39 protein-coding genes are annotated in these 47,200 nt (G+C 40.2%); 21 read left to right on the forward strand and 18 right to left on the reverse strand.

The annotated features are described in order from the left end of the window. Positions 1–319 precede the first annotated feature (319 nt). Both KV40_RS15235 and KV40_RS15240 read right to left on the reverse strand, forming a co-directional pair. A complete protein-coding gene (locus KV40_RS15235; RefSeq protein ID WP_036483181.1) occupies positions 320–727 on the reverse strand; it encodes a hypothetical protein in 408 nt (135 codons plus the stop codon). Positions 728–1,204: 477 nt separating this feature from the next. After that, positions 1,205–1,504, reverse strand: coding sequence for a hypothetical protein (locus KV40_RS15240; protein WP_052055664.1), 300 nt, complete (start codon positions 1,502–1,504; stop codon positions 1,205–1,207). Between the two features lie 237 nt (positions 1,505–1,741). Between KV40_RS15240 and KV40_RS15245 the strand changes: the two genes are divergently transcribed. Together KV40_RS15245 and KV40_RS15250 are read left to right on the forward strand one after the other, a co-directional pair. Next, positions 1,742–3,478 carry a cation:proton antiporter gene (locus tag KV40_RS15245; RefSeq protein WP_036483239.1) on the forward strand — a complete coding sequence of 579 codons (1,737 nt, stop codon included), beginning with the start codon at positions 1,742–1,744 and terminating at the stop codon, positions 3,476–3,478. A 39-nt stretch (positions 3,479–3,517) separates the two neighbouring features. Then, a complete protein-coding gene (locus tag KV40_RS15250) occupies positions 3,518–4,438 on the forward strand; it encodes a nucleoside hydrolase (protein ID WP_036483184.1) in 921 nt (306 codons plus the stop codon). Positions 4,439–4,491: 53 nt separating this feature from the next. Here the strand turns inward: KV40_RS15250 and KV40_RS15255 are convergent, their stop codons facing one another. From KV40_RS15255 to KV40_RS15270, 4 genes are all read right to left on the reverse strand, one after another. Next, positions 4,492–4,839 (reverse strand): DUF86 domain-containing protein, encoded by a 348-nt coding sequence (locus KV40_RS15255; protein WP_036483187.1) that lies wholly within the window; start codon positions 4,837–4,839, stop codon positions 4,492–4,494. Continuing rightward, a complete protein-coding gene (locus tag KV40_RS15260) occupies positions 4,775–5,140 on the reverse strand; it encodes a nucleotidyltransferase family protein (RefSeq protein ID WP_052055665.1) in 366 nt (121 codons plus the stop codon). The genes KV40_RS15255 and KV40_RS15260 overlap by 65 nt, the downstream gene beginning before the upstream one ends. 120 nt (positions 5,141–5,260) lie before the next feature. Then, complete coding sequence (locus tag KV40_RS15265; RefSeq protein ID WP_036483188.1) at positions 5,261–5,710, reverse strand: cupin domain-containing protein; 450 nt, start codon at positions 5,708–5,710, stop codon at positions 5,261–5,263. A 31-nt stretch (positions 5,711–5,741) separates the two neighbouring features. Continuing rightward, entirely contained in the window at positions 5,742–6,485 is a 744-nt protein-coding gene (locus tag KV40_RS15270) for an HAD family hydrolase (protein ID WP_036483243.1), read from the reverse strand. A 334-nt stretch (positions 6,486–6,819) separates the two neighbouring features. Here KV40_RS15270 and speD point away from each other — a divergent pair, with 334 nt between their 5' ends. From speD to KV40_RS15285, 3 genes are all read left to right on the forward strand, one after another. Then, positions 6,820–7,188: an adenosylmethionine decarboxylase gene (gene speD, locus KV40_RS15275; RefSeq protein ID WP_036483190.1), complete on the forward strand. Its 369-nt coding sequence runs from the start codon at positions 6,820–6,822 to the stop codon at positions 7,186–7,188. A 64-nt stretch (positions 7,189–7,252) separates the two neighbouring features. Then, positions 7,253–7,582, forward strand: a complete 330-nt coding sequence (locus KV40_RS15280; protein ID WP_052055666.1) for a DUF6464 family protein — start codon at positions 7,253–7,255, stop codon at positions 7,580–7,582. Between the two features lie 160 nt (positions 7,583–7,742). Beyond that, on the forward strand, positions 7,743–8,804 hold the full coding sequence (locus tag KV40_RS15285; RefSeq protein ID WP_256381135.1) for a tRNA (guanine-N1)-methyltransferase: 1,062 nt from the start codon (positions 7,743–7,745) through the stop codon (positions 8,802–8,804). Positions 8,805–8,910: 106 nt separating this feature from the next. On the opposite strand, the gene KV40_RS15290 is transcribed toward KV40_RS15285, so the two are convergent. The 6 genes from KV40_RS15290 to uvrB all read right to left on the reverse strand — a co-directional run bounded on the left by KV40_RS15290 (position 8,911) and on the right by uvrB (position 14,508). Further along, positions 8,911–9,192 (reverse strand): RNA-binding protein, encoded by a 282-nt coding sequence (locus KV40_RS15290; RefSeq protein WP_036483194.1) that lies wholly within the window; start codon positions 9,190–9,192, stop codon positions 8,911–8,913. A gap of 331 nt (positions 9,193–9,523) precedes the next feature. Further along, entirely contained in the window at positions 9,524–10,168 is a 645-nt protein-coding gene (locus KV40_RS15295; RefSeq protein WP_036483195.1) for a GIY-YIG nuclease family protein, read from the reverse strand. Positions 10,169–10,325: 157 nt separating this feature from the next. Continuing rightward, positions 10,326–10,496 (reverse strand): hypothetical protein, encoded by a 171-nt coding sequence (locus tag KV40_RS34960; protein ID WP_156114048.1) that lies wholly within the window; start codon positions 10,494–10,496, stop codon positions 10,326–10,328. Between the two features lie 169 nt (positions 10,497–10,665). Then, a complete protein-coding gene (locus KV40_RS15300; protein WP_172657293.1) occupies positions 10,666–11,070 on the reverse strand; it encodes a TerB family tellurite resistance protein in 405 nt (134 codons plus the stop codon). Between the two features lie 25 nt (positions 11,071–11,095). Then, positions 11,096–12,451 carry a 16S rRNA (cytosine(967)-C(5))-methyltransferase gene (locus tag KV40_RS15305; protein ID WP_036483200.1) on the reverse strand — a complete coding sequence of 452 codons (1,356 nt, stop codon included), beginning with the start codon at positions 12,449–12,451 and terminating at the stop codon, positions 11,096–11,098. Between the two features lie 50 nt (positions 12,452–12,501). Then, positions 12,502–14,508: an excinuclease ABC subunit UvrB gene (gene uvrB / locus KV40_RS15310; protein WP_036483204.1), complete on the reverse strand. Its 2,007-nt coding sequence runs from the start codon at positions 14,506–14,508 to the stop codon at positions 12,502–12,504. Between the two features lie 322 nt (positions 14,509–14,830). Here uvrB and KV40_RS15315 point away from each other — a divergent pair, with 322 nt between their 5' ends. From KV40_RS15315 to KV40_RS15355, 9 genes are all read left to right on the forward strand, one after another. Continuing rightward, positions 14,831–15,112 (forward strand): DUF4278 domain-containing protein, encoded by a 282-nt coding sequence (locus KV40_RS15315; RefSeq protein WP_036483207.1) that lies wholly within the window; start codon positions 14,831–14,833, stop codon positions 15,110–15,112. Between the two features lie 592 nt (positions 15,113–15,704). Further along, positions 15,705–17,504 (forward strand): 4Fe-4S binding protein, encoded by a 1,800-nt coding sequence (locus KV40_RS15320; RefSeq protein ID WP_081942868.1) that lies wholly within the window; start codon positions 15,705–15,707, stop codon positions 17,502–17,504. Positions 17,505–17,578: 74 nt separating this feature from the next. Next, positions 17,579–19,165: an FHA domain-containing protein gene (locus KV40_RS15325; protein WP_081942864.1), complete on the forward strand. Its 1,587-nt coding sequence runs from the start codon at positions 17,579–17,581 to the stop codon at positions 19,163–19,165. 39 nt (positions 19,166–19,204) lie between these two features. Further along, the gene (locus tag KV40_RS15330) at positions 19,205–19,825 is read left to right on the forward strand and encodes a CHAT domain-containing protein (protein WP_052055668.1); all 621 of its coding nucleotides are present in this window, start codon (positions 19,205–19,207) and stop codon (positions 19,823–19,825) included. A gap of 427 nt (positions 19,826–20,252) precedes the next feature. Then, positions 20,253–22,625, forward strand: a complete 2,373-nt coding sequence (locus KV40_RS35750) for a bifunctional serine/threonine-protein kinase/ABC transporter substrate-binding protein (RefSeq protein WP_216595621.1) — start codon at positions 20,253–20,255, stop codon at positions 22,623–22,625. A 175-nt stretch (positions 22,626–22,800) separates the two neighbouring features. Then, positions 22,801–24,150: an AAA-like domain-containing protein gene (locus tag KV40_RS15340; protein WP_036483209.1), complete on the forward strand. Its 1,350-nt coding sequence runs from the start codon at positions 22,801–22,803 to the stop codon at positions 24,148–24,150. Positions 24,151–24,391: 241 nt separating this feature from the next. After that, positions 24,392–24,694, forward strand: a complete 303-nt coding sequence (locus KV40_RS15345; protein WP_052055669.1) for a hypothetical protein — start codon at positions 24,392–24,394, stop codon at positions 24,692–24,694. A gap of 150 nt (positions 24,695–24,844) precedes the next feature. Continuing rightward, positions 24,845–25,993, forward strand: a complete 1,149-nt coding sequence (locus KV40_RS15350) for an alanine--glyoxylate aminotransferase family protein (protein ID WP_036483211.1) — start codon at positions 24,845–24,847, stop codon at positions 25,991–25,993. A gap of 195 nt (positions 25,994–26,188) precedes the next feature. Continuing rightward, on the forward strand, positions 26,189–26,602 hold the full coding sequence (locus KV40_RS15355; protein ID WP_036483261.1) for a DUF4112 domain-containing protein: 414 nt from the start codon (positions 26,189–26,191) through the stop codon (positions 26,600–26,602). A gap of 134 nt (positions 26,603–26,736) precedes the next feature. On the opposite strand, the gene KV40_RS15360 is transcribed toward KV40_RS15355, so the two are convergent. The 3 genes from KV40_RS15360 to KV40_RS15375 all read right to left on the reverse strand — a co-directional run bounded on the left by KV40_RS15360 (position 26,737) and on the right by KV40_RS15375 (position 30,838). Continuing rightward, positions 26,737–27,531, reverse strand: coding sequence for an N-formylglutamate amidohydrolase (locus tag KV40_RS15360; protein WP_036483214.1), 795 nt, complete (start codon positions 27,529–27,531; stop codon positions 26,737–26,739). A gap of 146 nt (positions 27,532–27,677) precedes the next feature. Further along, positions 27,678–30,203 (reverse strand): ATP-binding protein, encoded by a 2,526-nt coding sequence (locus tag KV40_RS15365; RefSeq protein WP_036483217.1) that lies wholly within the window; start codon positions 30,201–30,203, stop codon positions 27,678–27,680. Between the two features lie 320 nt (positions 30,204–30,523). Further along, positions 30,524–30,838: a DUF4278 domain-containing protein gene (locus KV40_RS15375; RefSeq protein WP_036483220.1), complete on the reverse strand. Its 315-nt coding sequence runs from the start codon at positions 30,836–30,838 to the stop codon at positions 30,524–30,526. 299 nt (positions 30,839–31,137) lie between these two features. Between KV40_RS15375 and KV40_RS15380 the strand changes: the two genes are divergently transcribed. Next, positions 31,138–32,787, forward strand: a complete 1,650-nt coding sequence (locus tag KV40_RS15380) for a hypothetical protein (protein ID WP_036483222.1) — start codon at positions 31,138–31,140, stop codon at positions 32,785–32,787. An 11-nt stretch (positions 32,788–32,798) separates the two neighbouring features. On the opposite strand, the gene KV40_RS15385 is transcribed toward KV40_RS15380, so the two are convergent. Then, a complete protein-coding gene (locus KV40_RS15385) occupies positions 32,799–33,068 on the reverse strand; it encodes a YciI family protein (protein ID WP_036483224.1) in 270 nt (89 codons plus the stop codon). 407 nt (positions 33,069–33,475) lie between these two features. Between KV40_RS15385 and KV40_RS15390 the strand changes: the two genes are divergently transcribed. Beyond that, positions 33,476–34,810: a DUF3500 domain-containing protein gene (locus tag KV40_RS15390; protein WP_036483225.1), complete on the forward strand. Its 1,335-nt coding sequence runs from the start codon at positions 33,476–33,478 to the stop codon at positions 34,808–34,810. Between the two features lie 31 nt (positions 34,811–34,841). Here the strand turns inward: KV40_RS15390 and KV40_RS15395 are convergent, their stop codons facing one another. Together KV40_RS15395 and KV40_RS15400 are read right to left on the reverse strand one after the other, a co-directional pair. Further along, complete coding sequence (locus KV40_RS15395; RefSeq protein ID WP_036483227.1) at positions 34,842–35,783, reverse strand: glycosyltransferase family 2 protein; 942 nt, start codon at positions 35,781–35,783, stop codon at positions 34,842–34,844. A 202-nt stretch (positions 35,784–35,985) separates the two neighbouring features. Beyond that, positions 35,986–37,761: a hypothetical protein gene (locus KV40_RS15400; protein ID WP_036483228.1), complete on the reverse strand. Its 1,776-nt coding sequence runs from the start codon at positions 37,759–37,761 to the stop codon at positions 35,986–35,988. A gap of 351 nt (positions 37,762–38,112) precedes the next feature. Between KV40_RS15400 and galE the strand changes: the two genes are divergently transcribed. From galE to KV40_RS15430, 5 genes are all read left to right on the forward strand, one after another. After that, positions 38,113–39,165 (forward strand): UDP-glucose 4-epimerase GalE, encoded by a 1,053-nt coding sequence (gene galE, locus KV40_RS15405; protein ID WP_081942867.1) that lies wholly within the window; start codon positions 38,113–38,115, stop codon positions 39,163–39,165. Positions 39,166–39,208: 43 nt separating this feature from the next. Next, positions 39,209–42,856: a polysaccharide deacetylase family protein gene (locus KV40_RS15410; RefSeq protein WP_052055671.1), complete on the forward strand. Its 3,648-nt coding sequence runs from the start codon at positions 39,209–39,211 to the stop codon at positions 42,854–42,856. 89 nt (positions 42,857–42,945) lie between these two features. Beyond that, positions 42,946–44,361: a phosphoglucosamine mutase gene (glmM, locus tag KV40_RS15420; protein WP_052055672.1), complete on the forward strand. Its 1,416-nt coding sequence runs from the start codon at positions 42,946–42,948 to the stop codon at positions 44,359–44,361. 33 nt (positions 44,362–44,394) lie between these two features. Further along, complete coding sequence (gene yvcK / locus KV40_RS15425) at positions 44,395–45,774, forward strand: gluconeogenesis factor YvcK family protein (RefSeq protein ID WP_036483233.1); 1,380 nt, start codon at positions 44,395–44,397, stop codon at positions 45,772–45,774. A gap of 262 nt (positions 45,775–46,036) precedes the next feature. Further along, complete coding sequence (locus KV40_RS15430; RefSeq protein WP_036483276.1) at positions 46,037–46,885, forward strand: DNA-formamidopyrimidine glycosylase; 849 nt, start codon at positions 46,037–46,039, stop codon at positions 46,883–46,885. Positions 46,886–47,200: the final 315 nt, after the last annotated feature.

The raw sequence follows: 47,200 nt of genomic DNA on the forward strand, positions 1-47,200 counted from the left end.
GTCCGGCGAATCGCGAAGCGCGATTGTCTGATGGAGTATTACGATACAAAATCTCTGATAGTTCTTGAACGCACTCTTGAACACGAGCTTTTTCTGATGGAGTCATTAATCTTTTTATCTACTCAAGTCTTCTTATAGTTTGACCGCCATTGCTTCTATTTCTCTACTTCTTCTGTTTTTCTTCCAAAATGGGATGCTCCCCTTGTCAGATAGAATTTAACTACTCAGATTTTTGCCAAATTTCTTTAACTGCGGATTGGGACAAATCGTATACTTGCCATTCTCTAATTTTGTAATTAGTCAGCAACGAATAAGCTCGCTATAGCTCTGTTTGGCTGCCTCGAACGATAATTATATAATTACCCTTTAAAACTTTTTCTCGATAGATGCGAGCAACTTCTTCGGGCAAGAACCAACCCCGTATTCCTCCGATGAAACCACCCACTGCAGAACTGAAACCCGTTCCTGCCGCAACTGTTAACAAAGATTCGGCAGCCAGAGGTAAACCAACTCCAGGAATTAACATCGCGCTCAAGCCTCCTATAAGTGCGAGTAATCCACCTGTAGAGCCTCCCGCGATCGCACCCTTCATTGCACCTTCAGTTGCAGGTAGGGCAGCAACATTTTTGGGTAAAAATTCATGCTGGCGTAATTCTTGACAGGCTTTGATTAGCTGCTGGCGATCGGAAAAAATGCCAACACCTTGTTTTAATTGAGAGTTAGTCATCTTCATTGTCTTCTACAACTTTTACACTATTAGTGTTGAGGCTAAAGATGACCAAAAAATGACGTTGTATATTTTGTTGAGTTGAGTTGCAGCACTCACATGAGAGTAGATGGCGCGATCGCGTTTTTTTTAATAGCAAGCTATTAACAAAGGCTTAAATGTTTTGAGTTGCGTTTGCCAACAAGATGCGTCACTTTCTCGTCACATTAAATATTAGTTTGCTGCGATCGCTTTTCTGAGCCTGCCAAATTTGTCTTGCAAGTATACTTCGTGTGGCTGAACCAAACCGAGAGACTGGAGATCGAACACTACGCGATGTAAGTGCCGAGAACCGAGAATAATACTTTTTTAGCATCAAAGAAAAAATTCGATCTACCGCTTCCCCTGTCAAATTTGGAAAGGCAAGAAGATTGAATAATTTTCATTGCCTTATTAAAACTCATCGAACAATGAATATTGCTAAATGCTAAATGTCTTTCAATTAGTTTGTCCTTCCCAGTCAGGACAGTATGGCGATCGCAGCCAGCCATAAGGATGAATGGCACATATTAATTTGGTGCGAGTAGCTAAGGTTTGACCGTAAGCTTGCCCGTGATAGTTGACACAGCCAATGCAAGCTTGGGGACGAGAACTTTTTAAACCTGCAAAACCCAATTGAGTACGTAAAATGTAGCGTTGTGATTTGTGGCGATGCCAGTTACGATAGGCTGCCTGTCTTCTAATCAAGTTCGCTTTCTGAAAAATTGTAGCGTTTGGATAATCGGTATTGTCGGGCATAATTTATCCCTGGATATTATATATTTTTTTTATTTATCTAATAAATAACCCTTATTAAGTGCTTTGGCAATCGTTCTTTAGTTGTTTGTTGTAACGATCGGTTAAACAAAAATACTTAATTTTTATGTACTGCAAACTGAACTATTGAAAATTGCGATCGAATTGGTAAAAACCCAAGTACATGTAACCAGGTTGATTAAAATCGAAGGGAAAACAGACGTTAACTCTCTAAACTTAATGGCAGGCGTAGATATTTTGGTTCGAGATCTTACAGTTGTCTTAGCTGCTTCGGCACTAGGTGGCTTTATCGTCAATCGTCTGAGACAACCAGTTCTTTTAGGCTATCTCGCTTGTGGTCTGGCAATCGGTCCTTTTGGTTTGGGACTGATCGGGCAAACAGAACAAATCGAATCTTTGGCAGAAATTGGCGTAGCTTTTTTACTGTTTGCTTTGGGAGTGGAATTTTCTCTTGCAGAACTAAGACGGGTTAAAGACATTGCTATTAAAGGTAGTTTACTGCAAATTGGCTCTACCATTCTTCTAGTAGCTATTTTGGCTCTACTAGGCGGTTGGGTATCGTCACCAATAAGAGGAATTTTTCTGGGAGCAATTCTGTCTCTCTCTTCTACGGCAGTGGTGCTGAAAACTCTAACAGAAAGGGGCGAAGTCGATACGATTCATGGGCAAATCATGCTAGCCATTCTAATTGCCCAAGATCTGGCTTTAGGTTTAATGCTGGCTATACTACCCGCTCTCGACGAACCAAATAATCTTGTTCCCGCTTTGGCTATAGCCGTTTTAAAAGCGGTGTTGTTTTTTGCCAGTGCTATAGCATTTGGCTATTGGGTAGTTCCCTCGTTGATGAAAACTGTAGCGCAAACTGAAAATAGCGAATTGTTTTTATTAACTACAATTGCTTTGTGTTTGGGTGTTGCCTTAGTGACCGCCAGCCTCGGTCTGTCAATTGAAATGGGGGCTTTTGTGGCGGGGTTGACTATTTCCGAAATCGATTATTCAGACCGCGCTTTGGCTAAAGTGATACCGTTACGGGATACCTTTGCCAGCCTGTTTTTTGCTTCCATTGGTATGTTAATCGATCCCGATATTTTGTGGCAGAACTTTGGGATTATTGTTGGCTTAGTTGCTTTGGTGCAAATTGCTAAAGCAATAATTGTTTTTCCCATTGTCTGGCAATTTGGCTATTCGTTTAAAACCGCAGTAATCTCGGCTTTGGGACTAAATCAAATTGGAGAATTTTCTTTCGTACTTGCTTTGGTAGGATTTGAATCGGAATTAATTACTCAGGAACAGTATTTATTGCTAATTGGTACTACGGCAATAACTTTAATCCTGACTCCCATTGAAATGAAGTTTTCACCGCAAATTGCTCGTAGGCTGGCAAGCGTACCAGCGATCGCCAGTTATTTAAAACGCAGACAACAAAATCGAGGCATAGCAGTTCCCGAAACTATCTGCGACCATGTAGTAGTGGCAGGKTATGGGAGAGTCGGACAGGTAATCGTTAAAATTTTGCGCGATCGTGGTTTTAACGTTTTGGCAATTGAAAATAGCGAAGCCGCGGTCAGACGTTTGCGACAGGAAAAAATTCCCTATGTGTTTGGCGATGCTGATTCGGAACTAGTTTTAGAAAAAGCACATCTACCCAAAGCTAAGGCTTTAGCGATCGCCCTTCCCGATCCTTCCAGCACCCGTATCTTACTCGAACACGCTCTTAAGCTAGCTCCCAAACTAGACATAGTAGTTCGTACCCACAACAACAGCGAAATCGATGTTTTAACTCAAATGGGTGCGAAAGAAGTGGTACAGCCAGAATTTGAAGCAGCTTTAGAAATGGGAGGACAAATTTTAACTACTCTTGGTGAATTAGAAACCACTATAAGTTCGGTACTGCAAACGATTCGTCGCGATCGCTATTTAAGCGTTCGTTCGGAAAGAGATGCTGATGCAAAATAGATCTTTGCTATCTTAAAGCTTGGGCTTTGGTAAAGCAAGATGACGAAAAAACTAGTATTGATGGATCACGATGGCGCGATCGATGATTTCCTCTCGATGATGCTGTTGTTGACTATGGCAGATGTCAAACCTTTAGGAATTGTAGTTACCCCTGCTGACTGCTATGGTAAAGCCGCAGTGAGCGTTAGCCGTAAAATTATTCAGCTAATGGAACGAACTGAAGTTCCTGTAGTTGAAAGTACCGTTCGTGGTTTAAACCCCTTCCCTCCCGAATTTCGTCGCGACTGTCTGATTATCGATAATTTTCCCTTACTTAACGAACGAGAACTAGTTACAGCACCAGTTTCGATAACGGGACAAGAATTTATTATTACTCAATTACAAAACGCACCAGAACCAGTGATTCTAATGGTAACTGGTCCTTTAACTACCATAGCCGAAGCGATCGCTACAGAACCGCAGATAACTAACAAAATTGCCGAACTTGTCTGGATGGGAGGCGCGTTAAGTGTTAGTGGTAACGTCGAAAAAGTCTTTGCTATGGAACACGACGGTTCGGCAGAATGGAATGTTTATTGGGATCCTATTGCCGCCAAACAAATTTGGGATACAGAAATTCCTGTTACTCTTTGTCCTTTAGATTTAACTAATACCGTTCCCGTTACTCCCGCTCTAATTCGTCAGCTATCCAAACAAAGAAAATATCCACTCTCAGATTTAGCGGGTATGTGTTACGCGCTGGCAATTCCGCAAAACTATTACTGTTGGGATATTTTAGCTACAACTTATTTAGCTCACCCTGAGTTTTATAATCTTGAGGAAAAAGAAACCGACATTATTACTCAGGGTGCGAGTCAAGGCAGAACCATTATTAAATCTGGCGGTAGAAAAATTAAAGTGATGACAGAAGTAGATCGCGAAAAGTTTTATCTTTATTTACTTCAGCAATTTGCTAGATGAGATGATTTGTATAATTCGCAGGCGAAAGCTTAATATTTAGCAAAAAATCTATTTCAATCTTTTAATTTCGATATAGCAGCTTCTATCTGTGGCAATATAGTTGGCAAATCTTTAGTTACTACTTGCCAAACTATTTCTAAATCCACTTCAAAATACGCGTAAATTAAGCGATTTCTCATTCCTATTATTCGCCTCCAAGGAATTTCGGAGTATTGTTCTTGCTTCTGAGAAGAAATATTATTTGCGGCTTCTCCAATAATTTCAATTAATCTTACCAAGGCTAAAGACAACATTCGCTCTTTATCTAGATCTTTTCGACTCCGACCTTCAACAAAACTAATTGCTTCTTTTGCTGCTTGTTGTATGTGTTTGAATCTGGTTAAATCGTCTGACTTGGTCATATATTGGTACAGCTTCGCTTAACACTCTATCTCTAAAAAAATGACTCAATTCGTGTGGAGTTCTCAAATCTACTTCACGCCCTATTATTTCTGATAACTCGTCTTGTAGATCGATAATAGCCAAGCCTGGAGTTTTTCCCTCTTGAAACTCAACCAAAAGATCGACATCGCTGTTCGCTGTAAAATCATCTCTCAATACAGAACCAAACAGAGATAGTTTATTAATATGGTTGCGTCTGCAAAAGTTTTCTATCTTAAAAATGGGTATTTTAATAGGCAGAGAAAATAAATTCGTAGTCATATAAAGTAGCAAGATACTAAAAACTTTAATTTAGCCAAACTTTTGCATTTTTGTTATTTTCGCGATCGCTATTAGGAAAAGCGATCGCCTTAAAAGTTGGAAATAACTCTAACTCTAACTTTAGGCGGGATACTGGTCGAATTTTTGCGTTAATTCTAATAGTTCTTTCTGGGTTGGTTTTCGTCCGTCTTTAGTTAATTCGGCTAATCCTTCAAAGTATTGCTCTCGCGAGTCGGCAGGACAAAACATAATCAACATTTTAGCTGGCATCGAGCTAGGATTGGAAAAACCGTGACGGGTATTTTCGGGAACATTCATTAAAGTTCCTGACACAGCAGTTATTTTTTCCTGTCCCAATACCAACTCTACTTCACCTTCTAAAACATAAAATGTCTCGGTCATTTCTTTGTGGATATGAGGACTGGCACCGTCGGTTTCTGGTTCTAAGGTAAACTCAAACAGACCAAAATGACCGTGAGTGTCTTTTCCCGTTAGTTTAAAGGTACAGGTACTGGTACCAATTGTTACTGACTTGCCTTCACTAGGCTGAAGAATAATAGGTAATGACATTTTAAATATTTGTTTCTTACTTACGGCAAAATCATAGTAATTTCTTCAAACTGTCGATATCCAAATAGCTATGATTTTGGCAATCTCCCTGTAAAATCTCAAAAGGTTGTTCTGGTTCTCCCAAATGATTTAAAATTAATGCCGCTTCGCTAAAATCTTGCTCTTTGGTATAGTCATTAACGGTAACGATGGTTTTTATTCCAGCAGCGATCGCAGCTTGCAAACCGTGTTGAGAATCTTCAAACACCAAACAGTTTTTTGGCGATAAGTTCATCTGTTCTAAAACGTAATTGTAGATATCTGGTGCAGGTTTTTTGTGGGGAACGATATCGCCTGCAGCAATAACTTCAAACCAGTCGGGATGAAAATGCCGAATTAAAGCCTCCGTACTTTCTAAACTGCTAGTTGTAGCTATAGCCAATCTTATCGACTCTGCTTTGGCTGCGCTAATTAATCTTTTAACTCCCGTACGAAAGGAAATTTTTCCCGATGCAAGTAGTTGTTGATAATATTGACTTTTAATTTGGTGAAGGTCGGCAATAAAATCTTTAATATCTTTATCGAATTTAATAGCGGGATGCTGTTGCTGGAGATAAAATTTAATTCTTTCTTTTCCTCCCGAAATAGCCAAAAGTTCTCTATACAAATCTCTCTTCCAGTGCCAATCTAGCTCGGCTTTTTCAAAAGCATGATTGAATGCCACCCGATGCCCATCTTCTTCGGTATTGGCTAAAGTTCCATCAACATCAAAAATCAAAGCTTGTAATTTAGACATATTATCTTTTAAAGATAAAGTCTGGTAAAAAAAAACTTGTCTCCGATCTGACTGTATCAATAATCAAAGCGTTTAACAAGCAGTGTAATTTAGCCAGATTTTTAATCTAGTTTACGTCGAGCGAGATCGCAATGAAAGAACGGCGAGATTTGCTAGCGATCGCCAGTAGCTAAATTAAAGAATAAAAAGTACACGGCTACAATAGTAGTATTCTCACGATAATAGCGTGTCTTTGCCGAATAAAATTAAGCTTTAATCTTAAAAGGCGTTTATTTATGCTACGTCTAATACTTACCATAGCTCGCTCGAAGATAGTTGGAGGGTATGCCAGCCTGTGAACAAAATAGGAACTCATTTGGTGTTAGATGCTTGGCAGGCACCAGCAGCACTATTAAACGATCCCCAACAAATACGTCGGGCTTTGCTTGCAGCAGTTGCGGCAGGAGAAGGTACAATTATCGATCTCTGCGTACATCAATTTAGTCCGCAAGGCATAACAGCTACAGCTACTTTAGCCGAATCTCATATAGCTATCCATACCTGGCCCGAACACGGTTATTTTGCTGCCGATTTATTTTTTTGCGGCAAAGGAAAGCCAGAAAGAGCCATGAAAGTTTTACAAACAGCACTGCAAGCTAAAAACATTAAATTACAGCAGGTCGAACGAGGCTTTCTTTTGCCAGATTTATTGAGTCAACCTTAGAAACTTCTCTCTACCTATAAGAAAATAAACATATTCCGCCGTGCCATATTTTTCGTACATAATAATGACTAATGGTTTATCTCATCTGGTTGCTCTGAAGCTAGGTATCCTCTTAGTTCTTGGCATTTTACCCGCTTTGACTTATTTATTTATCTTGCAGAAACTCAATCGTAGGTGGCAAGAGCGACTCAGACAGTTTCGGACACTCAATTCATATCGCGATCGCGATTTGTTTGCTGTTTATTATCGCGATCGCCGTCGAACACTAAGCAAACGCTATATTGGCGATCTCAGTTGTCTGTATAATGCTCGTTCTCCTTATATTCGCTGTGCAGTTAATCCTCAAGGACCGTGCAAGGAATGTTTTTACTATCAAAAAAAAGACGCTTGCTAGCCGCAAACGCCTTGATGCCACTCTAAGTCTAAGTCAAAGCTACTCTGCTAATATTGACTCGTCAACTCACTTGAAAACGGTATCATCAATTAAATGACCATAAAATCGGATAAAACAGATTCTTTTTCTTTGGCAGACAGAAGGTAAAGCAAAATTTCAGATAGGCAACGCCTTTTATAACCCTCAAACCAAAATAGTGAGGGATTTGGGTATTTTAGCTGCTGCTGCCTATCGTCAGGATAATGGCAGCCTGAGAATATTGGATACTTTGGCAGGTTGTGGAGTTCGCAGTTTGCGCTATTGCCTGGAAAGCCATGCCGATTACTTATGGATAAATGAAGGTAATCCCGAATTACATTCTCTGCTGCAACAAAATTTAGCTCCTGCGATCGCATCTTTTCGACTAACTAACTTCGACGCGCATCGAGTTTTTTTTGAGTGTTACTCTCACCGAGACTATTACGATTTGGTTGATGTAGACTGTTTTGGTACTGCCGCTCCCTATCTAAGTACGATGCTGTGGGCGACAAAAATTGGCGGTCTGATGTACCTTACCAGCACTGACGGACGTACTCTAACGGGTCATCTACCAGAAAATAGTTTAGCAGCTTATGGGGCGATCGCTCGTTCCCATCCTGCCGCTCACGAACAGGCTTTAAGATTGTTAATTGGTAGCGTACAGCAGCAGGCGGCTACCAAAGGTTTGGGGATCGAACCTTTATTTTCGCTGTTTACGGGCAAAACCTATCGTTTGATGCTGCGATTAATTCATAAACCCAAGCTAACTACTAAAAATTATGGTTTTATCGCCTACTGTCATAGTTGTGGCAATTACCAAACAGTTACCTGGCGTAAATTGGGTAAAGTTAGCTGTAGCTGTCCCAATCCTTCAGTAATTTTAAGTGGCGCGATGTGGCAGGGAGAACTGCATCAAAAACCATATATCGAGCGTTTGCTGAGTATGGCGCAACAGTGGCAGTGGCAAGAAGCAGAAAAATTACTGTCCAAGCTGGCAGCAGAAATAGATACTCCGCCTTACTTTTATACTTTAGGTGAAATTGGTAAACGAGGTAAGCTAGATCTTCCCAGGCGATCGCAGTTAATCAAAGCCTTACAAGATGCTGGTTATCGAGCCAGTAAGACTCATATCAATAATTTGGCAATAAAAACTACTGCCGATATTTATACCTGTATCGATATCGCCAAACAAATTTCTCGATAACATTGCTAATTCTTTTATATTCAAACAACAAAGCGCCCCTAAAAAAGTGACGTAGACTAATCTACTCGTTTTTAGAAGCGTCGATTTTTTAGTTTAATTGCAAAGCTTAGAAACGGTTGTTTCGTCCACCACGATTTCTATTATCTTCGCGAGGTCTAGCTTTATTAACTTTTAGCTGACGATCCATCCATTCTGCTCCATCTAGAGCTTTGATAGCTTCGTCTTCATTAGCTTCCGATTCCATCTCGACAAATGCAAATCCTCTTGGACGACCTGTTTCGCGATCGCTAGGAATATGAACCCGTTTAACAGTTCCATATTCAGCGAAGACTTCGTTTAAGTCTTCTGAATTAACTTCGTAAGATAGATTGCCTACGTAAATTGACATATTTTAATTGTCTTCTCAATGAGTCTTGGGTTTAGAGAGACAGGATTATTGGAAAAGAAATAGCTCAATACTGTACGGAAAAAACCTGTAGATACTGAATACAAACCTAATCGTTAATCTGTTGATTCTCAGCCTTAATACTAACACTTTTGACAAAATAAAAACAAAATTGTCCTATTTTTTATCCCATGGCTTACCAATAACTTCTAAAACTCTCTTCTCAAGTGGCTTACAGTTTTTTAAATCTGGTTAATCTTTTGCCGTTCATTTCTTGATAGAGAACGCATAGAGTTAGTTCTTCTGATTCTCTATCTTCGGGTAAGAGAACAAATTAAGACTCAATTACCGAACTCCAATCGTCGTTTTTAATTGCTGCTTCTAATTTATGACGACGCTTGAGTTCGGCTTCGCTTTGTGTGTCTTGCGCTGCTAGTTCATCAGTAAGAGTCGCATCTGCCATTGCTTTTCTTAGTTTCAATTTCTTTTCTTCGTAAGTATTTTTTTCCGCTTCTGTCATGGTAGCTTTAGCTGCTTCGCCAATTGTACTCGCCCATGTACCTAACTTAGTTGTATTGCCGATTGGAGTATAATTTAACTCAGCCAACCATTCATCTTTTACTGTTTCCATCGCTTGACGCTTGGGAAACTTAATAGTTTTGACTCGAATAAAAGCGCAAACTTCTGCGCCGTTTTGGATAATGTGTCCTTTTAGAGAACGTAGGACATCCCTGGAATAACCAATATACTGATAAATGCGTTCTCTGTCTAAAACTGCATAAACCCCTGCAACTTTAGTATTTTCCGTCTGGTTTTGCCACTCTGACACCGTTACTATGGCTGTTCCATCAGAATCTAAGACAATGGAATTGCGATCGACATTATGTTCATCATCAGAACTATACAAAAAACTGTGTAATCCTTGATGAGCTTGAGGAACATTTTGATGTTCGATGGGAGTATTATGTTCGGGTTCCACAAAATTAGCCTATGTTAAGAGTCATCAATTATCCTAGCTAGAGCTTACTGGATAAAACGAATATAGATAAGAATCGTAATTTAGTTGGTAGGGTAAAATATAGGGAAAAGCAGAATAAACTTAATTTGACTTAGAGTATCTTTTTGTTTCACATTCTCTATCTTAGTTGGCAAGGATTAATATTAAGCTCGGATATTTTAGCGATGCGGATATCTGATGCTTTTACATTTTCTGCATCAAGATTGCTATTACCTAAAGCACTTTCTTTAAATACTTTACTTTGTGGTATGTAGTAATAGTAGTGATAACTATACTGTATATCGTCCACGTCATCTTTTCTTATCTTTATCTAGCGCAATCTGAAGAGATTCTACTAGTTTTCTTTTATGTGTCCCAAAATTCATGGTTAACTTTTAGAAATTGAGATCGCCACACAAAATCTTTTCATTAATCATTACTCGCTACTCGCTACTCGCTACTCGCTACTCGCTACCCAATCATACATGCTGTTCCATTGCCGACCGATATAGCTTTTGAATTTTTCTCAATAGTTTATTAAATATCTTTTTGTTAGATTCGTTGGCAGAATCTAAATGCTCGATCTTTTCAATTAGTTTGGCTTCGCGAATATCAACATAGCCGTCGCTGTAGATCAAGCCACTAATTTTTTCTAGCAACTCCAAATAGTCTTCGTGAGAATGATCTTCTCCTAAATAATCTTCTAACCACTGATAGCATTCTATAGGCTGTACGGGACGCAGTTCTGACAATAAAGGTCTAATTTCGGGATCGTTTGCCAGTTGAAATTCTTGCGCCACGCGACGTAAATATCTTCTTTCTTCTGGTTGAATAATGCCGTCTATCCAAGCAGCACCAATTAAAATTTTAAGTAATGTTTTCATTTTTTCTACTGTGTCTATTGGCAGACTACAAAATTTTTTGTAACTTCACCATGAAAAATCCGTCCATATTGTTATGGTGAGGATAAATTTCGATCCAGCCTTCTGGATCGACAAAATGACTGGCGGGAGATGAAGCCATAGGTAATTGTACTCTCCAATTAGGATTGTGTTTTAAAAAAGTTTGTATTACTTTTTTATTTTCTACATAGTTGAGAGTACAAGTGGCATATACCAAAACACCGTTTGGTTTTACCCAGGTTGCTACTTCTGCTAACAGTTCCTTTTGTAACTCAACAAGTTTATCAATTGCCTCTGGATGTCGCCAACGAATGTCGGGACGTTTGCCTAAAGTCCCCAAACCAGAACAGGGTGCGTCTAATAAGACTCGATCGCCTGTTTCTTTAAATTGTGTTAAGTTACGACTGTCACCCGTTTGTATTGTAATAGATTTTAACTGTAAGCGTGCGGCGTTAGCTCTAACTTTTTCCAGGCGTTTGGTAGCGCGATCGCAAGCAATAACGAACCCGCGATCGCTCATTAATTCGGCAATATGAGTGGTTTTTCCTCCTGGTGCGGCACAGGCATCGATAATCGTTTCTCCAGGCTGGGGATCGAGAAAATGGCTTACTAGTTGTGCGCTGCTGTCTTGCACTACCCACCAGCCTTCTTTATATCCTGGTAAAGAAGTAATTTCTCCCGTACTATTATTAATCCGCAAAGCTTGAGGTAAATGCGGCATGGGGGACACGGATACACCCTTAGCTTTTAAAGCAGCCGTTACTTCTGCTACTGTAGTTTTGAGAATATTAACTCGCAGATCGATATGCGGCGACTGGTTGAACCACATCGCTAGTTTCTCAGCTTCAGTAAATGACAGTTGTTCTAACCAAGTTTTAACGATCCAGTCGGGAAAGCTGTGTAAAATACCCAACCTTTGTACGGTATCTTCTGGAAGCCGCAAGGGATCGCCATGTTCTGCCTGTCGGAGATATTCACGCAATATACCGTTTACTACCCCCGCTAGCTTGTTTAAACCGTTGGCTTTGGCAAGTTCGACGCTGGTGTTTACCGCCGCCGAGGGGGGAATGCGATCGCTATAGCGTAATTGATACAAACCTAAGTGTAAGATAATTCGCAAATCTAAAGGTTGCTGTCGGGCATTTTTTTTGCCCAGGCGATCGATTAAAGCATCCAGGGTTCGCTGGCGGCGTACTACTCCATACACCAGTTCGCAAACCAAACCGCGATCTTGTCTTTCAATAGACTGGTTTCGCAAAACGCGATCTAAGGCAATGTCGGTATATGCCTGCTGTTGGTAAACATTTTTTAAGGCGAGAAAAGCTAATTGGCGAGAGTTGGTAGCTGGTAGGCGGTCGATCATTTACAAAAAGTAGTAGAGGACGTTCCATGAAACGTCCGTACGAGATGAATTTAGATACGTTTTTTGCCTAATAATTTATCGCGTAGATTTTGAATGCGATCGCGATATTTTGCTGCTTCTTCAAATTCTAAATTTTTGGCAGCTTCTTTCATTTTGGCTTCTAGCTGCTCTATCAAATCGGGAATTTGTTCTAAAGAGAGTTCGTTGGAATTTTCGTAAATTTCTTCTAACTGCTCTTTATTTAAGCGACGAGAAATATCTAAGAAAGCCAGAATCGCATTGTCACCTTTTTTGATAATTGGTTTGGGGGTAATATTGTGCCTTTTGTTGTAGGCAACCTGAATATTACGTCTTCTTTCCGTTTCTTCAATCGCCCTTGCCATGCTATTGGTTAAATTGTCGGCGTATAAAATTGCCTCTCCGCGAACATGACGTGCGGCTCTACCTATAGTCTGAATAATCGAACTTTCCGATCGCAAAAAGCCTTCTTTATCGGCATCTAAAATTGCTACTAAAGATACTTCAGGTAGATCCAATCCCTCTCTTAGAAGGTTAACGCCAATTAAAACATCAAACTCACCATTTCTCAAAGCCTGTAAAATTTCAATCCGCTCGATCGATTTAATTTCCGAGTGAAGATACTGTACTTTAATATCTCGTTCGTTAAAATATTCGCTCAGATCTTCTGCCATTCTTTTAGTTAGAGTAGTAATCAAAACTCGTTCTTGCTTGGTAACACGCTCTTTAATTTCTCCTAAAAGATCGTCTACTTGTCCATCGGTAGGGCGCACCATAATTTCGGGATCGATTACTCCTGTAGGACGAATAATCTGCTCGATTACCCGATCTTCTGACTGCTCGAATTCCCATTTACCAGGGGTAGCAGAAACCAAAACGCATTGATTGACTTTCTGCCAAAATTCATCGGATTTTAAAGGACGATTATCAGCTGCCGAAGGCAGACGAAAGCCGTGTTCGATTAACACCATTTTTCGCGAGCGATCGCCGTTATACATACCCCGAATTTGCGGTACGGTAACGTGCGACTCATCGACAACTAATAGCCAATCATCGGGAAAATAGTCGATCAGACATTCTGGAGGTTCACCTGGCTTTCTACCTGCTAGATGTCGCGAATAGTTTTCTACGCCGTTGCAGTATCCTACTTCTCGTAATAGTTCTAAATCGTAACGGGCGCGTTGTGACAGTCTTTGAGCTTCTAAAAGTTTGTTTTGGTTTTCTAACTCGATTAAACGAGCGTCTAGTTCGGCTTGAATATCCAGACAGGCTTGCTCTAATCTTTCTTCTGGCGTAACAAAGTGACGGGCGGGATATATATTGATGCCATTCAAACTTTGTAAAATCTCTCCTGTAACTGGATCGACATAGCGCAGTGCCTCAATCTCATCGCCAAAAAACTCAATTCTGATAATGCGATCTTCATAAGCAGGAACGATTTCTAATACATCTCCCTTAACCCGAAATCTGCCCCGTTCGAGTTCGATATCGTTACGAGAATACTGTACCGACACTAAATCTCTAAGCAATTCACGCTGATTTACTTCCATGCCCATACGTAACGGAACTGCCGCTTTAAGATACTCTGAAGGTATACCCAAACCATAGATACAACTAATGGAAGCCACCACAATTACATCTCGGCGTTCAAAAAGCGATCGCGTTGCCGAGTGACGCAACATATCGATTTCGTCGTTAATCGAAGCGGTCTTTTCAATATAGGTATCGCTGACGGGAATATATGCTTCTGGCTGATAGTAGTCGTAATAACTAATAAAATACTCTACGGCATTGTTTGGAAAAAACTGCCGCAACTCGTTACATAGCTGCGCCGCCAGGGTTTTGTTATGAGCCAGTACCAATGTGGGTTTTTCGACGTTAGCAATGGTATGAGCGATGGAAAAGGTTTTACCCGTCCCCGTAGCACCCAAAAGAGTTTGAAAACGATTGCCTGCCTGAAGGGATTTAGTCAACTCGGCGATCGCCTGGGGCTGATCGCCCATTGGTTGAAATGGTGCTTGCAAATTGAATAAGCTCATGAACCAGAAAGCTAAAAAATCTCATTTTTAATGTAGCGCAGATAGAGATATTAGTACATTTGTAGGAATAAATAGGTAAAACCTTTAATAAACTTGTTGCGAACGGCTTCACCCTTCCTCACTTTTAAATCTCAAAAAACTTCCATTGCCTGTTGCCTGTTGCCTTTTAAGAACCCAAAGTATTTCAATAAACCGAGAATTGTTATGTATGAGCTTTTTTATGAGTTCTCGAATGAGTTTTATGAGCATTACTGTCCCTCTCGCCAATTAATATTAAATGCGAAAGACGAGCAAACAAACTTTAGGAGGGAGAACATCCAATATGAAATTAACTTTTTTAGGTAATAGTTATGAAGTAAATTTATCTCCTATTCGCATAACTGTAAGTAACATAGGGGGTAAATACAGAAGCCGTTTTTGGCTGAGAAAATCTCATGAAGAACAGCTTTTGCCCCAAGCTTATCATCACTTAAAATATCGTGGCGTTAGGTATGTAAGTACTGTTTACGCTAGAAATAGCAAAACTTCTGTAAGTGTTGCTATGGAGACAAATACCTCTAGCAAATACAATAATTTACCTCATTTATTTTTAAAAAAGGTATAGCAATCAAAAACCTTATTTATTTGCAAAAATTAAATTGCCAATAAATTTTAGAGAAAAGCGATAATTACAGCAATTTTCATATTAATTAAGTACAAAAGTAGACCAAACGAGAATCGCTGACCCCCTGGTGCCTAGTGCCTAGTGCCTAGTGCTTGACTAATCCAAAGTGTACCTCATCCAACTAAAAATTGCTGTAAGTTTAAATTCCATAAATAGAGGAAAATTATAGCGATTTGCATAGATCGAGAAGCATTCGTTTCATGTGAGCAATAGAAAAAATAATGTAATAACCAAAAGTTTTCGATAACTATGGCTAAATTTATATGAAAAAATCAGCGATCTTGATGTAACCTGAATTTAAAATTAATAGCTCTAAAGCCGTTTTATTAAATATAAAAAACTTTACTGTTTTGCGACCGATAAGTATGTTTATTCTGTGTGGCAGTAAAATTCTTACTTGGTTGAGTTAAACAAAAAATGCTCGATAAATTTGTTTGCTGCTAAAAAAACCAAAAATAATCGTAACAATTATATACCTAATTATACTTTTGATTTAATTATTTACTCATCAAGCTCAGTAGGTGCGACTCCAATGTTAAATCGAGTTTCCGAATCAAAAATGCACATTATTAGATGGGTGCTGGTAATTGGTTGGCTACTTCTCATTTTTTCCTTATTTTACGATCCGATTTCACACCATCTCAGCGATCCCAACAACTCGCTCAGTCCTTTTCGCGATCGCATTATTAGTCTTGCCAAGCTGCCCGATAGTTGCGTTAGAGTACAAGGTGAGTGTCTCTCTGAAACGCCTTATCCGATGGGAACCAGGTTTTTTTGGGGTATGATAGTTCCCTGTGCGATCGCGATCGTCTTTGTATTCGGTCACGAAACTTGGCGGCGTATTTGTCCGCTTTATTTTCTTTCTCAAATTCCCCGCACTTTGGGACTAGAGCCTAGATTAAATATTTCTAAAAATAGTTGGCTGGTTCGCAATCATATATACGTACAGTTTGCCCTACTGTTTATTGGTTTGAATTGTCGGATTCTGTTTATTAATTCAGCCTGTCTGGTTTTTGGTTTTTTTCTAGTCTTTACTATTCTTGCCGCTATAACCATAGTTTGGCTTTACGGGGGGCGAAGTTGGTGTCATTATGTTTGTCCTTTTGGCATGGTGCAAATGGTGTTTACAGGACCTAGAGGACTGTTAGGGAGTCAGGCTCATCAAGCTCCCCCTAGAAGCATAACTCAGTCTATGTGTCGCACTATAGATAGCAATACCAGCAAGGAAACTAGTGCCTGTATCAGTTGTAAATCACCTTGTTTGGATATTGATGCCGAGAGAACTTATTGGGAGTATCTAGCCAAGCCTGGGCGTAAATTGTTGCAATACGGTTATTTAGGGCTTGTAAGCGGTTATTTCTTTTACTATTACTTATATGCGGGTAATTTTAATTATTATTTTTCTGGTGTTTGGACTCATGAAGAGAATCAGCTAGCAACGCTTTTTAAGCCTGGTTTTTATCTTTTCGAGCGAGCGATCGCCATTCCCAAACTAGTTGCAGTTCCTCTAACTCTAGCTTTTTCTGTAGGAATATGTTGCCTAATTGGTAGCAAGTTTGAAAAAATACTGTTTTCTTACTTTAGAAAGCGCGATCCCCATATAAATCGTCAACAGGTTTTACATCGAGTTTTTACTCTTTGCACTTTTATTGCTTTCAACGCTTTTTTTGTCTATGGCGGGCGACCAGAAATTTTGCGCCTACCTTTGTTGGTTCAACTAACATTTAATGCCGCGATCGTCTTAGTCAGCACTATTTGGCTATATCGAACCTGGGGGCGTAGTTACGAACAATACAGTAAAGAAAGCCTGGCTAATAAATTACGCCGTCAACTAAAAAAACTATCTTTTGACTTCTCACAGTTTTTAGAAAGACGTTCCCTAGACGAATTAAATTCAGATGAGCTATACGTTTTAGCAACTGTATTGCCTAAAGCTACACGACAAGACCGCGATCGGGTTTACAAGGGAATATTAACAGAAGCATTATCAGAAAAGCGTTTCGAGCCTGATGTGAGTAAAGAAGCGCTCCAGCAACTCCGCGACAAGCTACAGCTTCGGGATGAAGAACACGATCGCCTGTTGACAGAAATCATTCAGGAAAACCCAAAACTTATAAATCCAGTTTCCTCTAAAAACTCCGAGCTTAGTTTGGCTAAAACAAAGTTTAAGGCTCTCAGAAACAAACAAAGTGGGAATCTAGCCAAACCAATTCAGACAAGCTATTTGTATCGTGCATTAACTCAAGTAAAAGGCGATCGCCATAAAAGACCAAAGGGTTACTCCCAGGACGTACCTACAAAAATTAGAAAAGTTGAAGACAAAATCGACTAAAAACGGCAACAGATCGACCGAACAAAAAGTATCGCTTAAAAACTTATATTTTAGTTCAAATTAAGGAGATGTTTATGTCAACAACTAATAGCATAAGCACGGCATTATTAGTAGAGCGGGCAGTTATAGCTACAAAAATTTTGCCGCCACCCACGTTCAAAATTAAAGCACTAAATGCCGAAACTGGTGAATACAAAGAGCAACTATTAACAACAGCAACTGGAAACCAAAATTGCCTACTTGGCAGACATCCCAGTTGCGATTTAGTTCTCGATAGTGCGGAAGTGAGTCGTATTCACGGTCGCATCTGGTATCAAGATGGACAGTGTTTCTTTACCGACTTTGGTAGTACCGATGGATCTCAAATTGACGGTCGGGAAGTCGAACACAAACAGGTGTATCCTTTGAAGCCAAATAATTTGCTTCGCATCGGTGGGTTTGTGCTGACCATCGCTCGGATGGATGAAGAAAACAGCTTGCAACATCAGCCAGCAGCAGCAGACAAAGAGCTTTCTAAACCACCTCATCAGTGGAATTCGGGAGAGCTTACCGTTCGCTGTATTCAAGCGATCGCCGAAACTCACGATGTCAAAACTTTTCGTTTTGTTGCCGAACCGTCAATATTGTTTGCTTATAAACCAGGACAGTTTGTCACCCTGGTTTTAGAAATTGCAGGTAAAAAAGTGTTGCGTTCTTATTCCATTTCTTCAACTCCTTCGCGTCCCCATATTTTGGAAATTACCGTCAAGCGAGTTCCACCACCAACTGATGCAGTTGATGCTCCACCAGGACTAGTTTCTAACTGGCTGCACGATAACATTTCCGTTGGCTCTCAGGTTAAATTAAAAGCACCGATGGGAAATTTTACCTGTGTAGATAAGGAAGCTCAAAAACTGCTATTTATTTCGGCTGGTAGCGGTATTACCCCGATGATGTCGATGTTGCGCTGGCTTTGCGATACCAAACCCGATGTTGATCTTGGCTTTATTCACAGCGCCCGCAGTCCTCGCAATGTTATCTTTCAGTACGAACTGGAATCGATGGCGGCGCGGTATCCCAATTTTAAGTTAGCAGTGACTACAACTCGCTCCGAACCAGGTCGAGCTTGGCAGGGATACAAAGGCAGACTCACTGAATTGATGCTGCAAGCGATCGCTCCCGACTATCAAGAGCGGTTAGTTTATGTCTGCGGTTCCAATCCTTTTATGGAGAGAGTTAAAACCATATTCAAAACCTTTGGTTTCCCGATGGAAAATTACTATGAAGAGAGCTTTAGCAGTCCGAAAAAGTCTTTTGCCACTAAAAACGAGTCTGAGCTAGTAGGTAGTCAAAAATTTTCTGACAGAGAGAGTTCTTTCAAGTCTGCTATTAAGAAGCAAGAAAATATTGTCTCTGTAAATACAGCTAAAACCGAATCTACTGTTGTAGTCTTTAGCAAATTAGGTAAAGAAATTTCCTGCGATTCTGAAGACACCGTTCTCGAAACCGCTGAAAGAGAAGGAATTGAGCTTCCCTTTGGCTGTCGCATGGGGGCTTGTGGAGCCTGCAAACTGCCCCTGTTAGAAGGAGAGGTTAGTTATGATGACGACCCTGGTTGTGAAGCGGGACAACTTTTTACCTGTATCGCCAAACCAGTAGGAAGGGTTGTAGTTGAAGCTTAATGAGATTGTTTAATCTCATTCGACCGATAAATACTGTATATGAAAACCAAAGTTTTGATTTTAGCTTCCAATTTACAGAGAACAACATCTTTAGGATTAAACCAGGAGATTCGTAACTTAAGCGAAATAATTAAAAGCTCGTCCGTTTGCTTTGAGATCGAAACTAGATTAGCCGTTCGCCCGCAAGATTTACAAACGGCACTACTAGAAGTAAAACCGAGAATCGTTCATTTTTGCGGACATGGAGAAGGAGAGCTAGGTTTAGTCTTAGAAAATAACTGGGGACAACTTTATTTAGCGAGTACAAATACTTTGGCAGATCTGTTTCGTCATTTTAGTCAGCAAATAGAGTGCGTCTTGCTTAATGCTTGTTACACTCAGGTGCAAGCCGAAGCAATTGCCAAACACATTAACTTTGTCGTAGGGATGCCACAGCCAATTTTAGACCGTAGCGCGATCGCTTTTAGTGCTGGGTTTTATAGTGCTTTGGGAGCAGGGAATCCTATTGGTAAAGCCTATGATTTTGGTCGCAACTGCATTCATTCAGAGTTTGGCGATTTATCTTCTTCACGTAAGTTAATAGCAGTCAAAGACAAGAAAGATATTATAGTTCCCCACCATTTAATCCCCAAACTTTTTACAAATCAGTCTAATATTTAGAGTTTGCGATCGCTTTTTTAATCGATCGCGATAATTATGAGTTTTTCTATGAGTCTGACTACAAATTGTATGAGCTTGAGATACCAAGAGTAAAACTAATATTGAATCTAAGTAGCAGACAAAAGTGAAGATTGAGATAAGAGTAAAATTGTAAGCTGTTATCGCCCTTTTATATCTTGTCAGCTACTGATTCTGTACTCGTTTGCCTGGTGCGATTGCTTTTAAAACTGAGCGTTGCATGGTTGCTGGATAACTGGGAAACGGGTAGCAGGGAAGACGAAGAAATTTCACGTCTTGTATAGCTATCCCTCAGACCTCCCATCCCCAAGTCAATCTAAACCATCTGATGATGATGCAACGTTCAAAATTGAAGGCTCTTACTACTTACAGATAATAAAACATGGGACTCATAGGACAAATAACAGATATGGATACTCTATTTCGTTCGGGTGATATTTTAAACTCTCGCTATCGAGTTTTGCGTCAGTTGGGACACGGGGGATTTGGTCGTACGTATTTGGCAGAAGATATCAATCGCTTTGACGAACCCTGCGTTCTCAAACAGTTTGCACCTCAACTACAAGGTTCTTTTGCACTTTCTAAAGCACAAGAACTATTCGAGCGCGAAGCAGGAGTTCTCTATCGTTTACAGCATCGGCAAATTCCTAGATTTCGTGAATTATTTCGCTACAAACACGAACATAAAGATTACTTGTTGTTGGTGCAAGACTATGTCGAAGGTCAAACCTATCACGAGCTTTTCAATCAATACGCCAGAGAAAGAAGAAAGTTGAGTGAAGCCGAAATAACCTGGTTACTCAGTCAAACTCTGCCTATTTTAGAATATATACATGCAATGGGAATGATTCATCGCGATATTTCCCCTGACAACATAATTTTACGTAGCGTAGATAAACTGCCGATGCTAATTGATTTTGGCAGTATTAAAGAGGTAGAAAACAAAGCACAATTTCAATTGATTAAGGCAATTAACTCTAATGATTCTCTATCTTTGATGGGAACGGTAATCGGCAAAAATGGATATGCTCCACCAGAACAGATAGAACGTGGCATTGTCTTCGCTCACAGCGATTTGTATGCTTTGGCTGCTACAGTAGTAGTGCTATTGACGGGTAAAGAACCACAACAGTTAATCGAACCCAATAGTTATCTCTGGTATTGGCAAGAGGAAGTTAATGTAAGTCCCAAACTTGAATCGATACTGACTACTATGCTGGCTCCCCAGCCTCGCGATCGCTTCGATAATGCTACTGAAGTTATCAAACGTCTTCAAAAAGCGTCAATCGTGCATTCTACGCCGCAAAGAACTCAAACGGTAGTGCCACAGCTTTCAAAAAATAAAACTAACAAAACTCGCTCTTTTAACTTTAAACTTTGGATGTTTGTTCCTTTAATAGCAGCTATTTTGTTGGGCAGCTTTTGGGGATTAAAAAACCGCGATTTAACTATTGCCTCTTCCGTTACCAATTCGCAAAGTTTTGTGCGGCAAAATTCCCAATTATCCAATCGTTTTAGTCAGGGAGAAAAGGTTTTAATTACTCAGGCAATAACACTCGAAAAAGAGTTAGCTGTCACTGCCTTCGAGCGAGGTAACTTCAAAAAAGCCACAGCTTTGTTTTCGGCATCTCTCGACACCTTACCTAACGATCCAGAAACCCTCATTTATTTAAATAACGCTCGAATCGGCAATCAAAAAGCTTACAGTATTGCTGTTTCTGTACCTATTAGTAGCGATGTCAACGCCGCACAAGAAATTCTTCGAGGTGTCGCTCAAGCGCAAAATTCAGTCAATCAAACGGGTGGAATTGCCAATATTCCTCTTGAAATTCAAATTATCGATGATGGTAACGACCCAGAGATAGCTCGACAGTTAGCCAAAATCCTAAGCCAAGATCTAAATATTTTAGGCGTAATCGGTCACTATGCCAGCGACGTAACTCTAGCCACTACCAAAATTTATCAATCGGCTCGACTAGTAGCTATTTCACCTGTTAGCACTTCAGTCAAACTGTCCGAGCTCAGTCCCTATTTCTTTCGGACTGTACCTAGCGACTACCTTGCTGCTAGATCTCTAGCAGAATATATGCTCGAAAAACTAAATCGAAAACAGGTAGCAGTATACTATACTTCTCAAAGTAACTATAGTGAATCTCTTAAATCGGAATTTATAACCGCCGTTGCTCTCAATGGCGGACGAGTAACACACACTTTTGACTTATCCGAAGCCAACTTTAGTGCGGCAAATAGCTTTAAACAAGCTATGAACGGCGGAGCAGAAGTAATTATGTTAGCTGCCGACTCTGGTACTTTAGATAAAGCTCTACAGGTAGTTCAGGTTAATCGCAATCGGCTCGATATGCTTGGTGGCGATGATATTTATACTCCTAAAACTTTGCAGGTTGCAGGAGCGAGGGGTGAAAACATGGTGCTGGCAATTCCCTGGCATATAAAAGCCGAACCAAATGCCAAGTTTGCTGTGGTTTCTAAAAAACTTTGGGGAGGAGAAGTCAACTGGCGCACCGCTATGGCTTATGATGCCACTCAGGCATTTATAACTGCGATTGGCGATAGCATAGCCGAAGGCATCGCTCGCAGTCCCACACGTATTGGTATCCAAAAAGTACTTGCAAATCCTGATTTTTCTGCTTTGGGTGCCTGCGATCGAGTTCGCTTTTTACCTTCGGGCGATCGCCTTAAAGCAATTGAGTTGGTAAAAATTCAACCACAAGACAATAGTATTTTTAAATATGAATTTTTACCCATCGCTGCCAAACGTTAAACAATAAAGTGCTCAAACAGTATTTTTTCAACTCGAATATTAGTTTGATTAAATACCCAAAAATTTTTAAAATTTAGCTCATAACTCATATTAAAACTTATAAACAGGCGATCGTAACTCGGACGTATTGTCAAGCTTTATTGGTATAAAACAACAGAATAAGCCTTTAATCTCTATGAATCTTAATTGTCTTTTCGAGGTGGTAGACCGCCAGTTAATCGAGACTCAAAATCGCCCTCTTAGTTCTACAGAAATTTTGATTTTGCAGGGAATTTGGAAATATCAAACCTACAATCAAATTGCTATGGAGGCAGGCTATAGTCCTGGTTATTTTACTACAGTTGTCGCTCCTGAATTGTATCAAAAGCTTTCCGAACTTATCGGTCAACGAATAACCAAAAAAAACTGTCGGGCAATACTGGAGTCTTACGTTACTACCGAAGTAGCTTCAGAAACAAGTTCTATAAACAAAGACACAGTAGAAGACTTACCAAATATCGATCGCGATAGTCCTGGCTATCCTAGTGGCTCAGTTCCCCTTGACTCTCCTTTTTACCTGGAACGCTTTCCACTTGAGGAACAGGTTTATCAAGAGATAAAAAAACCAGGAGCTTTGATTAGGATTAAAGCTCCTAAAGAAATGGGCAAAACCTCACTACTGTTAAGAACGCTTGACTATGCCAGCCGTTTGGGATACCGTACCGTCAGCTTGAATTTAGAGCAAGTCGATCGAGCAATTTTAAGCGATTTAAATCAATTTTTGCGCTGGTTATGTGCTAATACTGCTCGCCTGCTTCAGTTTAAACCAAAACTAAATGATTATTGGGATGAGGATCTAGGCAGTAAAATCAGCTCTACTCTTTACTTTCAAGACTATATATTAGAGTCAATAGACGCTCCTCTGGTTTTGGCATTAGATGAGGTTCATCAAATTTTCGAGTATCCTCAAGTAGCAAGAGATTTTCTGCCTTTGTTGCGTTCCTGGTACGAAGAAGCCAAAAGACTGCCTGTCTGGCAAAAGCTGCGTCTGATAGTGGTTCACTCGACTGAAATTTACGTTCCCCTGCAACTCAACCAGTCACCTTTTAATGTAGGATTACCAGTTCAGTTAGAGGACTTTAAGTTAGATGAAGTACGGCAGTTAGCCCGACGCTACGGACTTGACTGGACTGATGGGAAAAAAGCCAGACAATTAATGTCTATCATTGAGGGACATCCAGCCTTAGTAAACCTGGCTCTCTATCATTTGAGTCGCAATGAGATAACTCTGTCGCAAATATTAGCAACCGACCCTGCTGCAATCGAAATTTATATTCATCACTTGCAACGCCACTGGGTGACTTTAGAACAACAGCCTACATTAGCACAGGCTCTCGATTTGGTATTGAATGCCAACCAACCCGTTTCCTTAGCTCCAAGTCTGATTCACAAATTAAGCAGCATGGGTGTAATTAAGCAGTTGGGCAACCAGGCGATCGCAGGTTGTGAATTGTATCGACGGTATTTTGTAGAAAAAAAACAGTAATTTTTATTTACTTGTTAACTTATCAATGAACAACGACCGCACTTTGAATAAAAAATTGTCCATTGGTGAAGAAAAATCAGAGAGGTTTACTTTTATAAATTTCAATTTAATGTTTAATAAATAGAAACATTTAGTTAAAAATATGATTAATTTTAAAAGATCTGATTTATTTTTATTAATGTTTAATGGTATTTTTAAACAACAATAAAATAATTAAGTTCTAATATAAATCAATAATACTATGTCAAAATTTAGTTTGCCAGCGATCGCATTTTTAGTTTTATCTAACGCTGCTATGCCTGTTATGGCTAATGAAATTGCTCCTATCGATCTGACTTTTAAAGCTTATCAAGGTTACTTTATTGAAAATGGAATTCCCAGTGGTGGTAGTTTTGTTCAAAAAGCTCGCTTAGGGCAAATCGATGCCGAAACTTTAGTAAGAAGTGCGATCGAAAAACAAAGACTATCTCCAGAAACTATTAACGATAAAGTTTATCTTCAGAAAATTGATGCTGCCTTATTCAAACTCGAACGCCGAAGATAAATAATAGAATAATGTTACTTTTTTTTGTTTATAAAAGAAGTTTTTTTATTTAATTGCGAGTCGGCGCGAATCTAATGCGCAATGGAATGAGTAGTTCATATAAGATAAGATAACTACCTGCCAATCGGAAATTTAGATTATTTACGACTCATGGAAGACAAACACATGCTGATGATTCCTGGTCCTACTCCAGTACCAGAGAAAGTCTTACTCTCTTTAGCCAAACATCCTATCGGACACCGTAGCGGTGATTTTAGCAAAGTTATTGCCGAAATCAACCAGGGTTTAAAATGGCTGCATCAAACTAAAAATGAAGTTTTATCCCTTACCGTATCGGGTACGGGCGCGATGGAAGCAGGAATGATTAATTTCTTGTCTCCTGGCGATCGCGTTTTAGTAGGGGTTAATGGTAAATTTGGCGATCGCTGGGCGCAAATCGCCGAAGCTTTTGGCATGAAAACCGAACGCATTAGCGCAGAATGGGGACAGCCTTTAGATACCGAAGAATTTCGTACTAAATTAGAAGCCGATACTAATAAAGAAATTAAAGCGGTTATTATCACTCACTCTGAAACCTCTACAGGAGTTTTAAACGACCTCGAAACTATCAACAAGCACGTTAAGGCACACGGCGAAGCGTTAATTATTGTCGATGCCGTTACTAGTTTGGGTGCATACAACATTCCCATCGATGATTGGGGTTTAGATGTCGTGGCTTCTGGTTCGCAAAAAGGCTATATGATTCCTCCTGGATTGGGTTTCGTCTGCGTGAGCGATAAAGCCTGGGCGGCTTATGAAAATAGTAAATACCCGCGTTTCTATATGGACTTGGGTAAATATAAAAAAGCCAATGCTAAAGACAGTTCGCCGTTTACCCCACCCGTCAACTTAATGTACGGTTTACAAACCGCCTTACAGATGATGCAGCGTGAAGGTTTAGAAAACATTTTTGCTCGTCATCAGCGTTTGACTAAAGCCAGTCGCGCTGCTGCTAAGGCAATGGGATTAAAGCTATTTGCCCCCGACAACGCTGCTAGTACGGCAGTCACGGCGATCGAACCCGCTCCCATTGATGCCGAAAAAATTAGAGTTAATATCAGGAAAAAATACGATATCGCTCTAGCAGGAGGACAAGACCATCTCAAAGGTAAAATTTTCCGTATCGGACACTTGGGTTTTGTCAGCGATCGCGACTTACTAACGGCTATTTCCTGCCTAGAAGCAACTGTAATCGAATTGGGTGCAGATAACTTCGATCCCAAAGCTGGAGTCAAAGCAGCAGCAGCAGCATTAGCTTAAGTTGTTAAATTGATTGCGGGGCATTGGTTACAATGCTCCTCTGTTTTTTATTTGAGTTTTTAACAAATAAGTTTAAATCTATTTTGCCAGTCAATATTCGAGCGATCGCCTTAAAAATCGAACTCTATATAGATGTTTTTGGTACGTTTGTCGCCTATTTTTGTAGATATACTGCGAGAAAATAACGATTGCCAAATGAAAACGACTGATACAATCAAACAGATAGCCACACTAAAAAAAATTCGCCGTCTTGCTCGTTTGTTGGATACGGCAATCGGTATTCCTGGTACTAAGTTTCGTATTGGTCTAGATCCAATTTTAGGTTTGATTCCTGGTGGCGGAGACTTGATTACCGCCGCTTTTTCTCTCTATCTTCTCTTTTTAGCAACTCGTTTTGGTTTACCTGGAGAGAAAATCAACAAAATGCTCTGGAATATTGGTTTAGAAGCTTTGGTTGGTACTGTTCCTTTGTTTGGCGATATATTTGATGCCTACTTTAAATCTAATATCCGTAACCTGGAAATTTTAGAAAGTCATCTGCATCAAGTAAATCCAGAATTGGAAGAACTGGCTAAAACTGAAGTTGCTAGTACCGCTTCGCTTAAGTAAAGTAGCGAGTAGCAAGTGGCAAGTAGCAAGCAATACGCACTTGGATTAAGACACTTATTACCTATTACTTTTTTTTTAAGCCTAGAGACTTTCTTAGTCAGAGCCAAACAACGAATAGACGGATAGCCGCAGTTTTATGCCGATCGCTTGTTCAATAACTGCAACTCTCCTAGCACTCCTGGTACGGTCGATCGCAATGCCTGATGTACGGCTTCCATCTTGACTAAGTCTGGCTGGTGTGTCCATTCGCACATAAAAAATTTTTTGACTTCAATAGATAGCACGCAGGCAGAACGAGGAAAATGGGCATGAACCCATTGGGAAAAATGCCCCCCAGTAAACTTAATGTTTTCTCGAACATCTAATTGTCTGCCGAGAAAGTCAAAGCGGCGCATATCGTTAATAAAACCTTCAACTACAGGTTGCCAGTATTCTCGGTTGAGACTTCCAGTCCCTAAATTAATTTCTGGGTTGTATAGCTCGTCTGCGGCAGGAGCGTCATGTCCTTGACGATAGTGATTGTAGGTATGTAGATCGTAAATTACAAAGCGTCCGTAGCGTTGCTCTAGTTTTCGACAAATTTTTCCTACAGTATCATAAAAAGCATCGTACTCTGCTAGAGAACGTTTGATTACATCCTGGGGGGGTTGCTGTTGCCAAACCTCTAACCCCCAGGCATCTTCAGGTTTGAGATAAATAGCCCGCTCGCGAGGGCGATTGAGATCCAATTCAAAGCGCGATCTCAAAACAACCAGTCGCGTTTCGGCAATATCCGTCCAGGCAGCCGTAAAAGGATCTTCTTCTCGTTTGCGCTGTTCCCAATCGAGTGCCAATAATTCGTCTACTTCAGGGCGTACTCGATGTCCGTCGTGGAGTGCTACGGCAACGAATGGCTGTTGTCCCTCGGTCAATTTCCAAAGCTGTGGCATATTCCCTATCTGCTGATGTAAAGTAGAAAAACTGGCGATCGCTTATTAAATTACCCAGATAAGCAAAAAATATCTGTTAGACATAAACATCAACAGACTAAAAAATTTGTTAAACAGTGACCAAAAGCATCGTAAACAGTGATTTGTTAATCACTATCAATATTAGAAGGGCGATCGCCTACCTGAGTTAGTTCGATAATTTCATCGTATTCAAAGTTTTTTAACATATTTTTAAGCCCTAAAGCCAAAGCACGATTGCGGGCAGGAATCTGTTCGATAAGCTGAAGAATAGAGTCGGCATCCACTTCAACAGCCGCTCGATGAAGTTGCAAGATCCATTCAGAGGGCATTTTGGCAATTGTAGTAATGTCGATCGCTGGTGGAACAGATTTAAAAGCTCGATCTCGATGACTATTTTTTTCTGAGGAGTTGCTAGCACTAGTTTCAAACTGACGAGTAGTAGACAATGCGGTTAAATCTTTACACTCGACTATCGTAATTGGAATTTGAAATTGAAACTTAGATCCCTGGCGAACTTTACTAGTTACGGTGATTTCTCCACCCAACAAGCGCACGAATTGCTGCCCGATCGCCAAACCCAAACCCGTTCCACCGCTATCATCTAGCTGTTGCTTTTGAATAAAAGGCACAAAGACCGAATCTAGTTCGGAAGGAGGTATTCCACAGCCAGTATCCTCAACTTCAAAAGCGATCGCTGACAATTGCTGTTTGTTAGAACCAACTATCACTCGGCAGTCTTCAGCTATTTTATTTGCAGATTTATCAAATAACCGTTCGGTTGTAGCAGGATTGCTCTTAGCAGTAGAACGCTTTACTGCATCAATAGAAGCAGTTTTAAAGTGTATTAGTTTGACTCTTAAAGCTATACTGCCAGTTTGAGTAAATTTAACTGCATTACCGAGAAGATTAATTAAAACTTGCCGAAGTTTGGTGGGATCGCTGCGAACATACTGGGGAACACCAGCAGCTAAATCGAATACTAGCTCTAAATTTTTTGCCTGTGCCTGTAACTCAAACATTTTGGCTAAATTTTCCAATAATAAATACAGATCGAAGGGTTGTTCGCGAACTATAATTTTTCCTGCTTCTATTTTGGACATTTCCAAAACATCATTAATTAAAGCCAGTAGATGTTCTCCACTGCGCTTGACAGTTAGTAAATTTTCTCGCTGTTGGGGTTTTAGTGCAGAATCTCGTAACGACATCTGCGTAAAACCGAGAATGGCATGAAGGGGAGTTCTCAATTCATGGCTCATGTGCGCCAGAAATTGGCTTTTAGCCTGATTAGCCGCATCAGCCGCTTCTTTAGCCGCCATTAAAGCCGCCGTTCGCTGTTCGACGCGAAATTCTAGTTCTTCGTTAGTTTTTTCCAAATCTTTAAAAGCCGTCTTAAGCTGAGTTACCATCTCGTTAAACGACTGTGCCAGCACTTCTAATTCTTTGATGTTTCTAGCTTTAATTGTCGGATACAAGCCAGTTCCAGTATTTTTCAACCGCGCACTTTTTGTAATAATAGTGCTTACCTGACTTAGGTGAGTAATGGGACGAGCAATTTTACGAGAAGTATAGATACTAATAGTTGCTGCGACTATCAAAGCTATCAGACATAACAAAATTGTATTACGCACATTGGCGTTTATTTCTGCCAGAAAGTCGTCTTCTGGCACTACTACCACAATTAACCAATCCAATCCCAAGCGATCGCGATAGGGTAAAATTTGTACCAATTGGCGATCGCCATCAAACTGAAAGTCTAGTTGGGTGGTTTCATCAATCGCCTGCAAATTGCCAAAGTGCTGGATTAAAAATTTAGAGGTGGCTTGAGTAAAAGGATTTTTGCTCTCGACTCCAGGGAGTCGCCGTTCTTCTTGCTTGGTTTCGTCAAAAATAAATGGTGCTTCGGCAGTAGAAGTAGCCACCAAACAACCATTACGCTCTAGAATAAAAACCTGTCCGTTGTTACCTATTTCAATAGTTTTGAGAAAATCACCAATACGAGTGAGAATTAGATCGACTCCTAAAATTCCTTGAAATGCTCCTTGTGAGTCGTATAGTTTTCCTGCGGCAGTAATACCTAGTTCGCCGCCAGCAAAAGTATAAATTTCACTCCAGTTATTGCGATCGCTTTCAATAGTTTTTATGTACCAGGGACGAACCCGAGGATCGTAAGTCGTTTGCTCTAATTTACGACTACGGCGACCATTAGCATCTAAGAGATAAGTTTGTCGTTGAGGAGGGGTTTCTACAGGTTCGGCGATAAAATTACCATCAGCAGATCTTTTAACGTAGGCAAATTTTCCTGCTTCGTTGCCAAAATATATGGCGTAAACCGAATCAAAAATTTCGATTTGATGCCAAAAATTAGTTTCGATGACCGACAAATTTTTCCAGGATAATTGTCCGAGTTTTGCTGCTTTTTGGTTGAGTTTGACAATTAACTGGGGTTTTTCCAAGTAATTTTGCAGATGCTGTTCTACATTGAGAGTTACTTCGTTTCTCAATTTAGAAGCTATGCCATTAACCGCTAGCTGTCCGTTACGAAAGGAAAAATAACCAACAAGTCCTACTACCAAAGATATTTGAAGTAAGAAAGGAATGGTAAGAATATCTTGTAAAGTAAGGTTGCGATAAAATTTTACTATTTTGTTCACAAGCAGGTTAAAGATCGCGATCTAGAACTTTGATTGAAATCTAAACTGTGTTGTATCGATATCGTTTTAGTTTAGAATATTTTGACACTGATATCGATCGAGCTGCAATAAAGCGGTTAAACTCGGTAGTAGCTTTTGGCATCAATAAAAATTCGCTGTAATTGGCTAAATCATCGATTCCAATTAAATTTAAAATAGCTTCTACTAAAAGCCAAAACAAGATTTTGTAAATTAGTTTTTGCCACTGAGTTTTCATAATTACTTAACCTCAAAACTGGCTGCTTTCAAAAAGCAGGGAACAGCAAATGCAGAACAGACGGCTAATAATGCTTGATGTAAGCAATGCCTCGATAGGTAAACAAATCGAGTTTGGAATGAGTTAAAGTTTGCTTGGGTTGTTCGAGTAGAATCAGTCGATCGCTATGGCAATTCTCGCGGAGACAATACTCCTTGATAACTAGAGGTTGTCTCTCGCTATTCGGTTTATAGTCGTGACCAGATTGATATTTACGTCCCCGATAGGTAAGTTTGCGTTTAGGTTGATAGCTATCGAGCTTAATATCTAAATGACAGTTGGCAAGGGAATTGCCGTAATTTGTCTGATAGTTAGTACCGCGATATTTAAGCTGCATCATTTTTCTTAGCTCGATTCAAATTCTCTTTAACTAACTATCAAGTTAGAAATCAATCGGGAAAAACTAGAGATAAAGTCGTTCGTACTATTACAAAATAAGAAAAGTTTTATTCGCTCTCGGTTATGAGAGCTAAAGCGATCGCCAGATCTCAAATGTTTTTTTATTAATGAGCAAAAATTGAAATGTTTATTGTTCATTGCTCATTGTTCATTGTTCATTGCTCATTGTTGAATTTCCCTACTTATTCTCGATCGCTTCATAAATTAGATTCATAAACAAGAAAGATAAAGATAAACACTATGAAACGTTGGCAAATTTTTATTCTCAGTCTATTTTTTACCACTACTTTTAGTTTGTCTGGTTGGACATCAAATGATTTATCCCAGACAAAGGCACCGCTGTTTACTGGTATGGGAAACCATCACCATGCAATTAAAACCAAATCGAGCCAAGCACAGCGTTATTTCGACCAGGGATTAATTTTAGCCTATGGTTTTAACCATGCCGAAGCCGCTCGTTCTTTTCGCCAGGCGATCGAACTCGATGCCGATTGTGCCATGTGCCATTGGGGTTTGGCTTATGTCTTGGGATCGAATATTAATGCCCAGATGGAAGATGACAATGTTGCCGAATCTTATGGGGCTGTTCGACAAGCTTTGAAATTATCTAAAAATACTAACCAGCACGAACGAGCATATATTGAAGCTTTATCCCAACGCTATAGCGAGCTACCTGTAGAAGACCGTAGCAATCTCGATCGCGCCTATGCCGATGCTATGCGCCAAGTATCCGAGCGATATCCAGAAGATTTGGATGCGGCTACTCTTTTTGCCGAAGCTTTAATGAATACTATGCCTTGGGACTATTGGACGGAAAATAAAGAACCCAAGCCAGAAACTCAAGAAGTTATCGCTACTCTAGAATCAGTTTTACAACGCCACCCCAATCATCCAGGAGCCAATCATTTTTACATTCATGCAGTAGAAGCCGTTCATCCCGAAAAAGCGATCGCCGCTGCCGACCGCTTGAGTAATTTGGTTCCAGGTTCGGGACATTTAGTACACATGCCCTCTCATATTTATATTCGCGTAGGAAGGTATCATGATGCGGCAGTTGCCAACCAAAAAGCGATCGCCGCAGATAAAGACTATGTTACTCAGTGCCATGCACAAGGGATTTATCCCTTAGCCTATATGCCCCACAACCATCACTTTCTTTGGTTTGCTGCTACTTTAGAAGGTAATAGTCAGCTAGCCATGAGTGCGGGAAAAGATGTAGCAGCAATGGTCGAACCGCAAACGATGCGCGAACCAGGTATGGGAACATTACAACACTTCTATTCGGTGCCGCTCTATACTCTGACTCGGTTTGGCAAATGGAACGAAATTCTCGCCACACCCCAACCAGCAGCCGACTTAAAATATCCTACAGGAGTTTGGCATTATGCTAGAGGGTTGGCTTACATAGCTAAAGGTAAATTAACAAAAGCGCAACAAGAGCTACAGCAGCTTACTACCTTGGCTAACGACCCAGAACTAGAACGAGTAACTATTTGGGATATCAATACTACTCAAAGTATTTTGCAAGTCGCTACACAAGTGCTTACTGGAGAACTAGCCGCCAAACAAGGAGACTTTAAAGGAGCGATCGCGCATTTACGTCGAGCAGTTCAACTAGAAGATGCGCTTAATTATGACGAACCAGCCGATTGGTCTACTCCCACCAGACAGTATTTGGGTGCAGTTTTATTAGCTGCCAATCATCCCGCAGCAGCAGAACGAATCTACCGTGAAGATCTGGCAATTTATCCCGATAATGGCTGGTCGCTATACGGACTAATGCAGAGTCTTCAAGCACAAGGAAAAGAATCAGAAGCCAAAACAGTACGCCAGCAGTTTGAATCTACTTGGCAGTATGCAGATGTTTCTCCGACTGCTTCTAGATTTTAGTTAGCGATAGCTTAGAAAGCCTGAATCCATTCCTTTATCTCATATTCTGTCCAAATACCATTTTGCCAGTAGGGATCGGATTCGACTAGCTGGCTGACGAGCGCTTTTGCCTCCGCTTCATAGATACCAAATACCCTGGTATTGTCTTTAGTTGGACCTATAGTAATCAGCAATCCTTTTTCTTTTTGAGCCGCAAGTCCTGCAAGATGTTCTTCACGAAATGGAGAACGTTTTTCTATAGCGTTTTCGCAATAGCTACCCCACATAATGTATTTAGCCATAGTTATTTATTTTTATTGTCTGAAAAATCACTAAACAGGTATACCTTACTAAACACAAAACGCCTATGTAAAGAAAAACTAACTAGCATTTGAAAAAATAGAATCAAAGAATGTAAATAAATGTTTGCTAATAGTTATCATTAAAATTGACACAAGTCAAATAAAATGTTGCTTCAAAAAAAATTTAAGTATCGCGTTCTTACGGAAAATCCTATTAATAATACTTTGCCAAAAATAATATTTTTTCAAAAAAAGAGCTTACTTTTTTAAAATTTGAAAACTGAAATAGTATGAGTTATTGCAGAGTCGTAAAATGTTGTATGTAACAGGACATGTTGTGTTAAAAACAATTGCCTTGTCCATTTGTTTGCAACGCAAATTTATCTTAAAAAAGAACTAGCTACAAAATGAAGTTTTTTTTATTTTCTCAGTTGACTACTTTTATTTGTTTAATAACTTCAGTTTTAGTGGTTGAAAGGGTTAGTGATGCACAAAGTATTGAGGGTTTAAACCCTTTAAGCGAGCGCCGTTTTTTCTCTCAAGTAAAGACTCACGGCAATTCTCAAAACGATCTTATCGCCTTCGATTCAGAATTATCTGGATCTATTGAATCGGTACGCTATCAAGAAGTAGTAACGGCAATCCAAAATTTTCTGGCATTATTAGACGATCGGCAGCGAGCTTCCGTTGTTTTACCTTTCGAGCATCCCTATCGAACTAGAGGCTTTTGCTATGTACTGGCAAGATGTGCGGAAGATAATGTCGGTCTGCGATTGTCACAACTTAATGCCAAGCAAAAAATTGCTTTAAATAATGTATTGATGAAAAGCTATAGCAGTGCGGGTTATTCTAGAGCAATTCAAACGATGAATCGTGAAGGACTACTTCAGGAAATGGAGGATGCCTATCGCGCCGATCCCAAAAAACATCCAGTTATCGGTAGTCCTTTAGTTTCAGATTGGACACCACCACCCTATCGTAGAAGTTCTGATTATTACGTCGCTATTTTTGGAGAACCCGTCGCAGCTACCGAGCCATTGTCAGCAAATCCCTGGGGAATTCGCTTTGAAGGGCATCATCTGAGTCTAAATCTTACCTTTAATGGTTCTGGCGTACGACCGCAAATTAACGCAATGCCCATGTTTTTTGGATCTAGTCCTACAATTGTTCCCCAAAGTCCCACACCAGAAGCAGGAGAATATAGCCAATGGCACAACGAAGAAGGGCAACAGTTACTTCATCGCGAAGCCTGGCTAGCTCGCTCATTTTTACAATCTTTAGACCAACGAGCGATCGCCAGAGGAGCTTGGTCGGTTCTCCCTGATGTCGATCTGTTAGGCGGGACTGCCGTTCCCTTAGATGCAGCTAGTTATTTAGACGGGGAAAAACCAGGCATTCCAGTGGCAGAATTAACCCCCTTACAGCAACGTTTACTTTGGGATTTTGTTGACGAGTTCTGGCAAATTCAGGCTAACTCAGAAAAAATTGATGAATATGCCTTGAAACAGTCAATCGCTGATTCTCGCGTCTGGTGGTACGGCGATCGCCATGACGAACATGGGGAACTATATTTTCGCATTCAAAGCGATCGTTATCTAATCGAGCTACTCCAATCAAATACCTTTGGTTTAGTAAGCGATGATGTAGAAGCTAACCATATTCATTCTTCCTTTAGAGATTTAAAAAATGATTGGGATCGCAATTTTTTGGGCGACCATTTGAGGCAACATCATGTTCGTTAATTAGGATTTGCCAAAAAAAGTCAAAGCCAAATTAGCTATTGCCAGTTTCGATTTCTCGCTGTGCGGCATAGACTTCACGTACGTTATACCAGTTGAGAAAAATTCGTGCTACTTGTTCTGCAAGTTGGGGTGAATCACGGTCTATCAACCACTGTAATAGAGGTTTGAGGGTTTTCTCGTTGAGTTTACCTTCTAGCGAGAGTATGCCCCACAGCAGACGATGTAATAGGGTCATTTGAATCATCATTTTGACGGCAAAAGTAGGATGTTTTTGATAGAACAAAACTCCCATTCTGCCGCGCTGAATTTCTTTTTCGATCGAGTTGGGAATCTGCTCCAGGTTAAAAGCAGGATGCCAATGATAACCTACGGCTTCGGGACACTTAATTAATTTTAAATTGAGTTTTTTGAGGCGCACTCCTAATTCTAAATCTTCCCAACCATAAAGCTGAAAACCAGTATCGAACAGTCCTGCTTTTTCTAGCCATTTTTTGGCGATCGCTACATTACCCGTAGCAAAATAAGCTGCGGAAAAATCGGTAATTTTGTATGGTTCGGAGGTAGGATTATCGAAATTATTAGTATTAATTACCCAACCATAGGTAAAAACGCGATCGCTGCCGAGTTTTTGTGTTTCTGTAGTTAGAGCATTAACGTGTGCCTGTAAAAACTTTTCGGTAACAACTAAATCGCTATCGATAAAAATAATAGTATCACCTACTGCATTTTGTACTCCCAAATTTCTAGCTGCTGCCGCGCCTTGATGCTGTTGGCGGTAAACTCTAACATGAGGTAGTTGCTGTTGATGTTCGTCAATCCATGCTAAAGTTTCGTCTGTCGAACCATCATCTACCAAAACTACTTCATAATTGCTAATAAAACGGCAATCGATTTTCTGTTTTTCTAAGGCTAACAGACATTTTTTGAGTATGGGCAGACGGTTGTAAGTAGGAATGACGACACTAATGTACATTTACTTAAAGCCAACTTTAATTGAATAGAGTCTAGTTAAATTAATATATAGCAATTCTCGGTTAGGAGAGGTACATCTTGGTTTTGTTGAGTACTGCATATAGTAGTCTGTCAACTTTAAATTGAGTGGTTTGGGCAGATTTTGTTGGAATACCGTCTTAAAAGTCAACCAATTTGGACGCTTGCTTGTCTTTTTCTAGCTTTCAAGCCACGAAATGATAGATTCTTAGTTCTTCATTTTCATAATAAATCTCGCTTTGAGGATGGTTGTGTCGGTAGGCTTCGCACATTTGTAAGGCTTCATATTCGAGGCTAGCTCGCCCTGCTGAAGAACGATAGTAACGATAGGTGCGATCGCTCAAAATAGAGTTAGGAAGAATTTCTGGTTCGGTAGCAAAAGTAACAAAAGGAACTTTTTCAACATAAATAAATAGATGTTCGCCAGAAATAGGAAAGTTAAATTCTGCTTGTTCTGCTTTTGAGGAGTATTTCTCGACAAACTGAGCTAAGTCTTCGTACCAGCCAGAGCCATAAATTTCGGCTAGTTGCTCGGCAGGACCTACTAAAGTCCAGCTTTGACGAGGAAAAAACTGAGTTAACTCTAAACTTTTACGAGCGGTAATCTCGTATTCTAGATAGGTGCATTTGGGTGGCAATGGTAGTAAAAAATTGACGGCTAAAGCACAAGCTAATGCCAAACAAAATTGCTCTGACCATTTACCTAATATAAAACTTACCGATTCTGCGATCGCCAAAAATAATAATCCTATTAACAAACTAAATCCTACGGGTAGGGTCAACAAAAAATTTTTTGCCCAGCTAAATTCTCCTTGAGGTATTGCAGCTAATACACCTAACACTACCCAGGCGATCGAAACTGCTGTCAATGCCAGTCTACGTCCGCCAATAAGCCCAATAGAAGCAGCGATCGCCAAAACGAGTAATATTGGTGAGGTTAGAGCTACCAAAAGCAAAGCACATAAGAGATTAAGCCAAAAAATTGCTTTTCGCCTGTGTCTTTTAGCAGTATTAAAGTAATACCCTATGCTAAGTAAGACAAAAATTACTCCTAGTTCTAATTCGCTGCCAGTCCACTGACGAATTTGAGATGCGTTAAGAGTTTCAATAATTGCCATTCCCCATGAGGCGATCGATTCTGGAAATGCTTCTGGTATTGTCAGTTCCCAGGTAAAAAGATATGCACCCAGGGCAAACATAGCTACCAAAGTAGCATAGGTATTTTTAGCCATAACACGCAGACAATAGCCAAGACTTAGCACCATTAAAATTCCTAAAATCGCTCCTAAAAAGCGAATCACCTGCATTGGCTCAATCGAACCTAATAAAGAAATTGCTGCTGCTATAGTTGGAAATACGGGCAAGCGAGCGGTGTCAGGATAATAACCTGAAAGAATTTGACGAGTTGTTAGTAGAGAGCCATAGCTATCGGGATGGCTGAAGCGAAGCTCTAGTAGCGGATACTGCCAGCGTAATAAACAAGCAAAGCTCAAAACTACTGCGATCGATAAAACAACTAACATTCCCTGGCGTGCTACAGCTTCAAGAGCATTGTTAGCACCATATTTAACTGACTGCCAGCTTTTGCTTGCGGTTTTTTTTATTGTCTCAAACGATATTCCACTATCTAAAACATCTATTAAGCCAAGCAACCATTTTTGTCCGACTCGTAGAGCGTATTCTTGAGAACGCCTACCGTGACTCTCTAAATAGTTTGAAAACAAAAAGCAGCAGTACAGTAAGGTGAGGGTTAGCCAATTCAACAGATGTAAAAAACTCAAACCCAAAACTCCTGCGATCGCAACTAGCATCGTACGCGACCAAATTCCCACTATCTGGCTTGCGCAAAACTCTCGCTCATCGCTCAAAGAAGTTTTAATTGGCAGCCAACAAAACAAAATGAAGAAAATCGTGACTGTCCAAAAAGCAGTAAGTATATCGAAAATAAAAGCTTGTTTCATTAAGCTGACAACGATTGTATGGCTTTAACAGAATAGTTTATTTACTAATTTACAAATATAGTTTGAATATTGTATAAAACTATCTAATATTTTTATAAAACTTGAGCAAAGATTTTACTGTAAAATACATTTTATTTTTAACTATTAGACTAAGGTATAAGTAAAGCAACCGTTTTAAAAACTTAAAAGCCTCGTTTTGTAAAACTTTTGATTTTTAACTTTTGACTTTTGCGTAGCGGTAATAGTTGCTTTTCCATTTCTTGATTAAGAATTTATTGTATCTTGATGTAATTGCTCTTTTTTTGAGACAAACTAGCAATTGAAATATATAAAAACTCTTAAATAAATTCTATGAAAAGAAAAGTTTTAGTTACTGGTGGTGCTGGTTATATCGGTTCTCACGCAGTACGGCAATTAGGTGAAGCTGGTTATGACGTAGTGGTTTATGATAATCTTTCTACTGGTTCTGTCGAAGCGGTTTTACACGGCAATCTAATTGTAGGAGATTTAAACGATATACAGACTTTGGAAACAGTATTCAGCCAACATAAATTTGATGCTGTTTTGCATTTTGCTGCTAGCATTTCCGTACCAGAATCTGTTGCCAATCCTCTAGCTTATTATGCTAATAACACTAGAAATACTCTGAATTTATTGCACTGCTGTCAAAAATTTGGAGTTAATAAACTTGTCTTTTCCAGCACTGCTGCTGTTTATGGAGAACCACAAGAAAACCCAGTTAGTGAAGCTTGTGCGACAGAACCAATTAATCCTTATGGTCGCTCTAAATTAATGAGCGAATGCATGATTCGCGACTATGGATTGAGTTCCGATTTTAAATATGTCATTTTACGTTACTTTAATGTGGCTGGTGCAGATTTAGCAGGTAGAATCGGTCAATCTTCGCCTAAAGCCAGCCACCTGATTAGAATGGCTTGCGATGCAGCTTTAGGACTTCGTCCTGCGGTTAGTATCTTTGGTACGGATTTCGACACACCCGATGGTACTGGTATTCGCGACTACATTCACGTTGAAGATTTAGCTGCGGCACATATCGATGCTTTACGTTATTTAGAAGCAGACGGCGATAGTCAAATTTTTAACTGTGGTTACGGACAGGGTTACAGCGTCTGCGAAGTCATAAACGAGTTAAAGAAAATATCTAGTATAGATTTTCACGTTGTTGAAGCAGAAAGACGTGAAGGAGATCCTGCTTGTGTGATTGCCTGTGGCGATCGCCTGCGTCAAATTTTAGGCTGGCAGCCTCGATACAACGATTTGAGCATTATTTTAAGCACTGCTTTTACCTGGGAAATGAAGAAGTTGCAAAAATCGCAATCTTTAGAGTTATTCAAAGAGCAATTAGAACGCCAACATTATCAATTAATTTCCTCAAATAATTAATAATTCGACCGCGATTTTTTTTAAATAAAATATTTTACTAACTATGAATAATCTTATAAATTCCCAACTTTTATTTCCTCTCAATACAGCTTTAGTAACAGCTATAAAAGATGCTTTCAAACAGCTTCGTAGTTTGTATCGAGAACCAGATTTTCTCCAAAAAATCGAGTTGGCTTTTGGCGATCGCTGGAATGAAGATCGGGCTGAAGCTATGGTCAAAGATTTAATTACAGGTAAAAATCTACCCGAATTTAAACTTACAACTTCGGCAACCTTAAACGGCGGTAACGGAGCTTTCGATCGCGCTAATAATACTATTTATATATCTCAAGAATTTCTAGTTAAAAATGTAAATAACTCTCAGGCAATTACTAACTTGCTTTTAGAAGAGGTCGGTCACTATTTGGATAGTCAGCTTAACGCTACCGACAGCACAGGAGATGAAGGAGCAATTTTTGCCGCGATCGCTCAAAATAAAGAACTATCAGAGTCAGAGCTATCTGCTTTAAAAACTGAAAACGATACTGCGACAATTCTGGTTGACGGTAAAGAAACCACTGTAGAGCTAAATGCAGCCTATGGCAACATTACCCTCGATGGAAACTTAAGTGACTGGACGCAAAGCGATCGCCTGGACTATTTGCCAGGAACGGGACAGGCTGGATATGAAATTTACGGCAAACTAATAGAAGATGCTTACGTATTTGCCATTAAATCTGACAGTACGGCAATAGGCGCGGGTACTACCGTCTGGCTTAATAGCGATCGCAATAATAGTACGGGTTATCAAATTTGGGGTTCTCTAGGAGGTGCAGAATATAACGTTAACTTTTTCAGCGACAATAAACCCTATCTCTATACTGGTGCAGCAGGAGAAAACTATGTTGGTGCTTTAAATAGTGCTGCCAGCGACAACGGAAAAATCGTAGAGTTTGCCATACCAGTGTCGCAATTAAATGGTGCATCTGGCGCGATCGATGTCTTAATTGATGTCAATAACCAAGTATTCTTACCAGGAAGCTATGACGCTCAAAAATACAGTATTTTTGGCGATAAATCTCTGCCTACTCGCACCGATGAGAGTAAAAAAATAGGAATTGTTTATTCTCAAGCTACTGCCGACCAGTTTTTCGGACTAGATACAGACATCAACCGCACTGCCTATTCGCAGTTATTTATGTCCATACAGGAAGAAGCAATCATGTCTGGCGTTCCCTTCGATCTATTAACCGAAGAAGATCTTAAGGATATTAATAAGCTAGCCAACTACGATACTTTAGTCTTTCCTGCCATTCGCAACGTTAACAAAGCAGATGTTCGAGCAATTCAAGACACCTTAACCGATGCCGTATATCAGTATGGTATTGGCATCGTCGCCGCAGGTGACTTTATGACCAATGACGAAACGGGAGCTTTGTTACCAGGCGATCCCTACAGTCGTATGAAAACTATATTAGGTCTCAAGCCTACTGCCTTTGGTTCTGGAAGTAATGTTACTCTTACCGCAGACAATACTCATCCTGTTACCCAAGGATATGTTGCTAATGAAACTATTCGCAACTATCAAGGAATTGGTTGGGCTGCTTATGAAAGTGTCGATATCAATAAAAGTCCAGTTACTACTTTAGTCGATCAGACTATCAACGGTCAGACATACAATGCAGTAGTTACCACCCAAACTGGCGGACGCAACGTACACTTTGCCACTACTAGTTATTTGGGAGACAACAACCTCGCTTGGGAAGCACTACGTTGGTCTACCTACGATACCAAACCTACTGTAAATCTGAGTTTGACGCGTAACAATTCACTGTTCCTATCGCGTAATGATATGGATCGCTCGCAAGAGTCATACACTATAAAACCTGAAGATGGTTCTGCTGGAATTTACGATAAAATGTTGCCCATTTTAGACCAGTGGAAGACCGATTTTAATTTTGTTGGCTCTTACTATATCAACATTGGCGACAATGTAGAAACTGGTAACTATACAGATTGGACTATTTCTAAACCATATTATGAGGCTTTATTAGCAGCAGGTAACGAGATTGGCACTCATTCTTACACCCATTTAGAAGAATATGCTAATTACAGTACTCCTAACAATACCAATTTTGCCACCCCCGCACAGCTAGAGTTTGAATTCAACCAATCCAAACAGATTATCGAACAGCAGTTGGGAATTAAAGTATCTGGTGCTGCTTTACCAGGCGCGCCCGAACAGCTACCTACTGCATTAGAAATTGCCCAATACTTTGATTACATTACAGGTGGTTATGCTGGTGTCGGTGCTGGCTATCCTGGTGGTTTTGGTTACTTGCAGCCAGGTCAAGAGCAGGTTTACTTTGCTCCCAATCTCTACTTTGACTTTACCTTAATCGAATATGGTATTCCCCTTCGAGTTGAAAATAATGGGATTGTTACCTATGTTCCCCAACCTCTAAGTGCTGCCGAAGCTCAAGCTGAGTGGATTCGTCAGTATAAAGAAGTTACCAGTCATGGCAACAAGCCAATCGTACTAATGCCCTGGCACGATTACGGTCCAACCAATTGGGATAATGCTGGTTATACCCAGGAAATGTTTGCAGCTTTAATCAAAGAAGCTTATAACGATGGAGCCGAGTTCGCCACTCTCGAAGATACTAGCCAACGCATTCAAGCTTTCGAGCAGTCAAAACTATTTATCGAAACTTCTGGTAATACCATTACCGCAGAAGTCATCGCTTCTGGTGTTGGTAACTTTGGTTTGGATGTTAGCAATGCGAGCGATCGCGTCATTCAAAGTGTCGATAACTGGTACGCTTACGATAGCGATACCGTCTTTCTACCCACCAACGGCGGCAAATTTACGATTAATTTGGGTACTACTCAAGATAACGTTACCCGCATTACCAAACTGCCCATGCGTGCCGAATTACTAAATCTTACTGGTAATGGATCTACATTAGAATACACCATTGCTGGTGAAGGTTCGGTAGCCCTACAAATAGCTAATCCCGAACTAGCAAGTATTATCGGTGGCGATCGCGTCAGTCTAAAAGGCAATGTCGCGCAAATGAGCTTCGATCGCATCGCACAGCATAAAGGTCGCGTTGTAATGGCTACTTCAGGCAGCGATCGCTTAGAAGGTGAAGCAGGTCAAGATATTCTTGCTGGTCATGACGGTAACGATAATCTTATTGGTAACGGTGGTAATGATGTCCTCAATGGCGGTTCGGGTAACGATGTAATTGTCGGCGTAGACGCTAACGCTATACTCCCTGGAACGAACGAGATCGATACCATGTCTGGTGGTTTGGGTGCAGATCGATTTGTACTCGGAAGCCGTAACAAAGCTTTCTACAATGACGGAGTTAGTAGCAATTTAGGTATCAATGGACTAATTGGTTCTTCATGGTTATCCAATCTCTTCTTAACCAGAAACAATAATAGATTTGAGCTAAGATATTCGCCCAATCGTCCTGTTACAGGATTAGATGACTACGCGCTTATCTCTGATTTCTCATCGGCACAAGGTGATGTCATTCAACTAGGCGGCAATATATTTAACTATAGTCTGGGTGCTGTACCGACTGGATTACCTGAAGGCAAGGCGGTCTTTATGAATACCAATGAAGGCAACGAACTAATAGCCATCGTCCAAGGAGAAAACAACCTCAATCTTTGGAGCCGTAGCTTCCAGTTTAGTTAGAAAAGCAAACTGTATTTACCAAACAAGTTTGCTAAAGACTTTACTGTTCGTAAGTTTGAAACGATTGTCTAACGACTAACTACGCAACTATGATTAAAACATATTCTTTAAATAAACAAATTCAAACCGCAGATCTCTCCCTACCAGCAACTTCTTTATTTGGTACGGATGGCATTAGGGGCAAAGTAGGCGAACTTTTGACCGCACCCCTAGCCTTTCAAGTCGGATTTTGGGCGGGGCAGGTATTGCAAACTAACTACTCTCTATCTGCTCCTATAATTCTCGGTCAAGATTCTAGAAACTCTAGCAATATGCTGGCAATGGCACTTGCTGAAGGTCTAAATGCCGCAGGAGTAGAAGTCTGGCATCTTGGCTTATGTCCTACACCTGCTGTGGCATATCTAACCAATACTCTAGACGCAATTGGCGGTGTAATGATTTCTGCCAGTCACAATCCTCCTGAAGATAATGGCATCAAGTTTTTTGGTGCCGATGGACTTAAGCTAACTTCTAAACTTCAAGAACTTATTGAGACTGGAGTAAGAGGAAACTGGGAACCACAAAGCGATCTTTTATATCGAGGTCGTCAATATTATCGTCCACAACTTTTAAAACAATACGTCAACTCACTACAGCAACCCCTATTGAATCAGATCGACCTAAAGGGAATGCGAATTGTCTTAGATTTGGCCTGGGGTGCAGCCGTAAATCTCGCGCCAAAAGTCTTTCAAACAATGGGTGCTGAAGTAATATGTCTTCATAACCACGCCGATGGCGATCGCATTAATGTTGACTGCGGCTCTACTCATTTACTTCCCTTACAAACTGCGGTCATCCAACATCAAGCCGATTTAGGCTTTGCTTTTGATGGCGATGCCGACCGAGTAATGGCGGTAGATAGCAAGGGAAGAGTTGTCGATGGCGATTATATTTTGTATTTCTGGGGTCAGACTCTCCGTCAACGGCAACAGTTACCAGAAAACACTATTATCTCTACGGTAATGGCAAACCTGGGTTTCGAGCGAGCTTGGGAACGCTTGGGAGGCAAATTGGTCAGAACGGCTGTAGGCGATCGCTACGTTCAGGCTGAGATGATGCGTTCTGGTGCAGTATTAGGGGGCGAACAGTCTGGACATATACTCTGTTCTCACCACGGCGTTTCTGGGGATGGTTTACTTACGGCATTACATTTGGCGGCATCGGTAAAGCAACAAGGCAACTCGTTAAGTGAAATGGTAGATTGCAGCTTTCAAACCTATCCCCAACTGCTAAAAAACGTTCGAGTCGAAGATCGCCAACATCGCCTAAACTGGCAAAACTGCGACAAACTACAACAGGCAATCGCTAAAGCTAAAACCGCAATGGGAAATAGCGGCAGGGTTTTGGTTCGCGCCTCTGGTACCGAACCCGTAATTCGAGTTATGGTCGAAGCCGAAAGTGCCGATCTAGCTACTTACTGGACGACAAATTTAGTTCGGGCGATCGAGCAGCATTTTTTAGTTTAAAAAATATTTGATTAATTCTATTGGTGAACGCTTATGTTAGTTGATACTTTAAGATCGAGACAAGAGATACTATCAACAGCAACCTTGGCAGCTAAATATAAAGGTGTCTCCAAGGGACTAAACTTCTACTATAAATGGCTGGTACCTGGGCTATTAGTAAAACGTTGGTTAATTATTAGTAGTTTGGGAGTCTTACTTACCAGTTTAGGAGCATTTGCTTTACTCAAGCTAACGCACATTTTTGACTTTGCTGTTGCAGTCTATAGCGCGCTCGCACCAGTAACTCAAATCATCCCTGTCTATATGTCAGGAGTTATAGCGATCGCTATTGGTCTGTATTTATTTAGCTACGGTCAAACTCATGCTGCTAATTCAGTTATCGAAGTACTCCAACCAGAAAGCGATCGCCAGTTAATCGATCTGTTAATCGCACGTCGTCACAAACATCAAGGAGCAAAAATTGTTGCTATTGGCGGGGGAACGGGACTTTCCAACTTATTACGGGGACTAAAGCCATACAGCAGTAATATTACTGCTATTGTCACCGTAGCCGACGATGGCGGTTCGTCGGGAAGACTGAGAGAAGAAATTGGCGTATTGCCTCCTGGAGATATCCGCAACTGTATTGCTGCTTTAGCAAAAGAAGAAAATTTACTTACAGAATTATTTCAATATCGCTTTCAAGCTGGCGAAGGTCTAAAAGGACATAGCTTTGGTAATTTATTTCTAACGGCAATGAGCGAAATAACTGGAGATTTAGAACGAGCGGTTATGGCTAGTTCTAAAGTTTTAGACGTACGAGGAAGAGTTTTGCCAGCAACTCTCAGCGATGTTCATTTATGGGCAGAACTGGATACGGGAGAACTGGTTGTAGGAGAATCAAAAATTACCGAAACTCAAGGACAAATTAAGCAAATTGGCTGCCTTCCTGCCAATCCACCAGGGCTTCCTGCGGCAATTAAGGCGATTGAGGAAGCAGACTGTATCGTTATCGGTCCTGGCAGTCTCTATACTAGTATTATTCCCAACCTACTAGTTCCAGAAATAAGAAATGCGATTGCCAAAGCTAAAGTTCCTAAAATATATGTCTGCAACATTATGTCTCAGCCAGGTGAAACAGAAGGTTACAGCGTCTGCGATCATATTGAAGCGATCGATCGCATTTGTAGACAAAAACTGTTTGACACTGTACTAGTCAATCGCAGCATTCCTTCTTTGGAGTCATTGCTAGAGTACGCCAGAGAAAATTCTCATCCCGTTGTTTTCGATCGCGAGAAAGTTTTTAGTTCGGGTCGTCAAATTATTTTGGCTGATGTCTTACAAGAAGATCGTCAAACCAAGTATATCCGTCACGATTTTCAACAGCTAGCAAAAGTTATCTTACGACATCTACGGCATTTCTCAATCGGATGAGCTTAACTTTGCAACTTTGTATCTGTCATATTTTGACCGTAACTTGTTGGAGATAAAATCGCATTTTTCAAGCTCTCTCCGATTGCAAAAATCATAATTTTTGGATGCAGTAAGGCTGTTGGCGATCGCAATAGATAAAACCATAATCTTATTTTTTAAAGTATTTTATTTAATTTATAGAGCGAGAAAGACTAGAGAAATTTTTACTTGGCGTTCTTCTGGCATAATTTATAATGTCTGCATTTGTAGAAGAAGATTAATTTTGCCAGAACTTCCAGAAGTAGAAACCGTCCGTCGAGGCTTAAATAACTTAACTTTAGACCAACCGATCGCAGGTACGGCAGTATTATTGCCTAGAACACTGGCTTATCCTACTTCTGTAACAGAATTTCAAGAAAATCTTACAGGAAAAGCGATCGCCTCATGGAACAGACGAGGTAAATATTTACTGGCACAGCTAAAAACTGATTCTTTAGAATCTGCTGGCTGGTTGGGAGTTCATCTTCGTATGACAGGTCAGCTACTTTGGTTGAAAACAGACACGGACTTGCAAAAGCACACTCGCATTCGCCTTTTTTTTCCTCATAACTACGAATTGCGTTTTGTCGATACCCGCACCTTTGGTAAATTTTGGCTGGTTCCGCCTTACGTACCTCCAGAAAATATCGTTACTGGTTTACAGAAATTGGGACCCGAACCTTTCGACCCCAATTTTTCAGTAGACTATTTGGCAGCTAAATTAGCTAATCGTCGTCGCTACATCAAAACGCTCTTATTAGACCAAGCAATTGTAGCTGGAATTGGTAATATTTATGCCGATGAAGCATTGTTTAAAAGTGGTATCAAACCCGATACTGTTGCTGTCGATCTAACCCCAGACAAGCTCGATCGGTTACATCAAGCAATTACTACAGTTCTCAAAACTTCAATAGATCGAGGTGGTACTACCTTTAGTGATTTTCTTAACTTATTAGGGGTAAGCGGTAACTATGGTGATGCAGCTTTAGTCTATGGCAGATCTGGCAAACCTTGTCGCGTTTGTGGTACTGCGATCGCAAAAATTAAACTGGCAGGGCGCTCTTCACATTTTTGTCCCTACTGTCAAACTTAAATTAAATTCGATAGAAGCAAAACATAACAAATATTTTACATATAAATATTTCAATTTGTACCTATGAAACAAGGCGATTGCCTTGTTTTTTTTGTTGGCTTTGATTCTCACATTTTCGGGTGACACCGATCGCAATTTTTTAAAACTTCACATTTTATAACAGAACCATCAAGACAGAAACATTTAGTTAATTCAAGCTTTTTTTTATTGCCAAAAAAGGTTTGTGCAAAAGTTATAGGTAAAAATAATGGCAAAAAATTCTAGTACTAAATCTGAAAAAGTTGAGTTTGATTTTAGAACTTCAGCCACTTGGCC

This window comes from Myxosarcina sp. GI1, from assembly GCF_000756305.1.
Lineage (GTDB): Bacteria > Cyanobacteriota > Cyanobacteriia > Cyanobacteriales > Xenococcaceae > Myxosarcina.

Bases quoted from the DNA above. Each gene is read 5' to 3' on its own strand.
- KV40_RS15235 (WP_036483181.1), bottom strand. From the start codon at position 727: ATGACTAACTCTCAATTAAAACAAGGTGTTGGCATTTTTTCCGATCGC.
- KV40_RS15240 (WP_052055664.1), bottom strand. From the start codon at position 1,504: ATGCCCGACAATACCGATTATCCAAACGCTACAATTTTTCAGAAAGCG.
- KV40_RS15250 (WP_036483184.1), top strand. From the start codon at position 3,518: ATGACGAAAAAACTAGTATTGATGGATCACGATGGCGCGATCGATGAT.
- KV40_RS15255 (WP_036483187.1), bottom strand. From the start codon at position 4,839: ATGACCAAGTCAGACGATTTAACCAGATTCAAACACATACAACAAGCA.
- KV40_RS15260 (WP_052055665.1), bottom strand. From the start codon at position 5,140: ATGACTACGAATTTATTTTCTCTGCCTATTAAAATACCCATTTTTAAG.
- KV40_RS15265 (WP_036483188.1), bottom strand. From the start codon at position 5,710: ATGTCATTACCTATTATTCTTCAGCCTAGTGAAGGCAAGTCAGTAACA.
- KV40_RS15270 (WP_036483243.1), bottom strand. From the start codon at position 6,485: ATGTCTAAATTACAAGCTTTGATTTTTGATGTTGATGGAACTTTAGCC.
- KV40_RS15280 (WP_052055666.1), top strand. From the start codon at position 7,253: ATGACTAATGGTTTATCTCATCTGGTTGCTCTGAAGCTAGGTATCCTC.
- KV40_RS15290 (WP_036483194.1), bottom strand. From the start codon at position 9,192: ATGTCAATTTACGTAGGCAATCTATCTTACGAAGTTAATTCAGAAGAC.
- KV40_RS15300 (WP_172657293.1), bottom strand. From the start codon at position 11,070: ATGAAAACATTACTTAAAATTTTAATTGGTGCTGCTTGGATAGACGGC.
- KV40_RS15305 (WP_036483200.1), bottom strand. From the start codon at position 12,451: ATGATCGACCGCCTACCAGCTACCAACTCTCGCCAATTAGCTTTTCTC.
- uvrB (WP_036483204.1), bottom strand. From the start codon at position 14,508: ATGAGCTTATTCAATTTGCAAGCACCATTTCAACCAATGGGCGATCAG.
- KV40_RS15315 (WP_036483207.1), top strand. From the start codon at position 14,831: ATGAAATTAACTTTTTTAGGTAATAGTTATGAAGTAAATTTATCTCCT.
- KV40_RS15320 (WP_081942868.1), top strand. From the start codon at position 15,705: ATGTTAAATCGAGTTTCCGAATCAAAAATGCACATTATTAGATGGGTG.
- KV40_RS15325 (WP_081942864.1), top strand. From the start codon at position 17,579: ATGTCAACAACTAATAGCATAAGCACGGCATTATTAGTAGAGCGGGCA.
- KV40_RS15330 (WP_052055668.1), top strand. From the start codon at position 19,205: ATGAAAACCAAAGTTTTGATTTTAGCTTCCAATTTACAGAGAACAACA.
- KV40_RS35750 (WP_216595621.1), top strand. From the start codon at position 20,253: ATGGATACTCTATTTCGTTCGGGTGATATTTTAAACTCTCGCTATCGA.
- KV40_RS15340 (WP_036483209.1), top strand. From the start codon at position 22,801: ATGAATCTTAATTGTCTTTTCGAGGTGGTAGACCGCCAGTTAATCGAG.
- KV40_RS15345 (WP_052055669.1), top strand. From the start codon at position 24,392: ATGTCAAAATTTAGTTTGCCAGCGATCGCATTTTTAGTTTTATCTAAC.
- KV40_RS15350 (WP_036483211.1), top strand. From the start codon at position 24,845: ATGGAAGACAAACACATGCTGATGATTCCTGGTCCTACTCCAGTACCA.
- KV40_RS15355 (WP_036483261.1), top strand. From the start codon at position 26,189: ATGAAAACGACTGATACAATCAAACAGATAGCCACACTAAAAAAAATT.
- KV40_RS15360 (WP_036483214.1), bottom strand. From the start codon at position 27,531: ATGCCACAGCTTTGGAAATTGACCGAGGGACAACAGCCATTCGTTGCC.
- KV40_RS15375 (WP_036483220.1), bottom strand. From the start codon at position 30,838: ATGATGCAGCTTAAATATCGCGGTACTAACTATCAGACAAATTACGGC.
- KV40_RS15380 (WP_036483222.1), top strand. From the start codon at position 31,138: ATGAAACGTTGGCAAATTTTTATTCTCAGTCTATTTTTTACCACTACT.
- KV40_RS15385 (WP_036483224.1), bottom strand. From the start codon at position 33,068: ATGGCTAAATACATTATGTGGGGTAGCTATTGCGAAAACGCTATAGAA.
- KV40_RS15390 (WP_036483225.1), top strand. From the start codon at position 33,476: ATGAAGTTTTTTTTATTTTCTCAGTTGACTACTTTTATTTGTTTAATA.
- KV40_RS15395 (WP_036483227.1), bottom strand. From the start codon at position 35,783: ATGTACATTAGTGTCGTCATTCCTACTTACAACCGTCTGCCCATACTC.
- KV40_RS15400 (WP_036483228.1), bottom strand. From the start codon at position 37,761: ATGAAACAAGCTTTTATTTTCGATATACTTACTGCTTTTTGGACAGTC.
- galE (WP_081942867.1), top strand. From the start codon at position 38,113: ATGAAAAGAAAAGTTTTAGTTACTGGTGGTGCTGGTTATATCGGTTCT.
- KV40_RS15410 (WP_052055671.1), top strand. From the start codon at position 39,209: ATGAATAATCTTATAAATTCCCAACTTTTATTTCCTCTCAATACAGCT.
- glmM (WP_052055672.1), top strand. From the start codon at position 42,946: ATGATTAAAACATATTCTTTAAATAAACAAATTCAAACCGCAGATCTC.
- yvcK (WP_036483233.1), top strand. From the start codon at position 44,395: ATGTTAGTTGATACTTTAAGATCGAGACAAGAGATACTATCAACAGCA.